Below are 46,239 nucleotides of genomic sequence, written 5' to 3'. Positions count from 1 at the left end.
GCCAGCTTCCCGCAAAGGTTCTGCACGACGGCGGGCAACAAAAAACCCGCCTTGCGGCGGGTCACTGGCGCGACTCAGCACCATGGGCGAATATGTACCATAGCTGAGGGCACCGAGTCAAGAAAAAATTCCTATCGTGTCGGTAGCACACGATATCCGCCCGAAGGCGGACCGTGGCTTCACCGTTCGTCGTTCAAAAAGCCAGGCAATTGGCTTTTTGTCCGCTGCGCGGACCATTCCTCACTGCTCGGCGAACATCAGCCTGGTCTTGGTGCCGTCCATGGTCGGCGACAAACTCCGCTGGATCAGCGCTTCGACGTGGTCGTTGCGCTGGCGGGCGCTGTCGGCGCCCATCACCACGACGATCAGGTTGCGGCCGTCGGCGTTGTAGGAGGTGACGATGTTGAAGCCCGACGCCCTGATGTAGCCGGTCTTGATGCCGTCGACGCCGCGCACGCGGCCGAGCATGTCGTTGTGGCCGCGCACCAGCCTGCCGCGGAACATGAAGTCGCTTTCGGAGAAATAGTGGAACTGCTGGGGAAAGCGCTGATGCAGCGCCATGCCGAGCACAGCCATGTCGCGCGCGGTCGTCATCTGGCCATCGTCGGGCAGGCCGGATGCGTTGCGGAACGAGGTGCTGGTCATGCCGAGCTGGCGCGCCTTGGATGTCATCATGGCGGCGAACTGATCCTCCGAGCCGCCGAGATATTCGCCGACCGCCACCGCCACGTCGTTGGCCGATTTGACGACGATAGCGCGGATCGCCGAATCGACGTCGATGCTCTCGCCGCGCCGGAAGCGCATCTTGGTCGGCGGCTGCGAGGCGGCATGATCCGAAACCGGGATCTGCGTTTGCTTGGTGAGGCGGCCGGAGTCCAGCGCCTCGAACAGCAGATAGAGCGTCATCATCTTGGTCAGCGAGGCCGGATAGCGCTGCGCCGTCGAGCTGACTTCGAACAGCTGCTTGCCGGTCCGGGCATCGATGACGATCGCGGCATATTTCTGCGGCGGCGCCGGCACCGCCAATACGGCGTCCGGCGGCGTCACGGTCGTGCAGCCGGCAAGCAGCAGCAACAGGCCAAGGATCGCAAAAACTCTCTGGATGAGCGGAAGGGAATACAGGTGGGACAAGGGCAAGTCTGTTCGGTCAAGCTGTTGCTGAGATAAGGCGAAGCTAACGTAACGCGTCAGCTGCGTCCATTTGGTTAATGACTGACAGTCCCAGGATTGTCGAGGCCCTGGCAGGACTTGGTTCCTCGCCCCCGCGGAGCGGGGGAGAGGTGGCCGCAAAGCGGCCGGAGAGGGGGAATTCGTAGGGCGCTATCACTACAACCGAAAGATCTCGGATTTATCTGGCGCGGCCGGCGCTATTCCCCTCTCCGTCTCGGCTTCGCCGAGCCACCTCTCCCCGCCCTTGGCGGGGCGAGGAACCCAGGCTTGCCAAGGGCGTGGACCCAGGCTTGCCATCCGCCCCGAAATCGCCCGTTTCCCGTGTCTTTCCTTGCCAAAGCCACGTTTCCTGTGGGAAGGGGCATGGTATCTGGCGGCTTGGGGGCTTGGCATGACTGACATCGGGGCCGGGGGCGTAGCACCTTCGCTTATCAAGGCATCGCTCAGCCGTACCGGCAAATGGGCCGGCAGCGTCGCCTTTATCGGGGGTGCCGCGTCCGACATCCTCAACCCGCTGGCGCCTTTCGCCGCCTACATCGCGCTGGCCGCCTCGGTCGCGGCGGTGATCATTGCCATTGCCATCGTGCTCAAGCTGGTGCTGGCGGCCAAGGCGCTGCCGGCCTTGATCTTCGCCACCAGTGCTGCGGCCGTCGCCGGCGGCGTCTATGGCCTGCAACAGCAGACCAACGCACAGAACGGGGTGATCGCCAGCCTGGTGCCGGCCATCGCCGGGCTGCAGCAGTCGATGGGTATCGTCTCGGCCAAGGTGGCCAAGATCGAGCAGACCGTTACCGAAACGCAGAAGACGGTGGAAGCGGTCAAGCAGTCGACCGACACGGTGGCGAAAAAAACCGATGAAATCGCTAACGCCCAGCAGCAGCAGACGCAGCAGACGGCGGAAGTGCAAAAGACCACCGAAGAGGTGAAGAAGCAGACCGAGACGCTGGTCACCGGCCAGGCGCAGCAGCAGGCCCAGACCGAAAAGCTGCAGGCGACGACGCAGCAGATCGCCGCCTCGATCGACACCATCGCCAAGGGTTTTGCCGCGCTTGCCGCGCAGGGCGGAGCGATCGCCGAACCGAAGCGGCCCGACGAGTTCTACCACAATGCCCGCGTCTACGAGCTTTCCGGCGACATGCTCAATGCGCGGCGCTCCTACCTCGCCTTTGCCGGCCTCGATGTCGACGCCATCGACCCCTATACGCGCTTTGCCACGCTGCTCGGGGTGCAGGACGGCAAGGCCGGCGCCCGCGAAGTGTTCGGCGCGCTTGCCGACAAGGGCAAGGCGCTGTCGATCAAGCTGGTGCATATCCAGCAGTTCGACGACGCCCAGCGCCTCGACAAGCTCAACGCCTTCCTCGCCGCCAATGCGGATTTCGCGCCGGCCTATTTCCTGTTGGCGCAGGAGTTTTCGGAGGACCGCCTCGGCGCCCAGACGCTGGCCGACAAGCGCAACGAGGCCAAGGCGCTGACCAAGTTCGTATCCTATGAAAAGGATGGCGCGCTGCTCAAATATTTCGTCGACCAGACGCAGTTGGCCGACTGGCTGGACCGCAGCCGCAGCCGGCTGGCCGCCCTTGGCGACGTGCTCGACCCCGCCCGCTTCGTGCCGTCTCTGACGCCGATGCGTTCCAACCAGGGCTGGTCGATGACCATCTCGCTGCCGGAGCCGGCGACCGCCATCTCCTGGCGCATGGGCGACAGCGGTCCGTTCACCGACACCGGTTTTCTGGCGATGAACGACCAGACCACCGGCAAGCCGATGGCCAATCCGAGCTTCGAGATGCCCGACAGCACCGTGGCCGGGATTATCGCGATCAAATATCTCGACATCAGGGGCCGCGAAACCGGCCCGTTCGACATCCGTTTCGATCCTGAGACAGCACTCCAGCAAGGCAACAAGCAGATCCTCGACCAGTTCTGGACGTCGTGGATCGCCTTCGACTCCGGCGGCAACCACGGCCTGGTCTATTTCACCCAGATGCTGTCCTACCGCTGCGCCATCAAGGAGGTGCGTTACAGCCTGAACGGTGCCGCGCTCGACAAGTCGCTCGAGATACCGCCTTGCGACAAGAAAGACCCTTACGCCATCCCCTACGACGCCAAGGGCTATTTCAAGGTCGCCGACAGCGTGAAATCGATGTCGGTGCAGGTCACCTACACCGACGACACCAAGTCGCCGGTGCGGGAGTACAAGCGGCAGTAGCTCACCCTCCCCCTTGTGGGGAGGGCTATCGCATATGGAATTCTTGAGGCGTCTGCCGGGCACGGACCCCATCCCTAACCCCTCCCCACAAGGGGGAGGGAGACTTCCGTTGCCGCTGACCTAGGCGAAATCGCCTGTCTTTTCGGCGCCAAAGAAGAAATAAAGGCACGCGGCAGCGTTCCCTCCCCCTTGTGGGGAGGGTTAGGGTGGGGGTCCTCTTCGCAAGAATCCATATGCGAAATGCCCGACATCATCCTTGCGCAACCGGCGCCGAAGGGGTTCTGTTTGCGCCTTCAGAATCGGTGAGAGCGCAATGACTGTCAGCACCATCAAGGCCAGGGGTATTTCGGTTTCGCTCGACCTCACGGTCGGCCACATCGCCGACATGGTCGTCGAGGGCGGCGGGCGGCAGCTGAAGCCGTTGCACCGCGCACCCTGGGTCGATGCGGACGAGACGCTGCCGAAAGACCTTCCGGAAGGCACCGTTCGCCTCTCCGGCGATTTTCTCTGCGCGCCGTTTTCGCGCAGCGATGTCGAGGAGGCGCCGCTGCATGGCTGGCCGGCCAACAGCGCCTGGGATGTCACCGAGAGTGCCCCGACGGATGATGGCTGGCGCGCGGTCTACCGCTTGCGGCACAAGGTGATGGGCGCAACGGTCGAAAAAATCCTGACGCTGCGCGACGGCCATCCCTTCCTCTACCAGGAACATGTGTTTTCCGGCGGCCATGGCGCGATCTCGGTCGCGCATCACCCGATGACGGCGATGACGGGCGGCGGCAGGCTGGCCTTTTCGCCCAAGCGGTTTGCCGCGACGCTGGACGATCCGCTGGAGCCGGATCCCGCGCGCGGCCGCTTCATGCTGGCCTATCCGGCGCGCTCCACCGATCTCAGCCATTTCCCCGCCGCCGGCGGCGGCACGCTCGACCTCACGCAATACCGTATGGAAGACCGCCGCGAGGATTTCATCACGCTGGTCGAGGCCGATCATGGCGGGCCGGGCTGGACCGCGCTTGCGCGACAGGCCGAAGAGGACCTGGTGCTGGTGCTGAAGAACCCGGCCGAGCTGCCGATCACCATGTTGTGGCTCAGCAATGGCGGGCGCGACTACGCGCCCTGGAGCGGCCGCCACCTGGGCGTGCTCGGCATAGAGGACGGCCGCGCCGCCGTCGGCCATGCCGCCTCGATCGGCGACAACTGGCTGAAGCGCGAAGGGGTAGCGACAGCCTTTGCGCTGGGCGAAGGCCAAAGCGTTTCCTTCCGCCATGTCATCGGCGCGATGCCCCTGTCCGGCGGCGAGCCGCCACAGGAGGTCACGACAGCGGATGGCCGAATGCGGCTGGCAGCGGGCGGTGCGACGCGGGAGGTTCCGTTCGACAGCGATTTCCTGCGTATTGGGCAGCCTCCGGCCGCCTGAGGCGGGATTGCGCTGCCGCGGAGTTTGAAATTTCCACGAACTGCCGCCAAGATGTGGCCGAAATCATCATGCGGAACATGGTGGATATGAAGCTCCTGCAAGAGAGGCTCCAATGTCCGAAATCGCCCATCTCGCCGCTACCATCTTCAAGCGCGCCGGCAAGGCAAACCGCTTTATCGTCGCCATTGCCGGTCCGCCGGGCGCCGGCAAGTCGACGCTGTCGGCGAGGCTGCATGATCTGCTGCCCGAAGGTGCGGCGGAAGTGGTGCCGATGGACGGCTTCCACTATGACGACGCCGTGCTCGAGCGGCGCGGCCTGCGCGCGCGCAAGGGCGCGCCGGAAACCTTTGACTTTGCCGGTTTTGAGGCTCTGCTGAAGCGTATCCGGGCCGGCGAGCCCGACATCGCCATCCCGGTCTTCGACCGCAGCATGGAACTGTCGCGCGCCGCGGCCTCGATCGTTGCCACCGAGACCAAATTCATCCTGGTCGAAGGCAATTACCTGCTGCTCGACGAGGAGCCGTGGTCGCGGCTGGCGCCGCTGTTCGATTTCACGATCTTCGTCGACGTGCCGCGCAATGAACTCGAGCGCCGCTTGCTGGAGCGCTGGCACGAGCATGGCCGCTCCGACGAGGATGCGCGCGCCTGGATCGCTTCCAACGACATGCCCAATATCGACCGGGTTATTGCCCGCCGCCGGGCCGCCGATCTGGTGATCGGCGAACCCGCTTGATTCTACGGATTGCGCAAGGGGAACCTTAAGACTTTCAGGCCGTTATCGCCGATAAGGCAATTCTGCCAAAGAGGGAGTCCGTCCGATGGCACAGAAGGCAAGAAAGCCCGCGCCCTCCAAGGGCAAGGCAACCCAATCCAAGGCAGGCGCCGGCCCGGCGGTCGCGGCGCGTTCAAAGGACACCAAGCCGACCTTCGGCAAGGCGGCGCCGAAAAAAGTGGTGCCGGCCGCTGCGAAAGCCGCGCCGAAAACCGCAAAGCCCAAGAAACCGGCAGGCGCTGACGGTTCTATTTCGGGCAGCGCAATGCGCACGGTCAAGGCTGCGGCCAATGTGGCTGCGGGCGCCGTCGTCATCGCCGCCAGGGGCACTGCATCGCTTGCAGCATCCATGGTGGGCAAGGGCGGCTCGAAAGCCAAGGCGAAGGCAAAGTAGCCTTCTCTAAGGTCGCTGGTTTGCGTCAGGCTCTGGCCGGGATGGTCAGGCCCTTCTGCACTGCCGGTCGCGCAAGACCGCGTTCCAGCCATGCCGCAACATTGGCGAAATCGTCGAAGCCGACGAGGTCGCGCGCTTCGTAGAAGCCGATCAGGTTGCGCACCCAGCCGAGCAGCGAAATGTCGGCGATGGTGTAGTCATTGCTCATGATCCACTTGCGGCCCTTCAGCCTGCCGTCGAGCACGCCGAGCAGCCGCCGCGATTCATCCCGATAGCGCTCCAGCGGGCGCTTGTCCGCGATCTCACGGCCGGCAAATTTGTGAAAAAAGCCGACCTGGCCGAACATCGGCCCGACCGAGGCCATCTGGAAGAACACCCATTGGATGGTCTCGTAGCGGCGCGCCGCGTCCACGGGCATGAGCAGGCCGGTCTTTTCGGCGAGGTAGAGCAGGATGGCGCCGGATTCGAACAGGCCTATCGGCTTGCCGTCCGGACCGTTCGGATCGATGATCGCCGGTATCTTGCCGTTGGGATTGAGCGACAGGAATTCCGGCGTCCAGCTTTCATTCTTGCCTATGTTGACCAGATGCGGCTCGTAGGGCAGGCCGAGTTCTTCCAGGGCGATCGATATCTTCACGCCGTTCGGCGTTGTCGCCGAATAGAGCTGGATCTGGTCCGGATGTTTGGCCGGCCAGCGCGTTGCGATCGGAAAGGCGGACAGGTCGGCCATGGAAAACTCCTGATGGGGATTCGCGCCGAGCGGCGCGGTTTTGGCGGGGGCGGCCAAGAATTAGACGCGCGACATGGCACGATCAATACGGCACGATCAATATGGCGGTGAACGTTTCGCCGTGCACGGACAGTCAACGGAACCGACCGCCTGGCGCACCCCCGGGGATCAGACGGCCTTGAAAGCCAGCACCGCATTGGTGCCGCCGAACGCGAAGCCGTTGCTGATCGCGGCGCGCACCTTGCGCTCACGCGCCACATTCGGCGTGACGTCGAGGTCGCAATCGGGATCGGCCTCGCGAAAATTGGCCGTCGGCGGCACGATGCCTTCGCGGATCGCCATCACGCACGCGATCATCTCGAGCGCGCCCGATGCGCCGAGGCAATGGGCATGCATCGACTTGGTCGACGACATCGAAAGCTTGTAGGCATGGTCGCCGAAGACGCGCTTGATCGCCGCCGTCTCGATCTGGTCGTTGGCCTTGGTGCCGGTGCCGTGGGCATTGAGATAGTCGACATCCTCGGGATTGAACCCGGCGTCGGCCAGGCAGGCGCGCATGGCGGCCGTCGGCCCTTCGATGGTCGGTGCGACAATGTCGGACGCGTCGGCGGAAAGGCCGGCGCCGGCAATCTCGGCAAGGATGGTGGCGCCGCGCGCCATGGCGTGTTCGTAGCTTTCCAGCACCGCCATGCCGGCGCCTTCGCCAAGCGACAGGCCTTGGCGGTCGGCCGAGAATGGCCGGCAGGTGTCCGGTGCCAGCACCCGCAGCGCTTCCCAGCCCTTCAGGATACCCCAGACCAGCGGCGCATCGGTGCCGCCGGCAACCATCACGTCGGCGCGGCCGAGCCTGATCTGGTCGACGGCCGAGGCGATGGCATGGTTGGACGACGAGCAGGCCGAGGTGACACCGAAGACCGGCCCCCGCAGGCCGAGATTCATGCTGACATGGCCGGATGCCGCGCTGGGCATCACCTTCGGCACGGTGAAGATGCCGGCGCGGTTCTTGCCCTCGATCAGGATGGCTCGATAGTTCTCCTCGATGGCTTCCCAGCCGCAGACGCCGACACCGACGACGGTGCCCATCCGATAGGTGGTGGCCTCATTCGAAACCAGGCCGGATTGCTGCATGGCTTCCCGCGCCGCAATGGTTGCCAGCAGGCTGAAGCGGTCCATCGACACGGTCTGCTTGCGGTCGATGCCGTGATCGGGAAGCGTTTTGATTTCGCAACCGACCTTGACCTTCAGGTCATGCAACTGCGGACTTGTAATCTGGCCGATGGCCGAGCGGCCGGCGCGCATCTCGTTCCAGATCGCAGGTACGCTGGTGCCGAGCCCGCAAATGCCGCCCATGCCGGTGATAACGACGCGCTGCCGCATTCAGGTCAGGCTTTTTTCGCGATCAGCGCGCGGACAGCTTCGACCATATCGCCGACATTCTTCAGATTGCTCCAGGCGTCGACCGTGTTCATCTCGATCTCGATGCCATACTCTTCCTCAAGATCGAAGATGATCTCCGTCAGCTCGAGCGAATGGATACCAAGCGAGGTCAATTCGGTGGTGGTGGTGATTTCCTCGCCACCCGGCTCGGCATGAGCCTTGATCTTCGCGATGATATCCGTTGCCAGCTGGTCGGCCATTCGGTTTCTTCCCCACTATGTCGCGTTTCCCGACGCCAACTGCGCAGCGCCCCTTTTCTCCTGGTATCAAGCCGCCGTCGTCGTTTTATACCCCCGCCAAGCGCTGCGTGACCGTACCAAGGTGGTTCCCTCTATAGAAACCGAAACGTTGTCAAGCAACAAGCTATATCGAACTCCATATCGACAAAGCCGCCGGAGTGCTTAACGTGCTGGCATGGATACGGCTGAACATGGCGAGATTTCGACGCAGCGCGTTGCGGGCGTGGCGCGGCTTTCCTGCGCTCTCGGTGACGGTCGCACGCGCCTGCGGCGCCTCTATCAGGACGGTGCCGCCAAGATAAGGATGCCGGCTGTCTCGGCCGATCCGCTCGAAGCGGTGCTGATCAACACCGCCGGCGGGATGACGGGCGGCGACCGTATCGCCTGGGACGTGGATGTCGGCGCGGCCGCCTCTGTGTCGATCACGACCCAGGCCTGCGAGAAGATCTACCGGGCGGCATCCGACCGTGCCGAAGTGCGGGTCAAATTGTCGGTTGGTGAAAACGGCCGCATCGCCTGGCTGCCGCAGGAAACCATCGTCTTCGACCGGGCGGCCTTTGCCCGCACGCTCGACGTCGAGCTTGCCGCCGGCGCCGAGGCGCTGGTGCTGGAAGCCGCCGTCTTCGGCCGCCTGGCGATGGGCGAACGCGCCGCGCAGGGCCATTTCCACGACCGTTGGCGCATCCGCCAGGATGGTTTCCTCATTCACGCGGAGGATTTCCGCATCGGACCCGATATCGCCGCCACGCTCGATCGGCCGGCGGTTGCAGGCGGCGCGATCGCGATGGCGACGCTGCTTTTGGTGTCGCCGCGGGCCGAAGCCTTGCTCGACCCGGTTCTGGAGATCGTCGGCGACCAGGGCAGCGCCAGCGCCTGGAGCGTCAAGAAATCTGGCAAGCTTCTTGCGAGGCTCTACGCCGGGGATGGCTACCGGCTGCGCCAGCGGCTGGTTCCACTCGTCGAATTGCTCAACGGAAGGGCGGGGTTGCCCAAATTATGGTCACTGTAGGCCTGTCGCTACCAGCCTGGGAAAACGCATGAACCTGACGCCGAGGGAAAAGGACAAGCTGCTGATCGCCATGGCGGCGATCGTGGCGCGCAAGCGGCTCGAACGCGGGGTCAAGCTCAACCATCCGGAAGCGATCGCGCTGATCACCGACTTCGTCGTCGAGGGCGCCCGTGACGGCCGCCCGGTCGCCGACCTGATGGAGGCCGGCGCCCATGTCGTCACCCGCGCGCAAGTCATGGAAGGCATCGCCGAGATGATCCACGACGTGCAGGTCGAGGCGACATTTCCCGACGGCACAAAGCTGGTGACCGTGCACGAACCGATACGGTGAGGAGGAGAAGATGCTTGAGCTGCGCCCCAACTGCGAATGCTGTGACAAGGACTTGCCGCCGGAGGCAACAGATGCGTTGATCTGCACCTTCGAGTGCACCTTTTGCGCCGACTGCGTGGAGCATGTGCTGGGCGGCACCTGCCCCAATTGCGGCGGCAATTTTTCGGCGCGGCCGATCCGGCCAGTGGCGATGCTGAAGAAATATCCGGCGTCGACCAGGCGGGTGCTCAAGGCCGAAGGCTGCGGTCCCCGTAAGGCGGCATGAACACAACGACCCTTAACCAGAAGGCATTTCGATGATCCCCGCTCCGATGAAACGCGCTTCGCTTTCCGCAATTCTGCTTCTAGCCGCTGCCATGCCGGCCTATGCCCATGTCGGCATCGGCACGACCTCCTCCTTCATGGCCGGCTTCATGCACCCGCTCTCCGGTGTCGATCATATGACCGTGATGATCGCGGTCGGACTGTGGGCAGCGCTCAAGGGCGGCAAGGCGGTTCTTGCCTGGCCGGCGGCCTTTGTCGGCGTCATGCTGGCCGGCGGCGCGCTCGGCATGCTGCACATGCCGCTGCCCTTCGTCGAACCGGGCATCCTGGCATCGGTCGTGGTGCTCGGGCTGCTGGTGGCGCTGGCGGTCGACCTGCCGGTCTCGGCCGGCGTCGCGATCATCGGCCTGTTCGCGCTGTTCCACGGCCACGCCCATGGCACCGAGGTGCCGGAGAATGCCGGAGGGCTTGAATACATGGCCGGCTTTGCCGTCGCCACCGCGGCTCTCCATGCCACCGGCATCGCCGCCGGGCTCGGTCTCGGCATCCGGTTCCGTGGCTTGGCCCGCGCTGCCGGTGCCGCTTGCGCGGCGATCGGTGCCGGCCTCGTCTTCGGTGTGCTGTGAAGATGATCCCGGGCGAAATCATCACGGCGGGCGGTGACATAGACCTGAACAAGGGTCTGCCGACCGTCACCTTGAAAGTGGCCAACAGCGGCGACCGGCCGATCCAGGTCGGCAGCCACTATCACTTCTTCGAGACCAATGAGGGGCTGAAGTTCGACCGCGAGCTTGCTAGAGGCATGCGCCTCGACATCGCCGCCGGCACGGCCATGCGCTTCGAGCCGGGACAGGAGCGCGACGTGACACTGGTGCCGCTCGGCGGCAAGCGCGAGGTCTACGGATTTCAGCAGAAGGTGATGGGCAAGCTGTGAGATTTCCCAGCGCGCTCGGCTCAGTTCGACGGCTTGGCCGCGGCGTAGATGACGACCTTTCCGGGATCGTCGAATTCGACGGCGAGGACATCCTGCACAAGCACGCGCCGCGACTCGATGGCGTTGAACAAGAGCGCGTTGGCCTCGATCTCCTTGCGCAATTCCGCAATATCGTCCTGATGCTGCTTGATCTTGCTTTCGATTACTGCCGGCGGGCCGCCTTCGGTGCGCGCGGCGTCGGTCAGGAATACGATATCGACCTTGTCGAGCTTGGATGTCTTGCGCACCATGCCGATGTTTTCACGCGTCCGGTCGATCGCAGTGTTGACGTTGCCGGCCTCAGCGGTGGCCTTGGCCTCTTCCTGCTTGACCTGCGAACCGATGATGCGGTTGACGGTCTCCGTGCTTTCGACACCTTGTCCGGCAACGGGACCGGTGGCCGCGAGGAACGCCGTGGCGGCGACTGCCTGCAGCCATCTTTGGGCGGAAAAGGGAGTGATCGCCATCGCTCGCTCCTGAGAGAACTCGTTTCGGGACGCGGTTTAGCGCGAGAACGACAAAACGAATCCCGCCCGGCGAAGGTTCCCTTCCCAATGCGGCCGGCGGGCCGGATGCCGGCCCGCCGCGCTGCCTGGTCAGCTCGCCTTCTTGGTGATCAGGGTCAGCGCGCCGTTGGGTTCCATGCTGGCGGCGACGACCTGCGCCGAGCTGAGCCCTTTGGCCTCCAGCGCGGACTTGACCTTGGGCGTGGCGTCGATCGAGCTGCGCAGTTTCTTCAAGCCGTCATCGCCACGCTGGGCGATCACCTGGTTGACCTGCGTCTGGGTGTCCTTTGGCAGCTCCGTGATGTCGACGATGTTGACGCTCTGGATCGTCGGTACGGCAGGCTGCGCCTGGGGTGTGGCCGGAGCGGGCGTGGTCGGCGCCGGAGCGGGCTGTTGCGCGGGTTGCTGCTGGGCACGGGCGGCGCCCGCCAGCATCAGGGTAGCGGCAGCGGCAAGAACTATCGTTTTGCGCATGGATTTTCCTTTCCATCGATTGGCAAACGGTCGTTTTGGGGTGGCCCCCTAACCTCAAACGCCAAATGGGATCAGAAAGTGTCGCCGAGCGGGTCATTACGTGACCATTGGATGGCGACAATGTGCAGCCGGGCTTCAATCAAACCGCATTTCGGCAAACCGCATTTCGCCAAACCACATTTCGCCAAACCGCACTTCGGGAGCAATCGCTGATGGCCAGAATTACCCGCGCCGCCTATGCGCAGATGTACGGCCCGACGGTCGGCGACAAAGTGCGGCTTGCCGACACGGAACTGTTCATCGAGGTCGAGAAGGATCTCACCATCCATGGCGAAGAGGTAAAATTCGGCGGCGGCAAGGTGATCCGCGACGGCATGGGCCAGAGCCAGGTTTCCCGAGCCCAGGGCGCAGTCGACACCGTGATCACCAACGCGCTGGTGGTCGACGCCAGCGCCGGAATCTTCAAGGCCGATATCGGTCTGCGAGATGGGCGCATCGCTGCGATCGGCAAAGCCGGCAATCCCGATACTCAAGATGGCGTCACCATCATCATCGGTCCCGGCACCGAGATCATCGCCGGCGAAGGCAAGATCCTGACCGCGGGCGGCTTCGACGCGCATATCCATTTCATCTGCCCGCAGCAGATCGAGGAAGCGCTGATGAGCGGCATCACCACCATGCTTGGCGGCGGCACCGGCCCAGCGCATGGCACGCTGGCGACCACCTGCACGCCGGGGCCCTGGCACATGGCGCGCATGATCCAGTCCTTCGATGCCTTCCCGATGAACATCGGCCTGTCGGGCAAGGGCAATGCGTCCCTGCCCGCCGCGCTCGAGGAAATGGTGCTGGGCGGCGCCTGCTCGCTGAAGCTGCACGAGGACTGGGGCACGACCCCGGCGGCCATCGACTGCTGCCTCTCGGTCGCCGACGATTACGATGTGCAGGTGATGATCCACACCGACACTCTGAACGAATCCGGCTTCGTCGAGAACACGGTGGCGGCTATCAAGGGCCGGACCATCCACGCCTTCCACACCGAGGGTGCCGGCGGCGGCCATGCGCCCGACATCATCAAGGTCTGCGGCTTGCCCAACGTCATCCCGTCCTCGACCAATCCGACGCGGCCCTACACGGTCAACACGCTGGCCGAGCATCTCGACATGCTGATGGTTTGCCATCATCTGTCGCCGTCGATCCCCGAAGACATCGCCTTTGCCGAAAGCCGCATCCGCAAGGAGACCATCGCGGCGGAGGACATCCTGCACGACATCGGCGCCTTTTCGATCATCTCTTCCGACAGCCAGGCCATGGGCCGTGTCGGCGAAGTGGCGATCCGCACCTGGCAGACCGCCGACAAGATGAAGCGGCAACGCGGGTCGCTGCCGCAGGAAACCGGCAACAACGACAATTTCCGCGTCCGCCGCTATATCGCCAAATACACGATCAATCCGGCCATCGCGCATGGGCTGTCGAAGGATATCGGCTCGATCGCGGTTGGAAAGCGCGCCGACCTGGTGCTGTGGAACCCGGCCTTCTTCGGCGTCAAACCGGATATGGTGCTGATCGGCGGCATGATCGCCGCCGCCCCGATGGGCGACCCGAACGCCTCGATCCCGACGCCGCAGCCGATGCACTACCGGCCGATGTTCGGCGCCTATGGCAAGGCCAGGACCAATTCGTCGGTGACCTTCGTTTCGAAGGCAGCGCTCGAATCCGGCCTGCACGGCAGGCTGGGCGTGGACAAGCAGTTCGTCGCCGTCGAGAACACCCGCGGCGGCATCGGCAAGCATTCGATGGTGCTCAACGACGCTACGCCGCATGTCGAGGTCGACCCGGAAACCTACGAAGTGCGCGCCGACGGCGAGCTGCTGACCTGCGAGCCGGCGACCGTGCTGCCGATGGCGCAGAGGTATTTTCTGTTTTGAACTTCATCCCTAATGCGGCATCGCACGAAGCCGTTTGAACGCGACGCGGTTTGGGGCAATATACACCCCATGAACAGGATCGATCGCCTCAGAGCCCTTACGCCCTACGAAACGGACTTTGCGCAGTGGAGCGCCGAACAGGCAGCGCTGTTGCGCGACGGGCGCCTTTCCGAGCTTGATCGGGAGAACGTAGCCGAGGAGATCGAAAGCTTGGGGAGGAGTGACAGGCGGGAGATCCGCAGCCGGATGGAGGTGTTGATTGCACATCTTCTGAAATGGGAATTCCAGCCCGGCCACAGATGCCATAGCTGGCAGGCATCAATCTCCGAACAGCGCGTTTGGATCGGAAATATCATCAAGGATAGCCCGAGCCTCCGTCGTTATCCCGCGCAGATTTTCGATGAGGCATACGGGTACGCTTTGCCGACAGCGGCAAGGGAGACCGGTTTGAGGAAGGCCCATTTCCCGGCCGAGCCTCCCTTCACAGTCAAGCAGGCCCTCGATGGACGATTTTGGCCAGGCGGTCCACTTTCGATGGATGACTTCCTGCGGGATTAGCCGCTTCTTCGTTTATTGCGCTCCGAGTTACAGCCGGCCATATGGAACAGCAAATCGCCTCCGCCCACGACATCTTCCCGCACATCCGCATCGTCATGGGCATGGTGATCGGGCTTGGTGTCGCCCGCCTGCTGTCGGGGGTGGCGCGCATCGTCCAGCATCCGGGCCAGTACCGGCTCTATCCCGTGCATCTGGCCTGGGTCGCTTCGGTGCTTTTGATGCTGGTGCATTTCTGGTGGTGGGAGTTCGGTCTCTACGCCATTGAGACGTGGACCTTCGGCAAGTACCTATTCATCATCTTCTACGCGATCACGCTGTTCCTGCTGTGCGCCCTGCTGTTTCCGGATTCGATGCTGGATTACACCAGCTACGAGGATTTCTTCTATTCGCGCCGTGCCTGGTTCTTCGGCCTGCTGGCGGCGACCTATCTGCTCGACGTGGTCGACACGCTGCTGAAAGGGCCGGAGCATTTCGCCCGCTTCGGCAGCGAGTATCTGTTCCGAACGCCGGTCTTCGTCGCGTTTTGCATCGTTGCGATTCTGGTGCGCGACCGCCGCTTCCACATCGCCTTTGTCGCGGCGGCGCTCATCTATCAGATATCGTTCATCCTGCGGCTCTTCGACACCATCGTCTGAGTGAACGCGATGGTCTAGGCTGTTCGGGAAAGGCAGGTTTCACCCATGTACAAGGCCATCGGATCGCGTGGATCCCGGGTCAGCCGCGTTCTCTGGATGCTCGAGGAACTCGGGCAGGCCTATGAATTCGTCGAGGTTCATCTGCGCTCGCCGGAAGCCTATGCGCTCAACCCGTCGGGCAAGGTGCCGATCCTGATCGATGGCGAGCTGACAGTGACCGATTCGGCGGCGATCTGCGTCTATCTCTCGGACAAACACGCGGACATGGGCATGGGGGCCAACCCGGGCCTAACCGGTCGCGCCGAGATGGATTCCTGGATGCATTTTGCGCAGAGCGAGTTCGAGGCGCCGTTGAGGAACAAGCTGCGCCATCGCTTCCTGCTGCCGAAGGACGTGCGGGTCGATGTCGGTCCTGCGGCGGCCTACGATTTTGCCTCGGAACTCAAGGCGCTGGACCGGCGACTTGGTGATCGGCCGTTCGCGCTGGGCGACCGGTTCTCGGCTGTCGACGTCCTGCTCGGCGACATGGGCGGCTGGGCTCGTGCCGGCCGGTTCCCGATCGAATCCGAGCGCGTCAACGCCTATTTCGACCGCGTGCTGGCGCGGCCTGCCCGCGCAAGGGCGCAAGCAAATGGGGGATCCATGAAATGAAGCTCAACCTCAACACCGACTTCACCAAATTCCCGCGTGCCGTTTCGGTGCTGACCGCCGGCAATGCCGGAACCACCGCGCCGTCCGGTAGGGCCGTGCTCGCCCATGACGAGCGGCATCTGCGCCGCCGGGCCATCGAACTGGCCGACGGCAGCAAGGTGCTGGTCGACCTGGCCGAACCCGTCGCCCTGAACAATGGCGACCGGCTGGTGCTGGAGGATGGCCGCCATGTCGAGATCATCGCCGCGCCGGAAGAGGTCTATGACATCCGGGCTCGTGACACCGTGCATCTGGCCGAACTCGCCTGGCATATCGGCAACCGTCATCTCGCGGCGAGCATCGAGGCCGGGCGCATCCTCATCCTGCGCGACCATGTCATCAAGGCGATGCTGGAGGGGCTCGGCGCAACGGTGCGCGACATTTCCGAGCCGTTCAAGCCGGTGCGCGGCGCCTATTCCGGCCATAGTGGGCAAAGCCACGATCACGGTCATGCGCATAGCCACGCGGAAGCGCATTCCCACTCACATGGCGAATCGCATTCCCATTCGCACAGCCACGCCGGCCACCACCACGACCATGACTGACCAGCCTTCGAACATCGCCCTGCTGCGGCTGATGGCGTGGTTGTCGCCGGCCTTTCCGGTCGGCGGCTTCTCCTACAGCCATGGCCTCGAGCGTGCGGTGCATGACGGGCTGATCGTCGACGGCGAAAGCCTTGCCGCCTGGCTGAAAACGCTGGTCGAGATGGGCTCCGGCTGGAACGACGCCGTGCTGTTTGCCGAGAGCTGGCGCCGGGCACGCGGCACCGGTGATCTCGATGAAATAGCCGCACTCGCCGAAGCGTTGGCCGGCTCGCGCGAACGCCACACCGAGACGATGCTGCAGGGTGCGGCCTTCCTCAAAGCGGCGGCGGCCTGGCCAAATCCGGTGCTGGAGCGCTTGCCGGCTGAGTGTGCTTATTGCGTCGCTGTCGGCGCCATTGCCGGCGGCAATTCAATTGCACTTCGGGATGCGCTGTCCGCCTTCCTGCAGACTTTCTTCTCCAATCTCGTCCAGGCCGCGATCCGGCTTGGCGTCGTTGGCCAAAACAGGGCAACCGCCCTGCTTGCCGGCTTCGAGCCGCTGGCCGTTGCGACCGCAGCCCGCGCCGGGCGCTCGACATTGGACGATCTCGGCGGCTGCGCCTTCGTCTCCGACGTCATGGCGATGAAGCACGAAACCCAGTATTCGCGATTGTTCCGCTCATGATCATCCTCGCCTTCGCGCTTTCGGCCGTCCTGCTGCTGATCACCGCTCTGCATGTCTATTGGGGCATTGGCGGCATCTGGCCGGGCAAGGATGCGGCCTCCTGCGCCCACGCCGTGGTCGGCTTTCGCGGCGTCGACGAAATGCCGACGCCGTTCGCCAGTTTCGCCGTTGCCGCTTGCCTGTGCCTGGCGACGCTGTGGCCGCTGGCGCTCATAGGCGTCTTTGCCTCGCCGTTTCCCAGGGAAGGCCTCGCCGCCACGTCGCTGCTCATCGGGCTGGTGTTCCTGGGACGCGGCATTGCCGGCTTCACGCCATGGTGGCGGCGCCTGGCGCCTGAACAGCCTTTCGCGCGGCTCGATGTCCGTTATTATTCGCCGCTGTGCCTGCTGATCGGGCTCGGCTTCGCCATCCTCGCCATCACGGAGTTTCCCGCATGACACAGACAAATGGCCCGCTGCGCGTCGGCATTGGCGGCCCGGTCGGTTCGGGCAAGACGACGCTGACCGAAAAGCTGTGCAAGGCGCTGCGCGACGAATTCTCGATCGCCGTCGTCACCAACGACATCTACACCAAGGAAGATGCCATGATGCTGGCGCGGCTGCAGGCACTGCCCGAGGATCGCATCATGGGCGTCGAGACCGGCGGCTGCCCGCACACCGCCATCCGCGAGGATGCCTCGATCAATCTGCAGGCGATCGCCGAGATGAACCGGAAATTCCCGGATCTCGATATCGTCTTCATCGAATCCGGCGGTGACAATCTCGCCGCCACTTTCTCGCCGGATCTTGCCGACCTGACGCTCTATGTCATCTCGGTCTGCCAGGGCGAGGAGATCCCGCGCAAGGGCGGGCCGGCGATCACCCGCTCCGATTTCCTGGTGATCAACAAGAGCGATCTGGCGCCCTACGTGAACGTCAACCTCGATGTCATGGAGAGCGACGCCGGCCGCATGCGCGGCAAGCGGCCGTTCGGCTTCACCGACCTGTCGCGCGGCAAGGGGCTGCAGGAGGTGATCGACTTCATCGTCGAGCATGGCGGGCTCAGGGCCGGCGCTGCTGTTGCCAGCACGGCAGCGTGAGATAGCCATCCCTTGCACCAACCGAAACCGGTTGCGGGCATGGGCTGGTCACGGCATTCTTGCCAAAACCGGAGGATTTTAGGATGAGCATCGCCCGCCTGCAGAAGGAAACGCTGACCAACCTGCCCTTCTATGAGGAGCGTGTCGATCTCGCCTGTGCCTTTCGCTGGACGGCGCGGCTCAACATGCACGAGGCGGTGGCCAATCATTTCTCGCTGGCTGTCAACGACGACGGCACGCAGTTCCTGATGAACCCCAACCAGGTGCATTTCTCGCGCATCAAGGCGAGCGACCTTTTGATGATCGATGCCAACGACCCGGATACGCTCTCCGGTCCGGACGCGCCCGACCCGACGGCATGGGGGCTGCACGGCGCCATCCATCGCAATGTGCGCCATGCGCGCTGCGTCATGCATGTGCACTCGATCCACGCCACGGTGCTGGCCTCGCTCGCCGATTCTCGCTTGCCGCCGATCGACCAGAATTCGGCGATGTTCTTCAATCGTCATGTCGTCGACGCGCATTATGGCGGACTGGCCTTCGAGGAAGAGGGCGAGCGCTGCTCGCAGCTTCTCGTCGATCCCAAGGTCAAGGTGATGGTGATGGGCAATCACGGCGTGCTCGTCATCGGCGATACGGTCGCCGATGCGTTCAACCGCATGTTCTATTTCGAGCGCGCGGCCGAGACCTACATCAAGGCGCTGTGGACCGGCCGGCCGCTGCGCACGCTCTCCGACGCCATCGCCGAGAAGGCGGCAAGCGAGATGGACGACTATCCCGGCCAGGCCGAACGCCATCTCAGCGAGCTGAAGGCGATCCTCGACGAGCAGGAACCGGTCTACCGGAACTGAGGGTTAAAGCCCGAGTTCTCTCCGCAATTCCTCGGCGGTGTTGATGACGACAGCGCCGGGCGGTCCGCCCATCGGCTTTTCCGGCCAGAAGATCGTCTTCATGCCCGCCGCCAGCCCTGCCATGGCGCCCGGCCAGCTGTCGTCGATTGCCACGGCGTGCGCAGGGTCGACATCGGCCAGATACGCGGCGCGCAGGAATGGTTCGGCATGCGGCTTGCCTTCGCGCACATCGTTGCGGCTGATCGTCTTCATGCCGGGATAAATGAGGCCGACCATGCTCAGATTGGCGTCGACGATCATCCGGTCCGAATTCGAGACGACGGCTTGCGCCACTCCCATTGCCCGCAGCTCGTTGAATATCTCGATCGCGCCGGGGCGCGGCTTCAAGGTCTCGACCAGCGGCAGATAGTGCTCGTATTTGCGCACGATCCAGTCGTCGAAAGGCAGATCCAGACCGAACTCGTCGCGCATCATCTGGTAGACCGGCCAGGCGGCGACGCCGAGAACCCGCTCATGCAGATCATCAGGCGGTACGAGGCCGACATTGCGCATCGCGGCCATCAGGGCGGCCTCGTGCAACGGTTCGCTGTCGACCAGCGTGCCGTCCATATCCCAGAAAACCGCTTTCGGTGTCATGCAGCGCTCCTTTTTGCGATCCATTAAAGCGTTTGCGCCGGGAGATAAACCTTCGGGGCCTAAGAACGTGCCGCCGGTCGGCACGGCAACCGCGCTTCTTTCCCGACGCAGATATGGTGGAAGAAGGAAATTTGGCCCCGCCTGCGCCGGTGGGCGGCAAGCAATTGCCCTGGAGATTGACAATTGCGCAGCAAGCCGTTCCCTGCAAGAGTAGGAGCGAACCGCTCTTATGACCAGCGGTTTCGGGAGGCAGGACTTTGAATACCCGGCAGGATGGCAGCAACAACAGGCTGGACGACGCGGCGCGTGCCGGCTGGCTTTATTATGTTGCCGGCAACACGCAGGACCAGATCGCCGCCACGCTCGGCATCTCGCGGCAGACGGCGCAGCGGCTGGTGTCGCTGGCGGTGTCGGAGGGCTTGATCAAGGTTCGCGTCGACCATCCGATCGCCAACTGCCTTGATCTGGCGGCACGGCTGAGATCGCGCTTCGCGCTCGATCTGGTCGAGGTCGTGCCAAGCGATCCCAATTCGTCCTCCACCACGATCGGCATCGCCGAGGCGGCCGCCGCCGAGATCGAGCGGCGGCTGCGCTCGCCGACCCCGATCGTCATGGCGATCGGCACAGGGCGCACGCTGAAAGCGGCGATCGAGCAATTGCCGCCGATGGAATGCCCGCAGCACAAGGTGGTGTCGCTGACGGGCAACATCTCGCCGGATGGCTCGGCCGCCTTCTACAACGTCATCTTCACCATGGCCGACAGGGTCAAGGCCCGCTCCTTCCCGATGCCGCTGCCGGTCATCGCCTCTTCGCCGGAGGAACGCGAGATGCTGCTGAACCAGCCGATGATCCAGCCGACGCTGGCGCTGGCGGCGGAAGCCGACGTCACCTTCATCGGCATTGGCGACCTCGGCCCGAAGGCGCCGCTCTACGAGGACGGCTTCATTTCGGAGAGCGAATTGAAGGCGCTGCAGAAGGCCGGTGGAATCGCCGAAATCGTCGGCTGGGTGTTCGATCGCGAAGGTCGCATGATCGAGGGCATCACCAACGATCGGGTGTCGTCGGCTTCGCTGCCGTCGCGCGAAAAATCGCTGGTCATCGCATTGGCCATGGGCGAACGAAAGCTGCCGGGCATCCTGGCGGCGGTCAACCGGCGGCTGATCAACGGCCTCATCACCGATGAACGGACCGCCGCCGCGCTGCTGGCCAGCATCTGATCCCGCTTGCGGTCATAGCGGCGTCACTGCCTATTTGGATAAAAAGCCAGCCGGCTATTTGCCTCGCCCGAAAGGATCATTGCCATCGAGGAAACCGAGGTCGCGCAGCAGATGCGGCGACAGGTCCCTGATGTCGAGATGTGCCTTCTTTTTTATCGCGAACCAGCCAAATCCGTCCGTGAGCCACGAAATCCAGCGGTGATCCGGAGCGGGAGTGCATTTTTGCTGCGCCATGGTCATGATCGTCAACCTTCGCTATCCTAAACCCGAATGACGGGTTGATCCGGAATGTCGGTCTTGCCGGCCGCCTTTGCCAATAGAACGTCTGTTATGACCCATAAGGAGGCTTTATGCCGGACCTCGGCTCGCGACAGGTTTCGCAACTCCCGCCGCTGCAGGCGATCAGGGTGTTCGACGCGGTGGCGCGGCATCTTTCCTTCACCAAAGCCGCCGGCGAACTCGCCATGACGCAAGCGGCGGTCAGCTATCAGATCAAGGTGCTGGAAGAGCGTATCGGCGCGCCGCTGTTCCTGCGCCGGCCACGCCAGATCGTATTGACCGAAGCCGGGCAGCGCCTGGCGCCGGCAGTCGGCGAGGCCTTTGCCATTCTTGGCCAGGCCTATGCCGCGGCGCGTGGCGGCGCCGACGGGTTGCTGTGCGTCACCACGGTGCTGACCTTTGCCTCGAACTGGCTGGCACACCGGCTGGGCTCGTTCCAGATCGCTCATCCGGCGCTTGCCGTTCGGCTTGAGACGTCGAGCCGCCTGACGGACTTTGCCCGCGAGGAAGCCGATATCGCTATCCGCTCCGGCGCCGGCAAATGGCCGGGCCTAGAAGCGCACAAGCTGTTCGATGCCGATTTCACGCCGATGCTGAGCCCCAAGCTCGCGGCAAGCATCGGTGGCGTCAAGGAACCGGCCGACCTCTTGCGGCTGCCGATCCTCGATCCTGGCGATATCTGGTGGAACGAGTGGTTTTCGGCTGCCGGCGTGGACTCGCACGACCTTGCAAAGCGGCCAGGCAGCAGCATGGGCGCGCAGGCTTATGAGGCCAATGCGGCGATCGCCGGTCATGGCGTCGCGATCCTGACCAGGGCCCTGTTCAAGGCGGAACTCGCCGACGGCCGCCTGATCCAGCCCTTCGACCTGGTCGGCGACGACGGTCATGCCTACTGGCTGGTCTATCCCCAGGCGCGCCGCAACGTGCCGAAGATCCGCGCCTTCCGCGACTGGCTGCTGGCCGAGATCGCCTGCTGACAGGCAAGCCCTCCGGCAGCCGCATTCAAGACAACAGCCTTTCTGTCCGGCCGCCTGGTGTCCGGCGCGGGCGCAGCTTGTCTTCGCAATTTCCATCCACCCAATGTCCGCCGGCCTCGCCGAGTGCTGCGCTGCAGCATCGAATCCGGCTTGACATAATTAACGCCAGGTGAGTAATTGCCCAAAGCCAAGGCAAATGCTCATCTTGGTTCAAGGGAGGAATTTGATGAAACTTCGCACGCTCACCCTGGGCTTGTTGTCGGCCAGCGCATTTGCGTTCGCCGCACACGCCGAATCCATCACCATCGCCACCGTCAACAATGGCGATATGGTCCGCATGCAAAAGCTGACCGAAGACTTCACCAAGGCGAACCCCGACATCCAGCTCAACTGGGTTACGCTTGAAGAGAACGTGCTGCGCGAGCGCGTCACCACCGACATCGCCACCAAGGGTGGACAATATGACGTGATGACCATCGGCACCTATGAAGTTCCGATCTGGGCCAAGCAGAGCTGGCTGCTGCCGCTCGACAAGCTCGGCGACGACTATGACGCCAAGGACATCATCCCGGCTATCGCCGGCGGCCTTTCGGTCGACGGCAAACTCTATGCCGCGCCCTTCTACGGCGAAAGCTCCTTCGTCATGTACCGCAAGGACCTGATGGACAAGGCCGGGCTGAAGATGCCCGATGCGCCGACCTGGGACTTCATCAAGCAGGCCGCCGACAAGATGACCGACCGCGCCAATGGCGTGAATGGTGTGTGCCTGCGCGGCAAGGCCGGCTGGGGCGAGAACATGGCCTTCCTGACCGCCATGTCGAACTCCTTCGGCGCACGTTGGTTCGACGAGAACTGGAAGCCGCAATTCGACCAGCCCGAATGGAAGAACACGCTGCAATTCTATGTCGACCTGATGAAGGCCGACGGCCCCGAGGGCGCATCCTCCAACGGCTTCAATGAGAACCTGGCGCTGTTCCAGCAGGGCAAATGCGGCATGTGGATCGACGCCACCGTCGCCGCGTCGTTCGTCTCCGACCCGAAGGCATCCCAGGTCGCCGACAAGGTCGGCTATGCCCTGGCGCCTGACAACGGCCTGGGCAAGCGCGGTAACTGGCTGTGGGCCTGGTCGCTGGCCATCCCCGCCGGCACGCAGAAGGCTGATGCCGCCCAGAAGTTCGTCTCCTGGGCGACCAGCAAGCACTATGCCGAACTGGTCGCTTCGAAGGAAGGCTGGGCCAATGTTCCTCCGGGCACGCGCTCCTCGCTCTACGCCAATGCCGAGTACCAGAAGGCGGCTCCGTTCGCCAAGATGACGCTCGACTCCATCAACGCCGCCGACCCGACACATCCGACGGTCAAGCCGGTGCCCTATGTCGGCGTTCAGTTCGTCGCCATCCCTGAATTCCAGGGTCTTGGCACCACCGTCGGCCAGCTCTTCTCGGCGGCTCTTGCCGGCCAGTCGAGTGTCGACGATGCCTTGAAGCAGGCCCAGGATGCTGCCACCGCGGCAATGACCGAAGGCGGATACATCAAGTAGGCTCCTCCCGGTGCCGAATGCCGGTCGCCTCCTTGACCGGCAACGGCCGCCCGAGTTCCCAGTTCGGGCGGCCGCCTTTAACGCCTTTTGAAAATTCAGTCTGACCAGTGAAGGGTGACCGTCATGGCTACTCAGCAGACCCGTTCGCTTGCCCGTTTCATGATGGCGCCATCCGTGGTGCTGCTGTTCGTCTGGATGATCGTGCCGCTGGTCATCACCATCTGGTTCTCCTTCCAGCAGTACAATCCGCTCAATCCGATCCGCGACGGCTTCGTCGGCTTCTCGAACTACGCGCTGTTCTATTCGAACCCGGCCTTCCTGCAATCGATCCTCAACACGCTCACTTTGGTGGTCAGCGTGCTTTTGATCACGGTGATCGGCGGCATCCTGCTGGCGCTGCTGATCGACCAGCCGATGTGGGGCCAGGGGATCGTGCGCATCCTCGTCATCTCGCCGTTCTTCGTCATGCCGCCGGTGGCCGCACTGGTCTGGAAGAACATGATCATGCACCCGCAATATGGGGTGTTCGCCGATATCGCGCGCTTCTTCGGGGCCCAGCCGATCGACTGGTTCGGGCAGCATCCGATGATGGCGATCATCATCATCGTCGCCTGGCAATGGCTGCCCTTCGCGACCCTCATCCTCTTGACCGCGCTGCAATCGCTCGACGGTGAGCAGAAGGAAGCCGCCGAGATGGACGGCGCCGGCTTCATCAGCCGCTTCATCTATCTGACGCTGCCGCATATGTCGCGCGCCATCACCGTCGTCATCCTGATCCAGACGATCTTCCTCCTCTCCGTCTATGCCGAGATCCTCGTCACCACCAATGGCGGCCCGGGATACGCCTCCACCAACCTGCCCTTCCTCGTCTACCAGAAGGCGTTGCTGGAGTTCAAAATCGGCCAGGCGTCCGCCGGCGGTGTGATCGCCGTCATTCTCGCCAACATCGTTGCCTTCTTCGCCATGCGCGCCGTCGGCAAGAACCTGGACAAGTAAGGGGGAGACAATGTCGCTTGCGCTGAACCACCCCCACTCCGTCCCGCTGCGCGGGACACCTCTCCCCCTGCCCGGGGGAGAGGAAACGCCTGCATCGAAGCCGCGCCCTTCCTCTACCCCGTCGATCGGGGGAGAGGTGGTTTGCGCAGCAAACCGGAGTGGGGGTCGACCCTGCCACCAACATCGCCGATACGGGAGAACCTGATCATGGCACGTTCAGTCACAACGCAGCACAAGACGATCGCGACAATTGCCGCCTGGATCGTCGCCCTGCTGATCTTCTTCCCGATCCTCTATACGATCATCACCTCGTTCAAATCGGAGCAGGAAGCCATCCAGGGATTCAGCATCATCCCGTCGGGGACGTTCGAGAGTTATTCCGAGGTTCAGGCGCAGAACGGCTACTTCAAGTTCTTCTTCAACTCGGTGCTGCTCTCGGTCGGCTCGACCATCCTGGCCCTGCTGGTCGCCATACCGGCCGCATGGTCGATGGCCTTCTCGCCAACCAAGCGAACCAAGGACATCCTGATGTGGATGCTGTCCACCAAGATGATGCCCGCGGTTGCCGTGCTGTTCCCGATCTACCTGATCTTCCGCGACACGGGACTGCTCGACAGTCGTATCGGCCTGATGGTCATGCTGATGCTGATCAACCTGCCGATCGTGGTGTGGATGCTCTACACCTATTTCCGCGAAATACCGGGCGAGATCCTGGAAGCGGCACGCATGGACGGTGCATCGCTGTGGAACGAGATCATTTATGTCCTCACGCCGATGGCGGTGCCGGGCATCGCCTCGACCATGCTGCTCAACATCATCCTGGCCTGGAACGAGGCGTTCTGGACGATCCGGCTGACGACCACGGAAGCAGCACCCTTGACCGCCTTCATCAGCTCGTTCTCGAGCCCGCAAGGCCTGTTCTGGGCCAAGCTTTCGGCGGCCTCGACACTGGCCATCGCGCCGATCCTGATCATGGGCTGGTTCAGCCAGAAGCAGCTGGTGCGCGGCCTGACATTTGGTGCCGTGAAGTAAGACCGCCGCAAGCAACAGACGCCGGACAATAACCCCTCGGGGAGGAAACCATGGGAAACATCACACTCAAGAACGTCTCCAAATCCTTCGGATCGACGTCCATCATCCCCGGCCTCGACCTGGTGATCGAGAATGGCGAGTTCGTCGTCTTCGTCGGCCCGTCGGGTTGCGGCAAGTCAACATTGCTGCGGCTGATCGCCGGCCTGGAAGACACCAGCGGCGGCTCAATCAACATCGACGGCCGCGACGTCACCGGCGAGGCACCGGCCAAGCGCAAGCTCGCCATGGTGTTCCAGTCCTACGCGCTCTATCCGCACATGACGGTGGCCAAGAATATCGGCTTCCCGCTGAAGATGGCCGGCGAGGACAAGGCGACCATCGACAAGAAGGTGGGAGATGCCGCGCGCGTGCTCAACCTCACCAACTACCTCGAACGCCGGCCTGGCCAGCTTTCCGGCGGCCAGCGCCAGCGCGTCGCCATCGGCCGTGCCATCGTGCGTCAGCCGACCGCCTTCCTGTTCGACGAACCACTGTCCAACCTCGACGCAGCACTTCGCGGCACGATGCGGCTGGAGATCAGCGAACTGCATCATCAGCTCAAGACGACGATGATCTATGTCACCCACGATCAGGTCGAAGCCATGACCATGGCCGACAAGATCGTCGTGCTGAACGCCGGCAACATCGAGCAGGTCGGCTCGCCGATGGAACTCTACAAGACGCCGAAGAACCTGTTCGTCGCCGGATTCATCGGCTCGCCGAAGATGAATCTGATCGAAGGCGCGCCGGCGGCCAAATACAGCGCCAAGACCATCGGCATCCGCCCCGAGCATCTGGAAATCTCGACCACGGCGGGCGACTGGAAAGCCACCGTCGGCGTTGCCGAACATCTCGGTTCCGACACGTTCCTGCACGTTCAAGCTGATGGCGTCGGTCCGCTGACGGTGCGTGCCGACGGTGAACTGGCCGTGCATCACGGCGACACCATCTATCTGACGCCCGACAAGGCCAAGCTGCATCGCTTCGGCGCCGACGGAAAGGCAATATAAGCATGCGACTGGCTGGTAAATCCGCGCTGATCACGGGTTCGGCCCGTGGCATCGGCAGGGCCTTCGCCGAAGCCTATGCCGGCGAAGGCGCCACCGTGGCCATTGCCGACATCAATCTCGAGGCTGCGCAGAAGACGGCCGCCGAGATCGGCGGCAAGGCCTATGCGGTCAAGCTAGACGTGACCGACCTCGCCTCCATCGAGGCGGCGGTAAAAGCCGTCGAGGCGAAGACCGGTGGCCTCGATATCCTGATCAACAACGCCGCTTTGTTCGATCTGGCCCCGATCGTCGAGATCACCAAGGCAAGCTACGACAAACTGTTTTCGGTCAACGTCGCCGGCACGCTGTTCATGCTGCAGGCTGCCGCCCGCTCGATGATCGCACGAGGCAAGGGCGGCAGGATCATCAATATGGCGAGCCAGGCCGGGCGGCGCGGCGAGGCGCTGGTCGGCGTCTATTGCGCCACCAAGGCCGCCGTCATCTCGCTGACCCAGTCGGCGGGGCTCGACCTGATCAAGCACCGCATCAACATCAATGCGATTGCCCCTGGCGTCGTCGACGGCGAGCACTGGGATCACGTCGATGCGCTGTTCGCCAAGTATGAAAACCGGCCGAAGGGCGAGAAGAAGAAACTGGTCGGCGAGGCGGTGCCGTATGGCCGCATGGGCACGGCGCACGACCTCACCGGCATGGCGGTCTTTCTCGCCAGCGCCGACGCCGAATACATCGTCGCCCAGACTTACAATGTCGATGGCGGCCAGTGGATGAGTTGAGGGCGGGGGACGGCCTCTGCTCCTCGTACCTCCACGGGGAGCAGAGGCCGACATCAGCGGGCGCATCGACCTTGGAAGACGTGCCGCCCCTTATCCTCTCCACGTGAAAAACGGGGGAGGGAGTAACGAAGGCCGAAGCCCGGCCATAGGGTAAACAGATGACCGTAAAACTCTCGTCCTCAAATCTCTCCAAGCTGCCCACTGAGGTCGCCGGTCCGAAGTATGACCGCTCAACGCTCAAGGCCGGCATCGTGCATTTCGGCGTCGGCAATTTCCACCGCTCGCACCAGGCCGTCTATCTCGACGATTTGTTCAATGCGGGCATCGGTCATGACTGGGCGCTGGTCGGCGCCGGCGTGTTCGAGGGCGAGAAGATCGGCCGCGCCAAGCTGGAAGAGCAGGATTGGCTGACCACGGTGGTCGAGCAGGACTCTGGCCATATGAGTGCCCGCGTGACCGGCGCCATGATCGACTTCCTGATGCCGGGCGATGCGGCCGGCATCATCGAACGGCTTGCCGACCCGGCCATCAAGATCGTTTCGCTGACCATCACTGAAGGTGGCTATTTCATCGACCCGGCCTCCGGTGTCTTCAACCCGACCCATCCCGACATCGTCGCGGACGCGCAAGCCGGTGCTACACCGAAGACGGTGTTCGGTATCATCCTTGCCGGGCTAGTACGCCGCCGCGACGAGGGCACGGTGCCGTTCACGGTGATGTCCTGCGACAACATTCCTCACAATGGCCACGTCACCTCGGACGGCGTCATTGGTCTGGCCCGTCTGATCGACGAGGATCTGGCGAACTGGGTCAGCGAGCATGTTGCCTTTCCGAACGGCATGGTCGATCGCATCACGCCGGCCACATCAGACCGCGAACGCGGCATCCTCGCCAAGGATTTCGGGCTGGGGGACAATTGGCCGGTGTTTTGCGAGCCGTTCCGGCAATGGGTGCTGGAGGACCATTTCACCGATGGCCGTCCGCCGCTGGAAAAGGTCGGGGTGCAGTTCGTCAAGGACGTCGCGCCATACGAATTGATGAAAATCCGCATCCTCAATGGCGGTCATGCCACCATCGCCTATCCGGCCGGCCTGATGGACATTCATTTCGTCCATGAGGCGATGCAGGAGCCACTGGTGAGCGGTTTTCTGGCCAAGCTCGAACGGGACGAAATCATTCCGACAGTGCCGCCGGTGCCGGACACGGTCCTGGAAGACTATTACCAGCTCATCGAGAGCCGCTTTTCCAATCCCAAGATCGGCGACACGGTGCGCCGGCTCTGCCTCGACGGCTCCAACCGCCAGCCGAAATTCATCATCCCGACCATCGCTGATCGCCTGAAAGCCGGGAAAAGCGTCGCCGGCCTGGCGCTGGAATCGGCGCTGTGGTGCCGCTACTGCTTCGGCACGACGGACAGCGGTGCCGTCATCGAGCCCAACGACCCGAGCTGGGACCGGATGCAGACGACGGCAAAGGCGGCAAAGGACGCGCCGGCCGCCTGGCTTGCCATGGAGGACATCTATGGCGATGTCGGCCGCGCGACGGCATTTATCGAGGCCTTCGCCCATGCGCTCAACGTGCTGTGGGCGAACGGCACGCGCGCGACGCTGACGCGCTATCTCGCCGGCAAGCTCTGAGAGCCATTCGCCGCCATGACGCCTGAACTGGTCATCTTCGACTGCGATGGCGTGCTGGTCGACAGCGAGGCGCTCTCCGTCTCGGCGCTGCTCGGCATGATCAGGCTGGCCGGCGGCAGCGTTAGTGAGGATGCCGCCTACGAGCATTTCCTCGGCAAGAGCATGAAGAGCGTGCGCGAGATTCTCGGCCGCGACTTCGGACTTGATGTCACCGACAGCCACCTCACCGAGATGCGCGTCGAATTGATGCGCAAGTTCCGCGAGGAACTGAAGCCGATCGCCGGCGTCAAGGAGATGCTGCCCAAGCTTGGGCTGCCGTTCTGTGTCGCGTCCTCGGGTACGCTCGACCGCATCCGCTATGCACTGGACGTCACCGGATTGCTTGGGCTGATGGAGCCGCATCTGTTCAGCGCCGCCATGGTGCCGAGCGGCAAGCCCGCGCCCGACCTGTTCCTGCATGCCGCCGCCAGCATGCGGGCCCGTCCGCGCAAATGCCTCGTCGTCGAGGACAGCCCGGCCGGCATCACCGCTGCGCGGGCGGCGGGCATGCGCGTGTTTGCCTTCACCGGCGGCTCACATGCCGGTAACCCGACATTGAAAGCGCGGCTTGCGTCGAGTGAACCGGACTTTATATTCGCTGACATGCTGCAATTGCCCGATCTGATTGCAGGCCTGGGAGCGAGAGTTAGAGCATCTTGACGAAACAGTTCGTTTGCGCGGTCGATGTCGGCACCGGGAGCGCTCGCGCGGGCATTCTCGACACCAGTGGCACCTTGCTCGGCCGCGCCGAACGGCCGATCGTCATGAACCAGCCGAAGCCCGATCACGCCGAGCATGATTCGCGCGATATCTGGTCGGCGGTCTGCGCCGCAGTGCGCACTGCCCGCGAAAAGGCCGGCGTCGCCGCAGAGGATGTCGTCGGCATTTCCTTCGACGCCACCTGTTCGCTGGTGGTGCGGGATCGGCAGGGCGGCCAGCTCAGCGTCTCGACCACCGGCGACAGGCGCTGGGACACCATCGTCTGGCTCGACCACCGCGCCATTGCCGAGGCCGACGAATGCACGGCAAGCGGCCATGCCGTGCTCGACTATGTCGGCGGCGTCATGTCACCGGAAATGGAGACGCCGAAGCTGATGTGGCTGAAGCGGAACCTGCCAAAGACCTGGAATGAAGCCGGCTATCTATTCGATCTCACCGACTTTCTGACCTGGCAAGCGACAGGCTCGGTCGCCCGTTCACAATGCACGCTGACCGCCAAATGGACCTATCTGGCGCATGAGGAGATGGGTTGGCGCCGCGATTTTTTCGAGCTCGTCGGCCTCGACGATCTTTTCGAGCACGGCAATCTGCCCGAGAGGGCCAGCCCGGTCGGCAGCGATATTGGTCCGCTGGCGGCGCAAGCGGCGGCAGAGCTTGGCCTGAGCGAAAAGTGCCGGGTCGGCGCCGGCGTCATCGATGCCTATGCCGGCGCGCTTGGCGTGCTCGGCGGCTTTGCCGGCGACGAACAGGATATCGGCCGGCATCTGGCGCTGATTGCCGGCACGTCGAGCTGCGTCATGGCGATGTCGCCCGATCCGCAGCCTTTTGCCGGTGTCTGGGGTCCCTATTACGGCGCGGCATTGCCGAAGCTGTGGCTGTCGGAAGGCGGCCAGTCGGCAACCGGCGCCCTGCTCGATCACATCATTCGCTGGCACGGAGCCGGCGGCGAGCCGGATGCCGCCATGCATGCAAAAATCGCCAGGCGCGTCGCCGAGCTGCGCGTCACCGAGGGTGAAAACCTTGCCGCCAGGCTGCATGTGCTGCCCGATTTCCACGGCAACCGGTCGCCGCTCGCCGATCCGCATGCCGTCGGCGTCGTCAGCGGGCTGACGCTGGACTCCTCCTTCGACAGCCTGTGCAAGCTCTATTGGCGCACCGCCGTCGGCATCGCGCTCGGCGTGCGCCATGTGCTGGAGGCGCTGAACGAGAACGGCTATCTCATCGACACGCTGCATGTCACCGGCGGCCACACCAAGAACCCGCTGCTGATGGAGCTCTACGCCGACGCCACCGGCTGCACGGTGATCGAACCGCTGGCCGACGAAGCGGTGCTGCTTGGCACCGGCATGGTCGCGGCAACCGCGGCCGGGCTGTTTCCCGACCTCACTGCGGCCTGTCTCGCCATGCAGCAAGGCGGCAGGACGCGTGCGTCGAACCCTAGATCATCAGGGCGTTTCGACCATGATTACAAGGTTTTCCTCGAGATGCACCGGCAACGGCAGATGCTGGACGCGATCCGGTAAAGCAAGTCGGACTACTGTCTCAGCAAGGACACCCCAGACTTCGAATCGAACAAGTGAAGGCTCGTTTCGTCGACCGTATAGCGGACATGGCTGTTGACGGCAGGGCATTCGCGGGTCGGCACCAGCGCGCTGATCTCCTTGCCGCCGGAACCGAAGATCACCAGCGCGTCGTTGCCATGAAACTCGATGAGATCGGCTGTGCCTTCGAGAAGGTTGCCGGCATCAGCACCAGCGGTCTTCAGATCCGGAGGCCTGATACCAAGCACCGCACGCTCTACGCCTTGCAGATTGAAGCGCGAGCCTTCGATCGAAAAGACTGCACCGGCGCTCGTCAGAATCCAGCGGTTGTCTTTGCGCCCCACGGCCACGTCGATGAAATTCATGTTCGGGGTTCCAATGAACCCGGCGACGAACAGATTGGCCGGCCGCTCGTAGATTTCGGCTGGTGAGCCGATCTGCTCGATCCGGCCTTCCCGCAGCAGCACGATGCGGTCGGCGAGCGTCATCGCCTCCAGCTGGTCGTGGGTGACATAGACGGTGGTGGTCTTCAACGACTGATGCAGCCGGGCGATCTCGATACGCATGTGGTTGCGCAGCTTGGCATCCAGATTTGAGAGCGGCTCGTCGAACAGGAACACCTTCGGCGTCTTGATCATGGCGCGGGCAATGGCGACGCGCTGCTGCTGGCCGCCTGACAACTCGGCCGGCTTGCGGCCGAGATAGGGATCCAGCCCCAACGTCTTCGAGACCGCCTCGACGCGCTGCTGGATTTCCGCCTTCGCCACCTTCTGCCGCTTCAGGCCGAAGGCGATGTTGTCGAAGATCGTCATGTGCGGATAAAGCGCGTAGTTCTGGAACACCATGGCAATGCCACGGTCGCCCGGATCGAGGTCGTTGACCACCTTGCCGCCGATCGAGACCTCGCCGCCGCTGATCTCCTCCAGCCCCGCCAGCATGCGCAGCAAGGTCGACTTGCCACAACCGGAAGGGCCGAGGAAGACGACGAATTCGTGTTCCTCGATGGCGAGGTTCAGGTCGCGGATGACGGTCGTGGCGCCATAGGACTTCTCGACATGGGAGCAGGTGATCGCGGACATGGTTCGGTCAGCCCTTCTCGCTCGAAATCAGGATCTGCAGCTTGACGTCTTCCGGCTTGCCGGCGGCCGCCCGCTCGAACGCCTGGATGCTGTCGTTGAAGGGATAGGTGCCGGTGATCAGCGGATTGAGGTCGACCTTGCCGGAGGCGATTAGTTGCAAGGCGCGGTCGAAGATGTTGGCGTAACGGAACACCGTCTCGATCCGCACTTCCTTCGATATGGCCGCCGGCACATTGAGCGTCACCGGCTCGACCGGCAACCCGACCAGGACCACCGCGCCGCCGGGGCGCACGACATCGAACAAATTGGCGAATGCCTTCGGGCTGCCGCTGGCCTCGAACACGATGTCCGCCCCCCAATTGTCGGTCGCCTCTGCCACCGCATCGACCAGTGACTGCCCGCCGACATTGACCGGGACGACACCCGGATAGCGCGCCGCAATTTCGAGCTTCGGGGCGGAGAAATCGGAGATGAGTACTTTCGAGCAGCCGCCAGCAAGCGCTGCAAGCGCGATCATGATGCCGATCGGGCCACAGCCGACGATGACCGCCACGTCGCCCGGAACGATGCGCGCACGGGCAGCCGCTTGCATGCCGATGGCAAAGGGCTCGACCATCGCGCCTTCGGCGAAGGAGACGTTGTCCGGCAGCTTGTAGGTGAATGCGGCCGGATGGACGGCCTCAGGCGCAAGAATGCCGTGAACCGGGGGCGTCGCCCAGAAGCTTACGTCGGGGTCGACATTGTAGATGCCGAGTTTTGTTGCCCGCGATGACAGGTTCGGCACGCCCGGCTCCATGCAGACGCGATCCCCGACCTTCAGCGTCCTGACATTGGCGCCAATTTCGACGATCGTTCCGGACGCTTCGTGGCCGAGCACCATCGGCGCGCGCACGACGTAACTGCCGATAGCGCCATGGGTGTAATAGTGCACGTCGCTGCCGCAGACACCGACCGTGTGGATGGCGATCCTGACGTCGTTAGGCCCGACGTCGAGCGGTAACGCAATCTCGCGCAGGGCCAGCTCGCCCTTCTTCTCAAGCACCAAAGCCCGCATGTCTCGTCCTCACTTCAAGTCTTTTTTTGCCGGAAAACGGAATTCAGGAAGCCGCTGAGCACGCCGAGAAACAGCAACGGCGGCAGCGACAGAAGCACGACCGAGGCGTTGAGGATCCCCCACGGCACGTTCATGCCTTGCTGGGACAGTTCCGAGGCGACGATCGGCAAGGTCTTGGCGTTGGAGCTGGACAGCATCAGCGCGATCAGGAACTCGTTCCAGACCAGAACGAAGCTGAAGGCGATCGCGCCGATCAGCGAGCGCGCCGCGACCGGCAGAGCGATCCGCCAGAACACCGAATAAGCGCCGTAGCCATCGACGAAGGCGGCTTCCTCGACCTCCTTCGGCACAGCCTGGAAGGCGGGGATGGCCAGCCACATGATCACCGAAATGGTGAGCAGCGAATAGGTGACGATCAACGCGGTGAGGGTGTCGTAGAGCCCGAGCTGCAGCCAGATCACCATCAGCGGGATGGCCACCGCCACCGGCGGCAGGAAGCGCAGCGACAGCACGAAGAACTGGATGTCGCCAGCCCAGCGGTTGGGGTAGCGCGCCACCGCATAAGCGGCAGGCAGGCCAAGCACGACGCCGATCAGCACCGCGACGCCACAGGCGATCACCGAGTTGTAGAGGCCGGTCATGACGCTGTCGCGGCCGATGATGTAGCTGATGTTGGCCAGCGTCGGCGTGAACACGACGCGCGGAACGCGGGTGATGATGTCGACATTGTTCTTCAGCGAATTGAGCGCCGTCCACAGCAGCGGAAACACAGCCATGAAGCCGGCAAATGCCAGCACGGTCTTGCCGATCAGGCGGCCCAGTCTCATGCGATATGGTCTCATGCCTGCACCCGCTTCCACAGCATGGTGAAGGTAATGACGGTGGCGATCATCATCAGCACCGCCATCGCCGAGGCATAGGACACCTTGCCGGATTCGATGAAGCCTTGCGAGAACGCGTACATGTCGAGCGTTTCGGTCGCCACACCCGGCCCGCCACGGGTCATCACATAGATCAAGTCGAAGGAGCGCAACGACTCGATCATCTTGACGAACATCAGGCTGATCAGTGGCGCCTTCAGCATCGGCAAGGTGACATAGGCGTGGATCTGCCAGCGCCTGGCGCGGTCGAGCCGTGCCGCCTCGATCGGCTGCGGCGGCAGAGTTTCCAAGAGCTTCAGCACGATGACGGCGAAGAACAGCCCCCACTGCCAGACATCGACCGATGCGACGGCAAACAGCGCCGTCGCCGGCTTGGACAGCGGGTCGAAGATCAGCCCGCCAGTCAGCAGCCGATAGGGGTAGGTGGCGATGCCATAGAGCGGGTGATAGGCGAACTTCCAGACGAAGGCGGCCGAGACACGCGGCAGCAGGACCGGGATGATGAACAGCAGGCAATAGATGTTGCGCAGGCGCGGCGACGCGACCTCGAACATCAGCACGCCCAGTCCGATCGCCACGGCCATGGTTGCGACAACGGTGACGATCTCCCACTTTACCGACACCCAGACGGCGTTGAGAAAGCGGCGGTCGAAGAACAAGTCATAGAAGTTCGAGAACCAGACATAGGAATAGGCTGTCGAGGAGAGCTCGCGGTTCTGCAGGGCGATGACGATTGCGTAGAGCGTCGGCACCATCGACAGGACCAGAAGAATGACGAGCGTCGGCACCACAAAAGTGACCGGCAAGGATGAGCGTCGCGGCATCTGTCTATTCCTGGCTGTGTCTCGAGCGATTGAATATGGCTGGGCCGTTTCGCGCGATGTCTGGCTCAGTGAAGAAAGGGCGACCTGCGGCGCACAGGTCCCGACATTCGCAGGAATGCCGCGGACCGTGCGCCGCAGGGGGAGGATGGCTTATTTCTTCACCAGATCGTTGGCGTAGGCTTCGAGCTCGCTGAGGCCGCCCTTGATGTCGGTACGGGTGCCGGTGACCAGTTCCTCGAGGATGATGCCCCAGCGATCGCCGAGATCAGGCCAGCGCGGATCTTGCCAGAAGTTGACCGCCGTGACCTTGCCTGTCTCGGCCAGCGCCTGACCGAGATCGGCGCCGTAGATGTCGGCAAATTCCTTGCTGGACAGGATGCTGGTGCGGTTCAGCTCACCGAACTGGTGGGCGTCGAGTCGGCGCTTCTCGTTTTCTTTCGACGTTGCCCAGGCGATGAACAGGCCGGCGCATTTCTTCGAGGCATCGTCGGCATTGGCCTTTGCCGCGATGGCGAGGCCATGGCCATAGCCACCACCGGTGAGCGGCGCCGGCGGCGGCAGGAAGCCGATCTTGCCGACCACCTGCGAGGTCTTCGGATCGACCGCCATGCCCGACAGCGGCGTCGATTCGACGAGGATGGCGACCTGGCCCGACAGGAACGCGCCGGTTGATTCATCCCAGCTTCCGGTCTGCGTGCCGGGCGCCGAATCCTTGAACAGTTTTAGGTAGGTTTCGGTCGCCTTGACGGCGGCATCCGAGTTGAAGGCCGGCTTGTCGCCGTCGAACCACTGGCCGCCATAGGCCTTGAAGAACGGCATCCAGCGCCAGACATTGGCGCCCGAACCGCGTGCGCCGCGCAGCGCGATGCCATATATGCCCTTGTCCGGATTGGTCAGCTTCGGCACGTCGGCGATCAGTTCGTCCAGCGTCTTCGGCGGCTGGATTCCGGCCGCCTCCAGAATATCCTGGCGGTAGACCATCAGGTCGCCGCCGCCGGTCAGCGGCGCGAACCAGACCTTGCCGTCATAGGTGGCGACCTTCTGGCGGCCCGGATCGAAATCGGCGTAGTCGTAGTCCGCCGGATAGTAGTCGGTGAGCGGCACGATCCATTTCGACGAGGCAAATAGGGCGACGTTGGCTTCGTCGACATAGTAGACGTTGTAATTGCCGACGGTGGACGCATCGGCGCGCGATTTCGCCCGGCGGTCGTTCTCGTTGAGATAGTCGATCTGGAAGCTGGCGCCGGCAAGCTTCTGGAACTCGTCCTTGGAGTCCTCCAGAAGCGTCAGGCCGTCACGTGGCTGCGCCAGCACCTTGACTGGCGCCGAGCAGACCGGCGCCTGCGCCAAAGCGATGGTGGAAACGGTAGCGGAAAGCATAAAAGCTGCGCCAAGGCTGGCAGCAAGCCGAACTGGTTTCATGATCTTTTCTCCTCCAGGAACACGTCGCAGGAAGCGGAAGTCCTCGGGTTACGCGATCCTCACCATCGCCCGAGTGACATGCCACCCATCGCCAAAATGCGGAGTTACGGAAGACTGCGCTAGAAGCACCGTTGCAGCAGACCTGTACTTTTATGCATTGTGCGGTGCAAAAACCGGCGCCATGTGGAAGCGCCCGTCACATGAGTATCGGTCAGGTCTGAAGTGGTGGTTTTAGGACATGCTTATGCGCGCATTGTCAGCCGCTGCCGCGACAGCCGGCGATAGGATGATGGCGTCATCTTGTGCTTGCGCATGAAGGCCCGGTTGAAGTTCGAGATGTTCATGTAGCCGACCTGAAAACAGATGTCGGTGATCGCAATATCGGTGTCCGCCAAGAGCTTGCAGGCCTGCCAGAGCCTGAGCTTGGCAATGTGGTCGCTGAAGCTGTTGCCGGTGTTCTTCTGGAAGAACCGCGAAAACGTGCTCTCCGTCATTCCGGCCAGTTCCGCCACCTCCGGCAGCTTCAGATCTTCGGCGAAATGCTGGAACAGATAGGTCAGCGTGCGCTGGATGATGTCCAGCGAGGCGGCATCGAGAACCGGCGAGAAATCCGGCGATGACAACAATTCGTATTCGTCGGTTCTGGCGAGAAGGTCGACGAGGCGCAGGAAGAGGCAGAACCTGCTTAGCCCGCTAACCTCACCCATCCGTTCCATCAGCTCGGCGCCTTTCAGTGCGGTCTGGCCGTGAAAGACCATGCCGCGCAGCGAGCGTTCGAGGAACGATTCCAGTTCGCGCAATTCCGGCAACAGGCCTGCCGACCCCCGCAGCCGCTGCGCATCGAATTGCAGGACGATGTCGCGGCCTTCGATCAGCTCTCCCGGCTGCACCGCGGTCACCCAATCGTGCGGCAGCCCGCCACCGACGATGGTCAGGTAGCCCGGCCCGAATTCGCCGATATGATCGCCGACCAGAACCACGCCGGAGGATTTTCGCAACAGGTGGATCTCGTATTCCGGATGGAAGTTCCAGACGTTGCGCTCCCAGGGATAGTCGTCGAGCCGCCACAGGAAGCTTTCGCTCGCCTCGGTGACGATGTGCTCGAAGGACGGCGCTGTCCGCGGGATCGCAACCGGGTTCTTCCTGCGCCTGAACTGCATCCTGCCTCCTGGAAAATTCGGAATCTGTCGCCACACCCTCCATGCAATTGGTAGCAGCCGATTGCCGGCGTGTGAAATGCACCTCGGCGACAACCAGTGGCGGTCCGGCGTTCCGGCTGGCTCAATCTGTTCCCACCCCTCCTCTCTTGCCTTCATGTCGCGTTTCGTCCAAAAGCTGGCGCAAACGCCGCGAAACCGAAGGTTTTGCCGTTTGAAATGCGGCTTCCGGCTCTTTGCCGACGTGCCGCAACTGGAAAGAGCAGGAAAATGTCTGCGATCGAAGCCGGCGCTCGCGCGCCGGAAAATCTTTGGCGTCAGGAAATCAGGGCGACGCTGGCGCTCGCCTGGCCGATGGTGCTGACCAATCTCGGCCAGACCGCGATGACGGCCACCGACGTCATGATGATGGGTCGCCTCGGGCCGGATACGCTGGCCAGCGGCGCGCTTGGCGCCAACCTCTATTTCATGCCGCTGATCTTCGGGCTCGGCCTGATGCTGGCGACGTCGCCGATGATCGCGACCGAGCTTGGCCGCCGCCGCTATTCGGTGCGCGACCTGCGCCGCACCGTGCGCCAGGGCTTGTGGCTGGCGATCCTGATCTCGATCCCGATCTGGCTCGTGCTGTGGCACGGCGAAGCCATCCTGCTGGCCATGGGCCAGGACCCGGTGCTCGCCCACCAAGCCGGCATCTATCTGCGCTGGCTCGAATGGGCGGTGCTGCCCTTTTACGGCTACATCGTGCTGCGCTCATTCATCTCGGCATTGGAACGGCCGGGCTGGGCGCTGGTCATCGTCTTCGTCGCCGTCGCCTGCAACGCCTTCTTCAACTGGGTGTTCATGTTCGGCAACCTTGGCATCCCGTCGATGGGCATTGCCGGCTCGGGCCTTGCCACCTCGCTGTCCTCAACGCTGATGTTCGTCGGCATGGCCGTCGTGGTGATGTTGGAGAAAAAGTTCCGGCGCTACCGTCTCTTCGGCCGTTTCTGGCGCGCCGACTGGCCGCGCTTCAAGGGCCTGTTGCGGCTCGGCCTGCCGATTGCCGGCATCCTCGCCTTCGAGGTGACGATCTTCAATGCGGCGGCGCTGCTGATGGGCCTGATCGATGCGGATTCGCTGGCCGCGCACGCGATCGCCATCCAGATCGCCTCGATCAGCTTCATGGTGCCGCTCGGCCTCAACCAGGCGGTGACGGTGCGCGTCGGGCTTGCGCACGGCGCCGGCAATCCGGAGGGCGTTTCCCGCGCCGGCTGGACCGCCTTTGTCATCGGCGTCTCGTTCATGGCCCTGATGGGGCTGGTGATGATCCTGTGGCCGCATCCGCTGATCAGCGCCTTCATCGATCTGGGCAATCCGGCCAATGCCAGGGTGATCGCACTTGCCGTGTCGTTCCTGGCCCTCGCGGCGCTGTTCCAGGTCTTTGACGGCGCGCAAGCGGTTGCCGCCGGCATGCTGCGCGGCCTGCACGATACCAAGGTGCCGATGATCTACGCCGCGATCGGCTATTGGGGTGTCGGCCTGCCGCTCGGCGTGCTGCTCGCCTTCCATTTCGGCCTGCATGGTGTCGGCATCTGGATCGGCCTGTCGTCGGGGCTGGCCGTGGTGGCGGCGCTGCTGCTGGCGCGCTGGCTGCGCCGGGATCGCCTGGCGCCGCCATTGGTGTTCGGGCATTGAACCAAACGGCCGCCGGTGCCCGGCGGCCGTCATATTCCAATCTTGTGGCTCATTACACGGCGCCTTCAGATCGGCGCACGAGACGTCCGTCTGGTGCCAGGAGCTTCAGCCGTGATTCATCCCGTTGACTACGCCGCCTGAACGATCTCGACCAGTTCAACATCGAACACCAGGTCCTTTCCGGCCAACGGATGATTGCCGTCGAGCTTGACGCTGGCCTCGTTCACACCGACGACTGTTACCGGCATGGGGCGCCCGTCGCGGGTTCTAACCTGCAATTGAGTGCCGACATCAACGTTGATGTTGTCTGGCACCTTGGCGCGGTCGATGGTCACGACCGCTTCAGGGCGGTGGGGGCCATAGGCGGCGTCTGCAGGAACGGTGACGGTGCTTTTCGCGCCCACCTCCATGCCCTCGACCTGGGTTTCAAGGCCAGGGATCAGTTGTCCTTCACCCAGAGTGAATTGCAGCGGTTCGCTGCCGGAAGCATCGAATTGAGTGCCGTCGACTAGGCGTCCAGTATAGTTGATGCGCACGGTGTCGCCATTCTTGGCCTGTGTCATAACAGTCATCCTTTCGGATTTTTTTGAGGGGGCCGGCCAGAGCTCACGGTCCCGTTCTTGATCATCCACGCACGAACGTGCACGGTGCGAAACTCTAAAACTAGGCACTCGGCTGCAGATGTAAAGCGTAGAGCTGCCGACTGGCTTCCTCATGTGTCGCCTTCGTTCGCATGCTGCCTGTGCGATGATGCCCGCCGCCGATCTTCAGAGCCGACCAAGCCAGCACCGAAATAACTCAGTGTAGTCGCCGTCGATGCCGGTCAACACAACACGTTCGCGGCTCAGCGCGCCGGCGCCCGCTTTTCGAGTTTGCGGGCGTATTGCGTCAGCGGAAAGCACATGACGAAGAAAATCAGCGCGACCAGTCCGTAGACCTTGAACGGTTCGAATGTGGCGTTGTTGATGGCGTTGGAGGTTCGCACCAGCTCCTCGAAGCCGATGATCGAGGTGAGCGCGGTCGACTTGATCAGCTGTACCAGGAAGCCGACGGTCGGCGCGCGGGTGATCGAAAAGGCCTGCGGCAGGATGATCAGCCGCAGTTCCTGCAGGTAGTGCAGGCCGAGGCTGGCGCCGGCATCCCATTGGCCCAATGGCAGCGCGGCGACGCCGGAACGCCAGATTTCGGCGAGATAGGCGCTGGCGAAGAAGGTCAGGCCGAGCACCGCCGCAGTCCACGGCTCGATGCGCAGGCCGAGCATCGGCAGGCCGAAGAACATCAGGAAGAGCTGCATCAAGAGCGGCGTTCCCTGGAACAGAGCGATGTAGCCGGAGGCTATGTGCCGGCTCCATTTGTTTTTGGCGATCCTGAAGAACAACACGATCATGCCGACGATGCCGCCGCCGATGAAGGCGGCCAGCGACAGGAGCACCGTCCAGCGGGCGGCGAGCAGTAGGTTGCGCACGATGTCCCAGAAGGTGAATTCGATCATGACACGCCGGCCCCCAGGATGCGGCGTCCGCCTGACACCAGCAGCCGGCGCAATGCCATCGACATCAAGAGATAAACCAAGGTCACGACCAGATAGGTCTCGAAGGAGCGGAATGTGCGCGCCTGCAGCATGTCGGCCTCGTAGGTCAGCTCGCGCACCGCGATCTGCGACACGACGGCGGACTCCAGCATCATGATGACGATCTGGCTGGTCAGCGCCGGAAAGATCACCTTGAGCGCCTGCGGCAGCACGATCTTGATGAACACCTGGCGTGGCCTCAAGCCCAGCGCCAGGGCTGCTTCCGTCTGCCCGCCAGGCACGGCGTCAAGGCCGGCGCCGACGATCTCGATCGTGTAGGCCGCCATGTTGAGCGTCATCGCCAGGATGGCGGCCAGCACCGGATCGAGCCTGATGCCGAGGCTGGGCAGGCCGAAGAAGATGAAGAACAGTTGCACCAGGAACGGCGTGTTGCGGATGATTTCGACATACCAGGCGATGGCCCGCTTGAGCAGCACCGGGCCGTTTCGCCGTCCGGCGGCACCCAGGATGCTGAGGAACGTTCCGGCAAGCGTGGTCATGGCGATCAAAAGGATCGTCGTGGCCGCGCCGCGCGCGATGTCGCCCAGAGCACCCGGGAGCCAGGCGAAGGCCACGGAAACTCAATCCTTGAGATTGTCGGGATTGAGCGGCGTCTTCAGCCAGGCTTTCGAGCTTTCGTCGAGCTTGCCGTCCGCCAGCATCTTGGCAACGGCATCGTTGACCGCCTTCTTCAGGCCGTCTTCGTTCTTGTTGAGACCGATATGCGAAGGCGAGGTCAGAAGCTGGAACTTCTGCTCCGGCTTCAGCGCGTCCTGCTTGGCCAGCACCTGCGCGCCGACGTCGTTGCCGACGACCATCAGCTGGGTCTGGCCGGAGATAAAGGCCTGGATCACGGAATTGTAGTTGTCGAAACGCTTGATGTCGGCCGACGCGGGGGCTGCCTCGGTGAGCGAGGTGTCTTCCAGCGTGCCGCGGTTGACGGCGATCGACTTGTCGGCAAGGTCTTCCTTGCCTTTGACCGAAAGTGCTGCCGGACCGATCACGGCGATGTAGTAGGGCGCGTAGGCGACAGCAAAGTCGATGACCTGCTCGCGTTCCTTCGAATAGCCGACGCTCATCAAGAGGTCGACGCGATGGTCGTTCAAGTAAGGAATGCGGTTCTGGCCGGTGACGGCGACGGGATTGAGCTTCACCTTGAGCGTGTCGGCAATGTATTGCGCGACATCCATGTCATAGCCCTTGAGGCTCATATCGGCGCTGGCCGAGGAGAAGGGCGGGAAATCGGCGAAGACGCCGACATTGATGGCGCCGGCCTTGGTGATATCCGCCAGCGCATCGGCGCTGGCGGCCTGGGTGGCGAATGAGAGACCAGCGGTGCTGAGCACCAGCATGGCGGCGATGGATGCAAATGTCTTTCGGATCGTCATTTTTATTCCCCTCTGGAAGCTTTGTTTGTTTGGGTCGGCCACCGGCTCCAGCGCGGTAGCCGCCTTTGCTTTTCTAAACGTCAGGCGCCCTTGCCTGTGATTGCCGGGCTGAACACCATCAGGCTCAGGATCTCGAACAGCACCTGTGCGGCGGCATGGGCGGTGTTGGTGGTGGCGTCGTATTGCGGTGCCACCTCGACGACGTCGCCGCCGACGATGTTAAGGCCTTTCAGGCCGCGCAGCAGTTCGAGCACTTCGCGCGTCGTCAGCCCGCCGACTTCTGGCGTGCCGGTGCCGGGCGCGAAGGCTGGATCGACGCTGTCGATGTCGAAGGAGACATAGGTCGGACCGTCGCCGACGATCTTGCGCGCCTTCTCGATGATGGCGGGAATGACGAGACCGGTCACTTCCTCCGCATGGACCACGGTCATGCCGGACTCGTAGGTGAACTCCCACAGATATTCGGCCGAGCCGCGGATGCCGATCTGGATGGTGCGCGTCGGATCGAGCACGCCGTCCAGCACCGCGTTGCGGAACGGCCCGCCATGGTGGAATTTGGTCATGTCGAACAGGCCACTGGTGTCGCAATGAGCGTCGATGTGGATCAGCCCGACCGGGGCTTTCTTGCCGACGGCCTTCAGGATCGGATGGCTGATCGAATGGTCGCCGCCGATCGAAAGCGGGATGACGCCGGCATCGACGATCTGATTGGTGCGGCGCTCGATATCCTCATGGCTGATCTCCAGCCGGTAGCGGCTGCGGAACGGCGTATCGCCGATGTCGGCGACCCGAAGTTCATGCGTCGGCGCGCATTCCAGCACATGGTTGTAGGGGCCGATGCGCTCGATGGCGCGCAGCGCCCTTGGCCCGAAGCGGGAGCCTGGCCGGTTGGTGACGCCGAGATCCATCGGCACGCCGATCATCGCCACCTGCAAATCGCCGAAATCCGGATTGTCGGCTGATATTTCGCGGTAGGGCGCGGCGAGGAAGGTCGGGATGCCGGAATAGGGCGCCAGCCGTGTACCGCTCTTGGAAAAGATCTTGTCGGCGACCTTGCGGAACTTCGGGTCGAACATCTCGCCGCCATGGCTTTCACCATATTTGCGACGCAACGCGTCGAGTTTGCCGCGATCGTAACCCATATCCGCTCTCCTGCCGGCTGATGCAGTGCGACCGTTGGTGATGCCTGGCGAAGCCGACCGTCATCCGGCCGGGTCGCTGTCCCGCTGGCTGCCTGCAGATTTCACGTCTTGAAGCTGTTCCGGACTCAAGTGTCCGGCAGCCGCATTGAAAAATCAATTGATATTGTTAAGGTGTTTTCTGTGAGAAAATCTCACAATGAACTCTGAGCACGATCTCATCCGAAAACCGGCCTCCACTTTTCGGGATCGTGCTTCAATGGATGCTCATGCCCAAACGCCTGCCGCCCCTCAATCCGCTGCGCGCCTTCGAAGCAACGGCCCGGCATGGCTCGCTGACCAAGGCGGCCAGTGAGCTGAATGTCACGCATGGCGCCATCAGCCACCAGATCAAGGCGCTCGAGCAGTCGCTCGGCGTCAAGCTGTTCGAGCGGGTCGGCCAGCGGGTCAAACTGACACCGCATGGCGCCGAACTTTTGCCGGCGGTCTCGACCGCCTTCGACAGCATCGCCGCCGCCACCCAGCGCATGACAAGGCCGGCGAGCAGCGGCACACTTTCAGTCTCCTGCGTGCCCGCGCTGCTGTTGCTGTGGATGACACCGCGGCTCGGCAGTTTCATGGCGCAATATCCCGACATAAGGCTGACGCTTATTCCCTCGAACGACCCCAGGGATTTGCGGGCGCCGAACATCGATGTCTGCGTGCATTATGGCGACGGCAGCTGGACCGATTGCTGGATGCGAAAATGGTCGGGCCTCGAACTGTTCCCCGTGGTCAGCCCGACATTGATCAACAACCGCCCGATCCGCAGCGTCAGGGATCTCGCCGACCATGTCTTCCTGCATGGCGACGACGGCCGCGAATGGCACACTTGGCTGGCGGCCGCGGATGCGCTGGACCTGGAGCGGGGCCGCCGCCACCATCTCGGCGATGCGCGCATGGCGACCGAGGCGGCGGTGCATGGCCACGGCGTGGCGTTGGGCGATTCGGTGACGGCAAGTGCGCTGCTGGCCAGGGGCATGCTGGTCGCGCCGTTCAGCCTGTCGGTGCCGGCGGTCGACGATTTCTATGTTGTCTGCCGCAACGAGATGAGAGCGACGCCGATCGTGCAGGTGTTCATCGACTGGCTGTTTGCCGAGAAGGCCGGAGATGACGGCCGCGCCGATGCACCGGTGGCGGGGCGCATCGTCAGCCGCCGCAAGCGTCCCGCGCTCAGGGTCATCGGCGCCAAAACCGGGACCTGACGCCGGCTTGCGGCGCGCGGCGAGCCGTCGGTGGTCTCTCAGTCCATGCAAGGTTTTCTTTTTGTCGGGCCAGCCGGAAACCGGGCAGCGTTTTGGCCAATTCGATGCTATGAGGCCTGTCGCGGTTGTGGATTGCAGACAGCAAAGGCGGTGTTGAAACATGGCTAAGACCGATATTGCGCGGCGGGTCTATAACCACACCTGGAAGCTCGATCCGATCGTGCGCAGCCTGCTCGACACGGATTTCTACAAGCTTTTGATGCTGCAGATGATCTGGGGCATGTATCCCAAAGTCGACACAACTTTCTCGCTGATCAACCGCACCACCTCTGTGCGGCTGGCTGACGAGATCGATGAAGGCGAACTGCGCGAACAGCTCGACCATGCCCGCACGCTGCGCTTCTCCAAGAAGGAGATGATCTGGCTCGGCGGTAACAATTTCTACGGCCGCAAGCAGATCTTCGAACCGGAATTCCTCGCCTGGCTGGAAGGCTTCCGGTTGCCCGAATATGAGCTGTCCAAGCGCGACGGGCAGTACGAACTGACCTTCAGCGGACCGTGGATGTACACCACGCTGTGGGAGATCCCGGCGCTGGCTATTATCAATGAGCTCCGATCTCGCGCCGCCATGCGGGCGTTCGGCCCCTTCGCCCTCGATGTGCTCTATGCCCGCGCCAAGGCCAAGATGTGGGCCAAGACCGAGCGGCTGAAGGCATTGCCCGGCATCCGCATCTCAGACTTCGGCACGCGCCGGCGGCATTCCTTCCTGTGGCAGCGCTGGTGCGTCGAAGCGCTGAAGGAAGGCATTGGCGAGGCGTTCACCGGAACCTCCAACGTGCTTCTGGCGATGGACAACGACCTCGAAGCGCTCGGCACCAACGCACATGAGCTGCCGATGGTGTTCGCCGCCCTCGCCAATTCGGAGAAAGAGCTGAAACAGTCGCCCTACAAGGTGCTGCAGGACTGGCAGCGTTACTATGGCGGCAATCTGCTGATCGTGCTGCCCGATGCCTTCGGCACCGCCTCCTTCCTGCGCGATGCGCCGGACTGGGTGGCCGACTGGACCGGCTTCCGCCCCGACAGCGCGCCGCCGATCGAGGGCGGCGAAAAAATTCTGTCGTGGTGGCGCGACAAGGGCAAGGATCCGCGGCAGAAGCTGCTGATCTTCTCCGACGGGCTCGAGGTCGAAACGATCGAAGAGACCTACCGCCACTTCAAGGGCAAGGTGCGCATGTCCTTCGGCTGGGGCACCAATTTGACCAATGATTTCGAGGGCTGCGCGCCGACGGAAACCAACAGCCTCGATGCCATATCGCTGGTCTGCAAGGTCACCGAGGCCAATGGCAGGGCGGCGGTGAAGCTGTCGGACAACCCGGCCAAGGCGACGGGCGACGAGAACGAGATCGAGCGGTATATCAGGATTTTTGGCGAGAAGGACCGCGTGGAGCAACTGGTCAAGGTGTGAGGGGTGGTGGGGCTCTTCGATAGCGTGAGTTCCTTAGCGCCCCC

At 63.2% G+C, this 46,239-nt stretch carries 50 protein-coding genes; 31 read left to right on the top strand and 19 right to left on the bottom strand.

From position 1 onward, the window contains the following. Positions 1-240: 240 nt before the first annotated feature. The gene (locus NKI73_RS28395) at positions 241-1,131 is read right to left on the bottom strand and encodes a D-alanyl-D-alanine carboxypeptidase family protein (protein WP_352634657.1); all 891 of its coding nucleotides are present in this window, start codon (positions 1,129-1,131) and stop codon (positions 241-243) included. 430 nt (positions 1,132-1,561) lie between these two features. On the opposite strand from NKI73_RS28395, the gene NKI73_RS28390 reads away from it, so the two are divergent. The 4 genes from NKI73_RS28390 to NKI73_RS28375 all read left to right on the top strand — a co-directional run bounded on the left by NKI73_RS28390 (position 1,562) and on the right by NKI73_RS28375 (position 5,956). Then, positions 1,562-3,376 carry a methyl-accepting chemotaxis protein gene (locus tag NKI73_RS28390; protein ID WP_352634655.1) on the top strand — a complete coding sequence of 605 codons (1,815 nt, stop codon included), beginning with the start codon at positions 1,562-1,564 and terminating at the stop codon, positions 3,374-3,376. Positions 3,377-3,689: 313 nt separating this feature from the next. Then, positions 3,690-4,790, top strand: a complete 1,101-nt coding sequence (locus NKI73_RS28385) for a hypothetical protein (protein WP_352634653.1) — start codon at positions 3,690-3,692, stop codon at positions 4,788-4,790. A gap of 112 nt (positions 4,791-4,902) precedes the next feature. Continuing rightward, positions 4,903-5,523: a nucleoside/nucleotide kinase family protein gene (locus NKI73_RS28380; RefSeq protein ID WP_352634651.1), complete on the top strand. Its 621-nt coding sequence runs from the start codon at positions 4,903-4,905 to the stop codon at positions 5,521-5,523. A gap of 85 nt (positions 5,524-5,608) precedes the next feature. Then, positions 5,609-5,956 carry a hypothetical protein gene (locus NKI73_RS28375; protein WP_352634649.1) on the top strand — a complete coding sequence of 116 codons (348 nt, stop codon included), beginning with the start codon at positions 5,609-5,611 and terminating at the stop codon, positions 5,954-5,956. Between the two features lie 25 nt (positions 5,957-5,981). Here NKI73_RS28375 and NKI73_RS28370 read toward each other — a convergent pair whose 3' ends face one another. The 3 genes from NKI73_RS28370 to NKI73_RS28360 all read right to left on the bottom strand — a co-directional run bounded on the left by NKI73_RS28370 (position 5,982) and on the right by NKI73_RS28360 (position 8,323). After that, the gene (locus tag NKI73_RS28370; protein WP_352634647.1) at positions 5,982-6,686 is read right to left on the bottom strand and encodes a glutathione S-transferase family protein; all 705 of its coding nucleotides are present in this window, start codon (positions 6,684-6,686) and stop codon (positions 5,982-5,984) included. A 168-nt stretch (positions 6,687-6,854) separates the two neighbouring features. Then, positions 6,855-8,063 (bottom strand): beta-ketoacyl-[acyl-carrier-protein] synthase family protein, encoded by a 1,209-nt coding sequence (locus NKI73_RS28365; RefSeq protein WP_352634645.1) that lies wholly within the window; start codon positions 8,061-8,063, stop codon positions 6,855-6,857. A gap of 5 nt (positions 8,064-8,068) precedes the next feature. Further along, a complete protein-coding gene (locus tag NKI73_RS28360; RefSeq protein ID WP_013528393.1) occupies positions 8,069-8,323 on the bottom strand; it encodes an acyl carrier protein in 255 nt (84 codons plus the stop codon). A gap of 214 nt (positions 8,324-8,537) precedes the next feature. Here NKI73_RS28360 and NKI73_RS28355 point away from each other — a divergent pair, with 214 nt between their 5' ends. From NKI73_RS28355 to NKI73_RS28335, 5 genes are read left to right on the top strand one after another with little or no spacing between them, the layout of a single operon-like run. Beyond that, positions 8,538-9,371: an urease accessory protein UreD gene (locus NKI73_RS28355; RefSeq protein ID WP_352634643.1), complete on the top strand. Its 834-nt coding sequence runs from the start codon at positions 8,538-8,540 to the stop codon at positions 9,369-9,371. A 28-nt stretch (positions 9,372-9,399) separates the two neighbouring features. After that, positions 9,400-9,702: an urease subunit gamma gene (locus tag NKI73_RS28350; protein ID WP_023760238.1), complete on the top strand. Its 303-nt coding sequence runs from the start codon at positions 9,400-9,402 to the stop codon at positions 9,700-9,702. Positions 9,703-9,712: 10 nt separating this feature from the next. Continuing rightward, complete coding sequence (locus NKI73_RS28345) at positions 9,713-9,967, top strand: DUF1272 domain-containing protein (protein ID WP_352634641.1); 255 nt, start codon at positions 9,713-9,715, stop codon at positions 9,965-9,967. 31 nt (positions 9,968-9,998) lie between these two features. After that, positions 9,999-10,592 (top strand): HupE/UreJ family protein, encoded by a 594-nt coding sequence (locus tag NKI73_RS28340; protein WP_352634638.1) that lies wholly within the window; start codon positions 9,999-10,001, stop codon positions 10,590-10,592. Between the two features lie 2 nt (positions 10,593-10,594). Continuing rightward, on the top strand, positions 10,595-10,900 hold the full coding sequence (locus NKI73_RS28335) for an urease subunit beta (RefSeq protein ID WP_352634636.1): 306 nt from the start codon (positions 10,595-10,597) through the stop codon (positions 10,898-10,900). A gap of 20 nt (positions 10,901-10,920) precedes the next feature. Here the strand turns inward: NKI73_RS28335 and NKI73_RS28330 are convergent, their stop codons facing one another. Next, positions 10,921-11,406 (bottom strand): hypothetical protein, encoded by a 486-nt coding sequence (locus NKI73_RS28330; RefSeq protein ID WP_352634634.1) that lies wholly within the window; start codon positions 11,404-11,406, stop codon positions 10,921-10,923. Between the two features lie 129 nt (positions 11,407-11,535). Next, on the bottom strand, positions 11,536-11,919 hold the full coding sequence (locus NKI73_RS28325; protein WP_352634632.1) for a hypothetical protein: 384 nt from the start codon (positions 11,917-11,919) through the stop codon (positions 11,536-11,538). Positions 11,920-12,131: 212 nt separating this feature from the next. On the opposite strand from NKI73_RS28325, the gene ureC reads away from it, so the two are divergent. From ureC to NKI73_RS28280, 9 genes are all read left to right on the top strand, one after another. Then, complete coding sequence (gene ureC, locus NKI73_RS28320; protein WP_128289909.1) at positions 12,132-13,844, top strand: urease subunit alpha; 1,713 nt, start codon at positions 12,132-12,134, stop codon at positions 13,842-13,844. Between the two features lie 69 nt (positions 13,845-13,913). After that, positions 13,914-14,402: a DUF29 domain-containing protein gene (locus NKI73_RS28315; protein WP_352634629.1), complete on the top strand. Its 489-nt coding sequence runs from the start codon at positions 13,914-13,916 to the stop codon at positions 14,400-14,402. 41 nt (positions 14,403-14,443) lie between these two features. Beyond that, the gene (locus NKI73_RS28310) at positions 14,444-15,037 is read left to right on the top strand and encodes a hypothetical protein (protein WP_352634628.1); all 594 of its coding nucleotides are present in this window, start codon (positions 14,444-14,446) and stop codon (positions 15,035-15,037) included. A 45-nt stretch (positions 15,038-15,082) separates the two neighbouring features. Next, positions 15,083-15,688: a glutathione S-transferase family protein gene (locus tag NKI73_RS28305; protein WP_352634626.1), complete on the top strand. Its 606-nt coding sequence runs from the start codon at positions 15,083-15,085 to the stop codon at positions 15,686-15,688. After that, a complete protein-coding gene (gene ureE / locus NKI73_RS28300) occupies positions 15,685-16,272 on the top strand; it encodes an urease accessory protein UreE (RefSeq protein WP_352634624.1) in 588 nt (195 codons plus the stop codon). Before NKI73_RS28305 ends, ureE begins: the two co-directional genes overlap by 4 nt. Next, a complete protein-coding gene (locus NKI73_RS28295) occupies positions 16,265-16,936 on the top strand; it encodes an urease accessory protein UreF (RefSeq protein WP_352634622.1) in 672 nt (223 codons plus the stop codon). Before ureE ends, NKI73_RS28295 begins: the two co-directional genes overlap by 8 nt. Further along, entirely contained in the window at positions 16,933-17,373 is a 441-nt protein-coding gene (locus tag NKI73_RS28290; protein WP_352634620.1) for a DUF3995 domain-containing protein, read from the top strand. Before NKI73_RS28295 ends, NKI73_RS28290 begins: the two co-directional genes overlap by 4 nt. Beyond that, complete coding sequence (gene ureG, locus NKI73_RS28285; protein WP_352634618.1) at positions 17,370-18,014, top strand: urease accessory protein UreG; 645 nt, start codon at positions 17,370-17,372, stop codon at positions 18,012-18,014. The genes NKI73_RS28290 and ureG overlap by 4 nt, the downstream gene beginning before the upstream one ends. 83 nt (positions 18,015-18,097) lie before the next feature. Then, positions 18,098-18,865 carry a class II aldolase and adducin N-terminal domain-containing protein gene (locus NKI73_RS28280; protein ID WP_352634616.1) on the top strand — a complete coding sequence of 256 codons (768 nt, stop codon included), beginning with the start codon at positions 18,098-18,100 and terminating at the stop codon, positions 18,863-18,865. 3 nt (positions 18,866-18,868) lie between these two features. Here NKI73_RS28280 and NKI73_RS28275 read toward each other — a convergent pair whose 3' ends face one another. After that, positions 18,869-19,501, bottom strand: coding sequence for an HAD family hydrolase (locus tag NKI73_RS28275; RefSeq protein ID WP_352634614.1), 633 nt, complete (start codon positions 19,499-19,501; stop codon positions 18,869-18,871). 257 nt (positions 19,502-19,758) lie between these two features. Here NKI73_RS28275 and NKI73_RS28270 point away from each other — a divergent pair, with 257 nt between their 5' ends. Further along, on the top strand, positions 19,759-20,718 hold the full coding sequence (locus tag NKI73_RS28270; protein WP_352634612.1) for a sugar-binding transcriptional regulator: 960 nt from the start codon (positions 19,759-19,761) through the stop codon (positions 20,716-20,718). 54 nt (positions 20,719-20,772) lie between these two features. Here NKI73_RS28270 and NKI73_RS28265 read toward each other — a convergent pair whose 3' ends face one another. Then, entirely contained in the window at positions 20,773-20,958 is a 186-nt protein-coding gene (locus NKI73_RS28265; RefSeq protein ID WP_352634659.1) for a hypothetical protein, read from the bottom strand. Between the two features lie 110 nt (positions 20,959-21,068). On the opposite strand from NKI73_RS28265, the gene gcvA (NKI73_RS28260) reads away from it, so the two are divergent. The 9 genes from gcvA (NKI73_RS28260) (at position 21,069) to NKI73_RS28220 (ending at position 31,280) form a co-directional block, all read left to right on the top strand. After that, entirely contained in the window at positions 21,069-21,974 is a 906-nt protein-coding gene (gcvA, locus tag NKI73_RS28260) for a transcriptional regulator GcvA (protein ID WP_352634610.1), read from the top strand. A 226-nt stretch (positions 21,975-22,200) separates the two neighbouring features. After that, entirely contained in the window at positions 22,201-23,511 is a 1,311-nt protein-coding gene (locus NKI73_RS28255) for an ABC transporter substrate-binding protein (RefSeq protein WP_352634608.1), read from the top strand. Between the two features lie 123 nt (positions 23,512-23,634). Then, on the top strand, positions 23,635-24,507 hold the full coding sequence (locus tag NKI73_RS28250) for a carbohydrate ABC transporter permease (protein ID WP_352634606.1): 873 nt from the start codon (positions 23,635-23,637) through the stop codon (positions 24,505-24,507). 207 nt (positions 24,508-24,714) lie between these two features. Beyond that, the gene (locus NKI73_RS28245; RefSeq protein WP_352634604.1) at positions 24,715-25,539 is read left to right on the top strand and encodes a carbohydrate ABC transporter permease; all 825 of its coding nucleotides are present in this window, start codon (positions 24,715-24,717) and stop codon (positions 25,537-25,539) included. Between the two features lie 50 nt (positions 25,540-25,589). Continuing rightward, complete coding sequence (locus NKI73_RS28240; protein WP_352634602.1) at positions 25,590-26,588, top strand: ABC transporter ATP-binding protein; 999 nt, start codon at positions 25,590-25,592, stop codon at positions 26,586-26,588. Positions 26,589-26,590: 2 nt separating this feature from the next. Beyond that, entirely contained in the window at positions 26,591-27,361 is a 771-nt protein-coding gene (locus NKI73_RS28235; protein ID WP_352634600.1) for an L-iditol 2-dehydrogenase, read from the top strand. A 158-nt stretch (positions 27,362-27,519) separates the two neighbouring features. Further along, positions 27,520-28,998, top strand: a complete 1,479-nt coding sequence (locus NKI73_RS28230) for a mannitol dehydrogenase family protein (RefSeq protein WP_352634598.1) — start codon at positions 27,520-27,522, stop codon at positions 28,996-28,998. Between the two features lie 15 nt (positions 28,999-29,013). After that, positions 29,014-29,697: an HAD family hydrolase gene (locus tag NKI73_RS28225; RefSeq protein ID WP_352634596.1), complete on the top strand. Its 684-nt coding sequence runs from the start codon at positions 29,014-29,016 to the stop codon at positions 29,695-29,697. Further along, on the top strand, positions 29,694-31,280 hold the full coding sequence (locus tag NKI73_RS28220; protein ID WP_352634595.1) for an FGGY-family carbohydrate kinase: 1,587 nt from the start codon (positions 29,694-29,696) through the stop codon (positions 31,278-31,280). The genes NKI73_RS28225 and NKI73_RS28220 overlap by 4 nt, the downstream gene beginning before the upstream one ends. Before the next feature lie 11 nt (positions 31,281-31,291). Here NKI73_RS28220 and NKI73_RS28215 read toward each other — a convergent pair whose 3' ends face one another. From NKI73_RS28215 to NKI73_RS28190, 6 genes are all read right to left on the bottom strand, one after another. Continuing rightward, a complete protein-coding gene (locus NKI73_RS28215; RefSeq protein WP_352634593.1) occupies positions 31,292-32,377 on the bottom strand; it encodes an ABC transporter ATP-binding protein in 1,086 nt (361 codons plus the stop codon). A 7-nt stretch (positions 32,378-32,384) separates the two neighbouring features. Continuing rightward, a complete protein-coding gene (locus NKI73_RS28210; protein ID WP_352634592.1) occupies positions 32,385-33,431 on the bottom strand; it encodes an NAD(P)-dependent alcohol dehydrogenase in 1,047 nt (348 codons plus the stop codon). Positions 33,432-33,445: 14 nt separating this feature from the next. Further along, positions 33,446-34,258, bottom strand: coding sequence for a carbohydrate ABC transporter permease (locus NKI73_RS28205; protein ID WP_352634591.1), 813 nt, complete (start codon positions 34,256-34,258; stop codon positions 33,446-33,448). 11 nt (positions 34,259-34,269) lie between these two features. Beyond that, positions 34,270-35,136, bottom strand: a complete 867-nt coding sequence (locus NKI73_RS28200; protein WP_352634589.1) for a carbohydrate ABC transporter permease — start codon at positions 35,134-35,136, stop codon at positions 34,270-34,272. A gap of 150 nt (positions 35,137-35,286) precedes the next feature. After that, on the bottom strand, positions 35,287-36,558 hold the full coding sequence (locus NKI73_RS28195; protein WP_352634587.1) for an ABC transporter substrate-binding protein: 1,272 nt from the start codon (positions 36,556-36,558) through the stop codon (positions 35,287-35,289). A 242-nt stretch (positions 36,559-36,800) separates the two neighbouring features. Continuing rightward, on the bottom strand, positions 36,801-37,718 hold the full coding sequence (locus NKI73_RS28190; protein ID WP_352634586.1) for an AraC family transcriptional regulator: 918 nt from the start codon (positions 37,716-37,718) through the stop codon (positions 36,801-36,803). Between the two features lie 267 nt (positions 37,719-37,985). On the opposite strand from NKI73_RS28190, the gene NKI73_RS28185 reads away from it, so the two are divergent. Beyond that, the gene (locus tag NKI73_RS28185; RefSeq protein ID WP_352634584.1) at positions 37,986-39,389 is read left to right on the top strand and encodes an MATE family efflux transporter; all 1,404 of its coding nucleotides are present in this window, start codon (positions 37,986-37,988) and stop codon (positions 39,387-39,389) included. A gap of 128 nt (positions 39,390-39,517) precedes the next feature. Here the strand turns inward: NKI73_RS28185 and NKI73_RS28180 are convergent, their stop codons facing one another. The 5 genes from NKI73_RS28180 to speB form a co-directional block, all read right to left on the bottom strand. Further along, on the bottom strand, positions 39,518-39,952 hold the full coding sequence (locus NKI73_RS28180; RefSeq protein WP_352634582.1) for an FKBP-type peptidyl-prolyl cis-trans isomerase: 435 nt from the start codon (positions 39,950-39,952) through the stop codon (positions 39,518-39,520). Between the two features lie 281 nt (positions 39,953-40,233). Continuing rightward, positions 40,234-40,881 carry an amino acid ABC transporter permease gene (locus tag NKI73_RS28175; protein WP_352634580.1) on the bottom strand — a complete coding sequence of 216 codons (648 nt, stop codon included), beginning with the start codon at positions 40,879-40,881 and terminating at the stop codon, positions 40,234-40,236. Further along, positions 40,878-41,534 carry an amino acid ABC transporter permease gene (locus NKI73_RS28170; protein ID WP_352634578.1) on the bottom strand — a complete coding sequence of 219 codons (657 nt, stop codon included), beginning with the start codon at positions 41,532-41,534 and terminating at the stop codon, positions 40,878-40,880. Before NKI73_RS28170 ends, NKI73_RS28175 begins: the two co-directional genes overlap by 4 nt. A 6-nt stretch (positions 41,535-41,540) precedes the next feature. Then, positions 41,541-42,347, bottom strand: coding sequence for a transporter substrate-binding domain-containing protein (locus tag NKI73_RS28165; protein WP_352634577.1), 807 nt, complete (start codon positions 42,345-42,347; stop codon positions 41,541-41,543). A gap of 80 nt (positions 42,348-42,427) precedes the next feature. After that, a complete protein-coding gene (speB, locus tag NKI73_RS28160) occupies positions 42,428-43,489 on the bottom strand; it encodes an agmatinase (protein WP_352634575.1) in 1,062 nt (353 codons plus the stop codon). A 266-nt stretch (positions 43,490-43,755) separates the two neighbouring features. Between speB and gcvA (NKI73_RS28155) the strand changes: the two genes are divergently transcribed. Beyond that, positions 43,756-44,730, top strand: a complete 975-nt coding sequence (gene gcvA / locus NKI73_RS28155; protein WP_352634573.1) for a transcriptional regulator GcvA — start codon at positions 43,756-43,758, stop codon at positions 44,728-44,730. Between the two features lie 160 nt (positions 44,731-44,890). Next, positions 44,891-46,195, top strand: coding sequence for a nicotinate phosphoribosyltransferase (pncB, locus tag NKI73_RS28150; RefSeq protein ID WP_352634571.1), 1,305 nt, complete (start codon positions 44,891-44,893; stop codon positions 46,193-46,195). Positions 46,196-46,239: the final 44 nt, after the last annotated feature.

This window comes from Mesorhizobium sp. M0496 (assembly GCF_040321205.1).
Classification (GTDB): domain Bacteria; phylum Pseudomonadota; class Alphaproteobacteria; order Rhizobiales; family Rhizobiaceae; genus Mesorhizobium.
This window is presented reverse-complemented; position numbering and strand designations above follow the sequence as displayed.

Coding starts and splice junctions, on each gene's coding strand:
- NKI73_RS28335 (WP_352634636.1), top strand. CDS start 10,595: ATGATCCCGGGCGAAATCATCACGGCGGGCGGTGACATAGACCTGAAC.
- NKI73_RS28210 (WP_352634592.1), bottom strand. CDS start 33,431: ATGCGGGCTTTGGTGCTTGAGAAGAAGGGCGAGCTGGCCCTGCGCGAG.
- NKI73_RS28265 (WP_352634659.1), bottom strand. CDS start 20,958: ATGACCATGGCGCAGCAAAAATGCACTCCCGCTCCGGATCACCGCTGG.
- NKI73_RS28390 (WP_352634655.1), top strand. CDS start 1,562: ATGACTGACATCGGGGCCGGGGGCGTAGCACCTTCGCTTATCAAGGCA.
- NKI73_RS28200 (WP_352634589.1), bottom strand. CDS start 35,136: ATGCCGCGACGCTCATCCTTGCCGGTCACTTTTGTGGTGCCGACGCTC.
- NKI73_RS28360 (WP_013528393.1), bottom strand. CDS start 8,323: ATGGCCGACCAGCTGGCAACGGATATCATCGCGAAGATCAAGGCTCAT.
- NKI73_RS28375 (WP_352634649.1), top strand. CDS start 5,609: ATGGCACAGAAGGCAAGAAAGCCCGCGCCCTCCAAGGGCAAGGCAACC.
- NKI73_RS28355 (WP_352634643.1), top strand. CDS start 8,538: ATGGATACGGCTGAACATGGCGAGATTTCGACGCAGCGCGTTGCGGGC.
- NKI73_RS28350 (WP_023760238.1), top strand. CDS start 9,400: ATGAACCTGACGCCGAGGGAAAAGGACAAGCTGCTGATCGCCATGGCG.
- NKI73_RS28380 (WP_352634651.1), top strand. CDS start 4,903: ATGTCCGAAATCGCCCATCTCGCCGCTACCATCTTCAAGCGCGCCGGC.
- NKI73_RS28185 (WP_352634584.1), top strand. CDS start 37,986: ATGTCTGCGATCGAAGCCGGCGCTCGCGCGCCGGAAAATCTTTGGCGT.
- NKI73_RS28275 (WP_352634614.1), bottom strand. CDS start 19,501: ATGACACCGAAAGCGGTTTTCTGGGATATGGACGGCACGCTGGTCGAC.
- NKI73_RS28195 (WP_352634587.1), bottom strand. CDS start 36,558: ATGAAACCAGTTCGGCTTGCTGCCAGCCTTGGCGCAGCTTTTATGCTT.
- NKI73_RS28225 (WP_352634596.1), top strand. CDS start 29,014: ATGACGCCTGAACTGGTCATCTTCGACTGCGATGGCGTGCTGGTCGAC.
- NKI73_RS28330 (WP_352634634.1), bottom strand. CDS start 11,406: ATGGCGATCACTCCCTTTTCCGCCCAAAGATGGCTGCAGGCAGTCGCC.
- NKI73_RS28365 (WP_352634645.1), bottom strand. CDS start 8,063: ATGCGGCAGCGCGTCGTTATCACCGGCATGGGCGGCATTTGCGGGCTC.
- NKI73_RS28245 (WP_352634604.1), top strand. CDS start 24,715: ATGGCACGTTCAGTCACAACGCAGCACAAGACGATCGCGACAATTGCC.
- NKI73_RS28345 (WP_352634641.1), top strand. CDS start 9,713: ATGCTTGAGCTGCGCCCCAACTGCGAATGCTGTGACAAGGACTTGCCG.
- NKI73_RS28165 (WP_352634577.1), bottom strand. CDS start 42,347: ATGACGATCCGAAAGACATTTGCATCCATCGCCGCCATGCTGGTGCTC.
- NKI73_RS28310 (WP_352634628.1), top strand. CDS start 14,444: ATGGAACAGCAAATCGCCTCCGCCCACGACATCTTCCCGCACATCCGC.
- pncB (WP_352634571.1), top strand. CDS start 44,891: ATGGCTAAGACCGATATTGCGCGGCGGGTCTATAACCACACCTGGAAG.
- NKI73_RS28175 (WP_352634580.1), bottom strand. CDS start 40,881: ATGATCGAATTCACCTTCTGGGACATCGTGCGCAACCTACTGCTCGCC.
- gcvA (WP_352634573.1), top strand. CDS start 43,756: ATGCCCAAACGCCTGCCGCCCCTCAATCCGCTGCGCGCCTTCGAAGCA.
- NKI73_RS28180 (WP_352634582.1), bottom strand. CDS start 39,952: ATGACACAGGCCAAGAATGGCGACACCGTGCGCATCAACTATACTGGA.
- NKI73_RS28215 (WP_352634593.1), bottom strand. CDS start 32,377: ATGTCCGCGATCACCTGCTCCCATGTCGAGAAGTCCTATGGCGCCACG.
- NKI73_RS28205 (WP_352634591.1), bottom strand. CDS start 34,258: ATGAGACTGGGCCGCCTGATCGGCAAGACCGTGCTGGCATTTGCCGGC.
- ureG (WP_352634618.1), top strand. CDS start 17,370: ATGACACAGACAAATGGCCCGCTGCGCGTCGGCATTGGCGGCCCGGTC.
- NKI73_RS28250 (WP_352634606.1), top strand. CDS start 23,635: ATGGCTACTCAGCAGACCCGTTCGCTTGCCCGTTTCATGATGGCGCCA.
- NKI73_RS28235 (WP_352634600.1), top strand. CDS start 26,591: ATGCGACTGGCTGGTAAATCCGCGCTGATCACGGGTTCGGCCCGTGGC.
- NKI73_RS28340 (WP_352634638.1), top strand. CDS start 9,999: ATGATCCCCGCTCCGATGAAACGCGCTTCGCTTTCCGCAATTCTGCTT.
- NKI73_RS28240 (WP_352634602.1), top strand. CDS start 25,590: ATGGGAAACATCACACTCAAGAACGTCTCCAAATCCTTCGGATCGACG.
- NKI73_RS28305 (WP_352634626.1), top strand. CDS start 15,083: ATGTACAAGGCCATCGGATCGCGTGGATCCCGGGTCAGCCGCGTTCTC.
- speB (WP_352634575.1), bottom strand. CDS start 43,489: ATGGGTTACGATCGCGGCAAACTCGACGCGTTGCGTCGCAAATATGGT.
- NKI73_RS28230 (WP_352634598.1), top strand. CDS start 27,520: ATGACCGTAAAACTCTCGTCCTCAAATCTCTCCAAGCTGCCCACTGAG.
- NKI73_RS28255 (WP_352634608.1), top strand. CDS start 22,201: ATGAAACTTCGCACGCTCACCCTGGGCTTGTTGTCGGCCAGCGCATTT.
- NKI73_RS28295 (WP_352634622.1), top strand. CDS start 16,265: ATGACTGACCAGCCTTCGAACATCGCCCTGCTGCGGCTGATGGCGTGG.
- NKI73_RS28280 (WP_352634616.1), top strand. CDS start 18,098: ATGAGCATCGCCCGCCTGCAGAAGGAAACGCTGACCAACCTGCCCTTC.
- NKI73_RS28385 (WP_352634653.1), top strand. CDS start 3,690: ATGACTGTCAGCACCATCAAGGCCAGGGGTATTTCGGTTTCGCTCGAC.
- NKI73_RS28290 (WP_352634620.1), top strand. CDS start 16,933: ATGATCATCCTCGCCTTCGCGCTTTCGGCCGTCCTGCTGCTGATCACC.
- ureC (WP_128289909.1), top strand. CDS start 12,132: ATGGCCAGAATTACCCGCGCCGCCTATGCGCAGATGTACGGCCCGACG.
- NKI73_RS28190 (WP_352634586.1), bottom strand. CDS start 37,718: ATGCAGTTCAGGCGCAGGAAGAACCCGGTTGCGATCCCGCGGACAGCG.
- NKI73_RS28315 (WP_352634629.1), top strand. CDS start 13,914: ATGAACAGGATCGATCGCCTCAGAGCCCTTACGCCCTACGAAACGGAC.
- NKI73_RS28370 (WP_352634647.1), bottom strand. CDS start 6,686: ATGGCCGACCTGTCCGCCTTTCCGATCGCAACGCGCTGGCCGGCCAAA.
- ureE (WP_352634624.1), top strand. CDS start 15,685: ATGAAGCTCAACCTCAACACCGACTTCACCAAATTCCCGCGTGCCGTT.
- gcvA (WP_352634610.1), top strand. CDS start 21,069: ATGCCGGACCTCGGCTCGCGACAGGTTTCGCAACTCCCGCCGCTGCAG.
- NKI73_RS28325 (WP_352634632.1), bottom strand. CDS start 11,919: ATGCGCAAAACGATAGTTCTTGCCGCTGCCGCTACCCTGATGCTGGCG.